The 57,671-nt window shown below is 49.5% G+C and carries 48 protein-coding genes; 15 read left to right on the top strand and 33 right to left on the bottom strand.

Features of this window, described 5'->3' with window-relative positions:
- Positions 1-12 precede the first annotated feature (12 nt).
- From IEX60_RS10765 to IEX60_RS10740, 6 genes are all read right to left on the bottom strand, one after another.
- Entirely contained in the window at positions 13-1,401 is a 1,389-nt protein-coding gene (locus IEX60_RS10765; RefSeq protein WP_229717523.1) for an alpha-L-fucosidase, read from the bottom strand.
- 116 nt (positions 1,402-1,517) lie between these two features.
- Positions 1,518-1,952 (bottom strand): hypothetical protein, encoded by a 435-nt coding sequence (locus IEX60_RS10760; RefSeq protein WP_188750420.1) that lies wholly within the window; start codon positions 1,950-1,952, stop codon positions 1,518-1,520.
- A 64-nt stretch (positions 1,953-2,016) separates the two neighbouring features.
- The gene (locus IEX60_RS10755) at positions 2,017-3,186 is read right to left on the bottom strand and encodes a clostripain-related cysteine peptidase (protein ID WP_188750418.1); all 1,170 of its coding nucleotides are present in this window, start codon (positions 3,184-3,186) and stop codon (positions 2,017-2,019) included.
- Between the two features lie 34 nt (positions 3,187-3,220).
- Positions 3,221-4,162: a FimB/Mfa2 family fimbrial subunit gene (locus IEX60_RS10750; protein ID WP_188750416.1), complete on the bottom strand. Its 942-nt coding sequence runs from the start codon at positions 4,160-4,162 to the stop codon at positions 3,221-3,223.
- 66 nt (positions 4,163-4,228) lie between these two features.
- Positions 4,229-5,905: an Mfa1 family fimbria major subunit gene (locus IEX60_RS10745; protein WP_188750414.1), complete on the bottom strand. Its 1,677-nt coding sequence runs from the start codon at positions 5,903-5,905 to the stop codon at positions 4,229-4,231.
- A 59-nt stretch (positions 5,906-5,964) separates the two neighbouring features.
- Positions 5,965-6,618, bottom strand: coding sequence for a DUF3575 domain-containing protein (locus tag IEX60_RS10740; RefSeq protein WP_188750412.1), 654 nt, complete (start codon positions 6,616-6,618; stop codon positions 5,965-5,967).
- Between the two features lie 506 nt (positions 6,619-7,124).
- On the opposite strand from IEX60_RS10740, the gene IEX60_RS10735 reads away from it, so the two are divergent.
- Positions 7,125-7,478 carry a hypothetical protein gene (locus IEX60_RS10735; RefSeq protein ID WP_188750410.1) on the top strand — a complete coding sequence of 118 codons (354 nt, stop codon included), beginning with the start codon at positions 7,125-7,127 and terminating at the stop codon, positions 7,476-7,478.
- Here the strand turns inward: IEX60_RS10735 and kdsA are convergent, their stop codons facing one another.
- Both kdsA and recQ read right to left on the bottom strand, forming a co-directional pair.
- Positions 7,479-8,288, bottom strand: coding sequence for a 3-deoxy-8-phosphooctulonate synthase (kdsA, locus tag IEX60_RS10730; RefSeq protein WP_188750408.1), 810 nt, complete (start codon positions 8,286-8,288; stop codon positions 7,479-7,481).
- A 56-nt stretch (positions 8,289-8,344) separates the two neighbouring features.
- A complete protein-coding gene (gene recQ, locus IEX60_RS10725; protein WP_188750406.1) occupies positions 8,345-10,537 on the bottom strand; it encodes a DNA helicase RecQ in 2,193 nt (730 codons plus the stop codon).
- Positions 10,538-10,634: 97 nt separating this feature from the next.
- Between recQ and IEX60_RS10720 the strand changes: the two genes are divergently transcribed.
- From IEX60_RS10720 to IEX60_RS10700, 5 genes are all read left to right on the top strand, one after another.
- Positions 10,635-11,600, top strand: a complete 966-nt coding sequence (locus IEX60_RS10720) for a KpsF/GutQ family sugar-phosphate isomerase (RefSeq protein WP_229717522.1) — start codon at positions 10,635-10,637, stop codon at positions 11,598-11,600.
- 168 nt (positions 11,601-11,768) lie between these two features.
- Positions 11,769-12,851 (top strand): mannose-1-phosphate guanylyltransferase, encoded by a 1,083-nt coding sequence (locus tag IEX60_RS10715; protein WP_188750402.1) that lies wholly within the window; start codon positions 11,769-11,771, stop codon positions 12,849-12,851.
- 102 nt (positions 12,852-12,953) lie between these two features.
- Entirely contained in the window at positions 12,954-13,715 is a 762-nt protein-coding gene (locus IEX60_RS10710) for an enoyl-CoA hydratase/isomerase family protein (protein ID WP_188750400.1), read from the top strand.
- Between the two features lie 10 nt (positions 13,716-13,725).
- Positions 13,726-15,630 (top strand): OmpA family protein, encoded by a 1,905-nt coding sequence (locus IEX60_RS10705; RefSeq protein WP_188750398.1) that lies wholly within the window; start codon positions 13,726-13,728, stop codon positions 15,628-15,630.
- Between the two features lie 40 nt (positions 15,631-15,670).
- Positions 15,671-16,549 (top strand): SMP-30/gluconolactonase/LRE family protein, encoded by an 879-nt coding sequence (locus tag IEX60_RS10700; protein ID WP_188750396.1) that lies wholly within the window; start codon positions 15,671-15,673, stop codon positions 16,547-16,549.
- Between the two features lie 4 nt (positions 16,550-16,553).
- On the opposite strand, the gene IEX60_RS10695 is transcribed toward IEX60_RS10700, so the two are convergent.
- The 5 genes from IEX60_RS10695 to IEX60_RS10675 are packed head-to-tail and all read right to left on the bottom strand — an operon-like array spanning position 16,554 to position 22,892.
- Entirely contained in the window at positions 16,554-17,117 is a 564-nt protein-coding gene (locus IEX60_RS10695; RefSeq protein ID WP_188750394.1) for a type 1 glutamine amidotransferase domain-containing protein, read from the bottom strand.
- Between the two features lie 47 nt (positions 17,118-17,164).
- Positions 17,165-17,818, bottom strand: coding sequence for a ligase-associated DNA damage response endonuclease PdeM (pdeM, locus tag IEX60_RS10690; protein WP_188750393.1), 654 nt, complete (start codon positions 17,816-17,818; stop codon positions 17,165-17,167).
- A 4-nt stretch (positions 17,819-17,822) separates the two neighbouring features.
- On the bottom strand, positions 17,823-20,246 hold the full coding sequence (locus IEX60_RS10685; RefSeq protein WP_229717521.1) for a ligase-associated DNA damage response DEXH box helicase: 2,424 nt from the start codon (positions 20,244-20,246) through the stop codon (positions 17,823-17,825).
- 55 nt (positions 20,247-20,301) lie between these two features.
- On the bottom strand, positions 20,302-21,903 hold the full coding sequence (locus tag IEX60_RS10680) for an ATP-dependent DNA ligase (RefSeq protein WP_188750391.1): 1,602 nt from the start codon (positions 21,901-21,903) through the stop codon (positions 20,302-20,304).
- Positions 21,900-22,892: a ligase-associated DNA damage response exonuclease gene (locus IEX60_RS10675; RefSeq protein ID WP_188750389.1), complete on the bottom strand. Its 993-nt coding sequence runs from the start codon at positions 22,890-22,892 to the stop codon at positions 21,900-21,902. Before IEX60_RS10675 ends, IEX60_RS10680 begins: the two co-directional genes overlap by 4 nt.
- A 20-nt stretch (positions 22,893-22,912) precedes the next feature.
- On the opposite strand from IEX60_RS10675, the gene IEX60_RS10670 reads away from it, so the two are divergent.
- Positions 22,913-23,398, top strand: a complete 486-nt coding sequence (locus IEX60_RS10670; protein WP_229717520.1) for an acyl-CoA thioesterase — start codon at positions 22,913-22,915, stop codon at positions 23,396-23,398.
- A 75-nt stretch (positions 23,399-23,473) separates the two neighbouring features.
- On the opposite strand, the gene IEX60_RS10665 is transcribed toward IEX60_RS10670, so the two are convergent.
- From IEX60_RS10665 to IEX60_RS10655, 3 genes are all read right to left on the bottom strand, one after another.
- Positions 23,474-23,911 carry an Hsp20/alpha crystallin family protein gene (locus IEX60_RS10665; RefSeq protein ID WP_188750386.1) on the bottom strand — a complete coding sequence of 146 codons (438 nt, stop codon included), beginning with the start codon at positions 23,909-23,911 and terminating at the stop codon, positions 23,474-23,476.
- 131 nt (positions 23,912-24,042) lie between these two features.
- The gene (folB, locus tag IEX60_RS10660) at positions 24,043-24,408 is read right to left on the bottom strand and encodes a dihydroneopterin aldolase (RefSeq protein ID WP_188750384.1); all 366 of its coding nucleotides are present in this window, start codon (positions 24,406-24,408) and stop codon (positions 24,043-24,045) included.
- 58 nt (positions 24,409-24,466) lie between these two features.
- Positions 24,467-25,171, bottom strand: a complete 705-nt coding sequence (locus IEX60_RS10655; protein ID WP_188750382.1) for a helix-turn-helix transcriptional regulator — start codon at positions 25,169-25,171, stop codon at positions 24,467-24,469.
- A 337-nt stretch (positions 25,172-25,508) separates the two neighbouring features.
- On the opposite strand from IEX60_RS10655, the gene IEX60_RS10650 reads away from it, so the two are divergent.
- Positions 25,509-26,177 (top strand): 3-keto-disaccharide hydrolase, encoded by a 669-nt coding sequence (locus IEX60_RS10650; RefSeq protein WP_229717519.1) that lies wholly within the window; start codon positions 25,509-25,511, stop codon positions 26,175-26,177.
- 72 nt (positions 26,178-26,249) lie between these two features.
- On the opposite strand, the gene asnB is transcribed toward IEX60_RS10650, so the two are convergent.
- On the bottom strand, positions 26,250-27,938 hold the full coding sequence (gene asnB / locus IEX60_RS10645; RefSeq protein WP_188750379.1) for an asparagine synthase B: 1,689 nt from the start codon (positions 27,936-27,938) through the stop codon (positions 26,250-26,252).
- A 328-nt stretch (positions 27,939-28,266) separates the two neighbouring features.
- Between asnB and purN the strand changes: the two genes are divergently transcribed.
- Genes purN through IEX60_RS10630 form a run of 3 tightly spaced genes read left to right on the top strand, consistent with a single transcriptional unit; the run spans position 28,267 to position 31,316 of the window.
- Positions 28,267-28,839, top strand: coding sequence for a phosphoribosylglycinamide formyltransferase (purN, locus tag IEX60_RS10640; RefSeq protein ID WP_188750377.1), 573 nt, complete (start codon positions 28,267-28,269; stop codon positions 28,837-28,839).
- Between the two features lie 56 nt (positions 28,840-28,895).
- Positions 28,896-30,422 (top strand): bifunctional phosphoribosylaminoimidazolecarboxamide formyltransferase/IMP cyclohydrolase, encoded by a 1,527-nt coding sequence (purH, locus tag IEX60_RS10635; protein ID WP_188750375.1) that lies wholly within the window; start codon positions 28,896-28,898, stop codon positions 30,420-30,422.
- A 15-nt stretch (positions 30,423-30,437) separates the two neighbouring features.
- On the top strand, positions 30,438-31,316 hold the full coding sequence (locus IEX60_RS10630; RefSeq protein WP_188750374.1) for a DUF72 domain-containing protein: 879 nt from the start codon (positions 30,438-30,440) through the stop codon (positions 31,314-31,316).
- Positions 31,317-31,320: 4 nt separating this feature from the next.
- Here IEX60_RS10630 and IEX60_RS10625 read toward each other — a convergent pair whose 3' ends face one another.
- The 4 genes from IEX60_RS10625 to IEX60_RS10610 all read right to left on the bottom strand — a co-directional run bounded on the left by IEX60_RS10625 (position 31,321) and on the right by IEX60_RS10610 (position 34,684).
- Positions 31,321-32,163 (bottom strand): universal stress protein, encoded by an 843-nt coding sequence (locus tag IEX60_RS10625; protein WP_188750372.1) that lies wholly within the window; start codon positions 32,161-32,163, stop codon positions 31,321-31,323.
- A 108-nt stretch (positions 32,164-32,271) separates the two neighbouring features.
- On the bottom strand, positions 32,272-33,015 hold the full coding sequence (locus tag IEX60_RS10620) for an RluA family pseudouridine synthase (protein WP_188750370.1): 744 nt from the start codon (positions 33,013-33,015) through the stop codon (positions 32,272-32,274).
- A 294-nt stretch (positions 33,016-33,309) separates the two neighbouring features.
- A complete protein-coding gene (locus IEX60_RS10615; protein WP_188750368.1) occupies positions 33,310-34,155 on the bottom strand; it encodes a 3-hydroxybutyryl-CoA dehydrogenase in 846 nt (281 codons plus the stop codon).
- 118 nt (positions 34,156-34,273) lie between these two features.
- Positions 34,274-34,684 carry a DUF4890 domain-containing protein gene (locus tag IEX60_RS10610; protein ID WP_188750366.1) on the bottom strand — a complete coding sequence of 137 codons (411 nt, stop codon included), beginning with the start codon at positions 34,682-34,684 and terminating at the stop codon, positions 34,274-34,276.
- 197 nt (positions 34,685-34,881) lie between these two features.
- Here IEX60_RS10610 and IEX60_RS10605 point away from each other — a divergent pair, with 197 nt between their 5' ends.
- Complete coding sequence (locus tag IEX60_RS10605; protein WP_188750364.1) at positions 34,882-37,890, top strand: TonB-dependent receptor; 3,009 nt, start codon at positions 34,882-34,884, stop codon at positions 37,888-37,890.
- Here the strand turns inward: IEX60_RS10605 and IEX60_RS10600 are convergent.
- The 7 genes from IEX60_RS10600 to IEX60_RS10570 are packed head-to-tail and all read right to left on the bottom strand — an operon-like array spanning position 37,854 to position 47,039.
- Complete coding sequence (locus tag IEX60_RS10600) at positions 37,854-39,413, bottom strand: AMP-binding protein (protein WP_188750362.1); 1,560 nt, start codon at positions 39,411-39,413, stop codon at positions 37,854-37,856. The two genes, IEX60_RS10605 and IEX60_RS10600, sit on opposite strands and share 37 nt — an antisense overlap.
- 10 nt (positions 39,414-39,423) lie before the next feature.
- Positions 39,424-40,425: a GNAT family N-acetyltransferase gene (locus IEX60_RS10595; RefSeq protein WP_188750360.1), complete on the bottom strand. Its 1,002-nt coding sequence runs from the start codon at positions 40,423-40,425 to the stop codon at positions 39,424-39,426.
- On the bottom strand, positions 40,416-41,108 hold the full coding sequence (locus tag IEX60_RS10590; protein WP_188750358.1) for a diacylglycerol/polyprenol kinase family protein: 693 nt from the start codon (positions 41,106-41,108) through the stop codon (positions 40,416-40,418). Before IEX60_RS10590 ends, IEX60_RS10595 begins: the two co-directional genes overlap by 10 nt.
- Positions 41,101-42,192 (bottom strand): DUF3419 family protein, encoded by a 1,092-nt coding sequence (locus IEX60_RS10585; RefSeq protein WP_188750356.1) that lies wholly within the window; start codon positions 42,190-42,192, stop codon positions 41,101-41,103. The genes IEX60_RS10590 and IEX60_RS10585 overlap by 8 nt, the downstream gene beginning before the upstream one ends.
- Positions 42,179-44,818 carry a PEP/pyruvate-binding domain-containing protein gene (locus IEX60_RS10580; RefSeq protein ID WP_229717518.1) on the bottom strand — a complete coding sequence of 880 codons (2,640 nt, stop codon included), beginning with the start codon at positions 44,816-44,818 and terminating at the stop codon, positions 42,179-42,181. Before IEX60_RS10580 ends, IEX60_RS10585 begins: the two co-directional genes overlap by 14 nt.
- The gene (locus IEX60_RS10575) at positions 44,800-45,744 is read right to left on the bottom strand and encodes a UbiA family prenyltransferase (RefSeq protein ID WP_188750354.1); all 945 of its coding nucleotides are present in this window, start codon (positions 45,742-45,744) and stop codon (positions 44,800-44,802) included. Before IEX60_RS10575 ends, IEX60_RS10580 begins: the two co-directional genes overlap by 19 nt.
- A gap of 11 nt (positions 45,745-45,755) precedes the next feature.
- Positions 45,756-47,039, bottom strand: a complete 1,284-nt coding sequence (locus IEX60_RS10570) for a hydroxymethylglutaryl-CoA reductase (RefSeq protein ID WP_229717517.1) — start codon at positions 47,037-47,039, stop codon at positions 45,756-45,758.
- Positions 47,040-47,165: 126 nt separating this feature from the next.
- Here IEX60_RS10570 and IEX60_RS10565 point away from each other — a divergent pair, with 126 nt between their 5' ends.
- The 3 genes from IEX60_RS10565 (at position 47,166) to IEX60_RS10555 (ending at position 50,338) form a co-directional block, all read left to right on the top strand.
- Positions 47,166-48,104 (top strand): ABC transporter ATP-binding protein, encoded by a 939-nt coding sequence (locus IEX60_RS10565; protein WP_188750352.1) that lies wholly within the window; start codon positions 47,166-47,168, stop codon positions 48,102-48,104.
- Entirely contained in the window at positions 48,101-49,432 is a 1,332-nt protein-coding gene (locus IEX60_RS10560; RefSeq protein ID WP_188750349.1) for an ABC transporter permease, read from the top strand. Before IEX60_RS10565 ends, IEX60_RS10560 begins: the two co-directional genes overlap by 4 nt.
- 132 nt (positions 49,433-49,564) lie before the next feature.
- Entirely contained in the window at positions 49,565-50,338 is a 774-nt protein-coding gene (locus tag IEX60_RS10555) for a carboxypeptidase-like regulatory domain-containing protein (RefSeq protein ID WP_188750348.1), read from the top strand.
- 5 nt (positions 50,339-50,343) lie between these two features.
- On the opposite strand, the gene IEX60_RS10550 is transcribed toward IEX60_RS10555, so the two are convergent.
- The 5 genes from IEX60_RS10550 to IEX60_RS10530 all read right to left on the bottom strand — a co-directional run bounded on the left by IEX60_RS10550 (position 50,344) and on the right by IEX60_RS10530 (position 57,656).
- Complete coding sequence (locus IEX60_RS10550; RefSeq protein WP_188750346.1) at positions 50,344-51,009, bottom strand: response regulator transcription factor; 666 nt, start codon at positions 51,007-51,009, stop codon at positions 50,344-50,346.
- A 25-nt stretch (positions 51,010-51,034) separates the two neighbouring features.
- The gene (locus IEX60_RS10545) at positions 51,035-53,008 is read right to left on the bottom strand and encodes an OmpA family protein (protein WP_188750344.1); all 1,974 of its coding nucleotides are present in this window, start codon (positions 53,006-53,008) and stop codon (positions 51,035-51,037) included.
- Between the two features lie 111 nt (positions 53,009-53,119).
- Complete coding sequence (locus IEX60_RS10540) at positions 53,120-53,371, bottom strand: hypothetical protein (RefSeq protein ID WP_188750342.1); 252 nt, start codon at positions 53,369-53,371, stop codon at positions 53,120-53,122.
- A 35-nt stretch (positions 53,372-53,406) separates the two neighbouring features.
- A complete protein-coding gene (locus IEX60_RS10535) occupies positions 53,407-54,399 on the bottom strand; it encodes a PorP/SprF family type IX secretion system membrane protein (RefSeq protein WP_262892317.1) in 993 nt (330 codons plus the stop codon).
- A gap of 20 nt (positions 54,400-54,419) precedes the next feature.
- Positions 54,420-57,656: a CLIPPER-2 domain-containing protein gene (locus IEX60_RS10530; RefSeq protein ID WP_444543943.1), complete on the bottom strand. Its 3,237-nt coding sequence runs from the start codon at positions 57,654-57,656 to the stop codon at positions 54,420-54,422.
- Positions 57,657-57,671 lie beyond the last annotated feature (15 nt).

The following is a 57,671-nucleotide window of genomic DNA, read 5'->3' as shown; positions in this document are numbered from 1 at the left end:
TATTGGCAGACCTCATTCCAAAAACAACTCAATCACCGGGATTTCAATCTGGGGTTTTACCACCGGAAGGTCCACGATCAGGTCGTTTTCACCAGCGGTAACGGTGGTATGCCCACCTGCTTCGGCAGACGAACGCGAGGTATATCGTATCTCTGATCCGTCATGCAAAAACTGGGCATATTTCACTTTTCCTCGATAATTCGGCAAATACAGCGTTTTGAAAGGCCACTGCAGCAGGTGAACGTATAGCCGGTTGGTGGTTGGGTTGTAGGTAAGCAGGCAGTTATCCGGTTTTTCGAATTTTTCGGGCGCGGCGGTGCAGCCATAGATAGCCCTACTGTTATATTTCATCCATTGACCGATGGCATCCAACCGTTCGGTAGCGCGGTCGTCAAAATTACCGCGGGCGGTCGGCCCAACATTTAGCAGTAAATTACCCCCCTTGCTAACCACTTCAATCAACATGGCGATCAACTGGTTGGGACTTTTCCAGGTGTTTTCATCGCGGTGATAACCCCATGAACCCGAAAAGGTCTGACAGGTTTCCCACGGTACACGCACACCATTGCGCTCAGGCCAAGCCTTTGGCATAAACTGTTCAGGCGTGACATAATCCCATCCCCACGGCTTATCAGGTAAGTCGAGCCGATCGTTGACCAAAATTCCGGGTTGCAACTTCCGGACCAATTCAAGCAGGCCTTCACTATCCCAATCTTCATGGCCCTTCCCGTTCTCTCCGGGGTATGAAAAATCGAAAAACAATAGGTCTATTTTACCATAATTGGTAAGTAATTCCGTTAACTGATTTTTGAGAAACTGCCTGAAGCGCCCCATATCTTTTTGGCTGTTTTGGGCGATGGCAGCTTGGTCATTGCGTAGCGGGTGCACCCGATCGATCGTAAAATCCGGATGATGCCAATCAATCAGTGAAAAGTAAAACCCCACTTTCAATCCTTCGGCGCGGACAGCCTCCACGAACGGTTTAATAAGATCTCTTTTCGCAGGTGTATTGGGCGCTTTAAAATCGCTGTATTGAGTATCCCATAAGCTGAAACCCTCATGGTGGCGGGCCGTCAGCACTACATATTTCATGCCTGCAGCTTTTGCCTGGGCGGCCCACGCTTTGGGGTCATACAGGTCGGGATTGAATACATTAAAATATTTTTCGCGGTACACATCAGGCGCGATCTGCTCATAGTTTTGTACCCACTCATGACGGGCCGGCACCGCGTATAATCCCCAATGGATAAACATACCGAAACGATCTTCCTGCCACCATGCCATCCGCTCTTTCTTTTGTTCCGGGGTTTCTGCTGCCCATTTCGGCGTCTGTACTTCCTGAGCGAAAAGCCCCGTCACGATAGTCAATGCAGTAACAGCGGTTGAGATCATTTTCTTCATAATCTGAGCCTATCTTAAGTTTATGATACAAAAATGCATTTTCTCCTGTAAATCCGATTCATTTCAATTGATCGAATATTCAGTCGGATTGACTTTATACCCGCATTAATTAGTTGCTATTCAGATTCGGGGAATGACAGACATAATTTTTCTGCAATGGCTTCGACAGTTAAACATTTTGTCAGCATCAGGTCAATAGCAGCAGACCGGGAAACCGTTTGCAGTTGATACAGATTTTTCCGATCGATAAACAAAGCAATTTTTGCTTTTGGATATTTCGTGCGGATGCGTTGAACATACCGTTGGTCACGCATCTCTATCATTAACCGTTCTTCTAATACGACAAGGTTGTAAATGTGTGAGGAATCATTCAGTTCGCTTTCCAACCCAAATTGACCAACGGCTTTGGCATTTGATTCAGGTAAGTAGTGTTTTACCATTTCAAGAAACATAAGTTGCTCGACCACAATGTCGTCAGCAATCAGCACCTTCAACCCTTTTTTTGTTCGGGATATGGACTCAACATATCGACTGATTGTATCTGGATTCATGATCGATACTATTTGTTATTTGATAGGACAATTCTGCGTTCGTCTCCATGCACTGCGTAACGTGTCAATTCAATTTATACCAAGTGAGGTCCTTATATCGCTCATTGAGGGAAGGAAAACGTTCCTGAGGGATGTATGTAGTGATACCGCTGTGGTAATTGATCTGAAAACCCAGCTGACCTGGAATGAAGGAAGGTGTTGCCGCTTTATAAACCACGAGTGTATTGAGCAAAGAGGCTAGCTGGTTTCTACCCACGTCGTCGGTTTTGCGGCCATGGTAATCGGCAAAATCAAAAAACAAACGATGGTTGCGGTATCGATCGAAATGCTGGATATCGAATAGGTCTTTTTCTGACACCTGGTTACCGGTATTTAGCTTAACCCAATTTGCCAGCATTGAGAGGCCCGCGGTTCTGGTTACGGTAATCGTGGCGGAACGGTAGTCACCCGTTTGAGCATTCCAAAAATCAAAATATGCCTTTGCGAATCCGGCAAGATCCGGTTGTGACTGATACAGCATCGGTAGTGCTTCCGGGTAGATCGGCAGAAAACCAGGTGACACAATTTCGGCTGCGGATGAAATGACATAGTCGGTCTTATCTTTGAGCTCGTAGAGCACCTCGATGCCTGCCATAAAGCAGGCTTCGAAGGCGATAAAATCGAAGAAGTGATCGGGAATTGCAGCGGCGAATTCCACTAAGTCCAATTCGTCTGAACCGTCCATGGCGACGGTATACGTACGTATGGGAGTGGTACCCATTTGTAAGATAGCAGATTCGGGACGAGTGAGGGTGCCTTTCGGCAGCCAACCCGAGGCATGAGAGAATAAGATCAGCCCATAAGAATCCGCCCGGAAGGACGTTTTCACGTCCACCAATACCCTTTGGAATGTTTCACCGGTTGCACTATTTTGTTCGGGATAGGTTTTGATAACCCGGATTTGATTTTCACCATTCTCAGCAGCATAGACCTCCAGCAATTCCGGCGATTCATTACGGCTGTCTTTATAGATCACCAGGTGATCTTTACCTCCCGGAAATCCGAGACACAGCGCTTCGATCTTATCTTTGGATTCTGTATACAAGCTATTATCGGCACCTAAATAATATAGGATGGTACGGGTTGGTAGATCGGGTTCAGGTTCGATGGAAGGATCTATTTCCACATCATCTCCGCTACAAGCATTGAGCAGCCCCAATAGCAGGCAGATTATACCTGCAAATAGCCGTTTCATGTTCCTGTATCTATGATAACATTGCATAGAGAAGTCAAATCAATATATACCCGTCACTATATACTTTCCAATTCTCGATGTAGATAGTCAAGCCGACATTGATTCGATACACGATCTCAATGTCAAAACCTGTTGAACATGCTAAGTCGATTCCCGGCACACGTTCCAGCAACTCCAAGAAAATTTCGTCAACCAACCGCCTACCCGTGGTCGGATCGATGATTTGTAGACGCGTATAGTCACCCTCTTCTTTTAAGGGCCAATTGATTAACGTCTTTCCCTCAAAAAGGCCATCTTGCTCCTGCAATGGGATGTAAATCAATGGGTTTCCGGTAAGATAGATTTGCTCCATTTCAAACGTATACTGTGCGGCATTTCCCGCAAGTGCAACCTGATAGTGAGTGTTGGCTATACCATCTACCGTGACATTCAGCGTTTTTGTTTGTTGGACCAAAGTTACCGAAAGCTCCTGACCTTGTGTTTCGGGCTGCACCGTAAGCGTATCGTTTCCGAGATAAAGCACCCGTTCGGCCGATAGCAACGAACCGTTCCGCTGTTCAAGGTAGCTCGATACGGCTGCATCCCGTATATTTGTTACCCCTGGTACAAATGGTGCGCCACGCAATTGATCATTGTCGAATCCAGCAACGGCTACGAATTGGTAGTAGGCAGGCACTAAGGACAACTCCACCTGATAACTGCTTCCGGTTGGAATGGTATCTACTTGTTGCATGAATCGACCATTGTGATCAAATAAAAACACCGTTAAGCGGTTTAGGTCTGTTGGAATTATGGGGTCTTCAGCACACTTTTGGGAGGAAATAAAGGAAAACGCGATAACGACAGGCTGTGGCAGACAGATTTCCAGATCTTCTTTGATACAGCTTGTTAAAATCAATACCAGCATACAGCTATACAGCCTGGAATTCCGGGTAGCCTTCATGAATAATCGTCTATCGCGTATTATTGATTTCATTTAGCAGAGGTCTTGACACCACAAGACCTCCGCGATAAATTTAGCTTTCAACTTGAAAACGTTGAATCAATTTAGTTCATACCCTTCACTGGGATCGTCAACATCCCAAGGTTCAATGGAAATTTCCACATTAAGCCCGGTTGCCACTGGAGTGATGCTAATCACATCATCGGGAAATATTGGTGTTCCTGTGAATGTTTTGGGAAACCAATCCCCGGGGTAAATAGGTGTACCTCTATATGTACCCGGCGCGGCTCCCATTACCGTTGCTTCGCTCAGACTACCATCTTCATAACCGCCAGGTATCGCATCTGGCTTTGTTGTACCGATGTAGTTCACCCCGGTAATGTTAGCTACATAGACGGTATTACGAAGAACATCATATGGATGAGTTGCCCCTGAATTTCCCGTAGGGTTTAGGTAAATCCTGTAATAACATTCGCTGTTATCATAAAAAAAGATATAATGGTCGGATTCACCTTGTATTGCATCGGAGTCATGATTAGGAGTTGCACTAGCAACAATTGCGTGCCCAGCAATATTAGTAGTAAACCACGTACCCGTTACAAAGGCTCGTGCATCGGCTAGATCATCAAAGTAACGGGCCCCGAGTGCATCCACACCATCTGTATTATCTCCCGTGAATACCGCATATAATTCTGGAAGCGTCGGACCAGAATAATAGGTTGAAGCGTCACCGCTGGTAGGGTCTGCACCCAACAGGTGCGGTATAAATTCTGCCTTAATACTTACATAGGTGACATCTTGATGCCGGTGTGAAGCCGATGTGTTTTCCGTAGCATACTGGACGTATGTAGCCGGGTTCTGAAAGTCACCATCTCCCGCAACGAGTGGACCATTTATGTCCTTATAATCACCTGTATTTACTGCTTGTAAAATACGGTTATTGTGAGGGCTGCTAGGAGCTCCAACAAAAGGTATGGTGTTGTCGGCATGATTTGGATCTTCACCGGGTGTGCCAAGAAGAGGTGACACGAACATCTGATTATTCAGTTGGCCAACGGCAAACTGAAAATTGGTAATGGTTCCGCCACTTACATCATTGAACGCAGTACTAGTGGCACCTCCTGCTGTTGTTACAACTACTTTAGCTACCAATCTATTCACTGATACATTGAAAGTATAGTCGTCCACCACATCTGCTTCCGCAAACGTTACATTTGTACCCCTAGTGGAAGAAAAAAACGCTAAATTAGACGCACCTCCAGCACCCGGAGAGCCGGATAGTAATTCTGCAAGCAGGTCATCATCTTCAAATATTTCATTGACATAATATCCCGTTCGTAGCCTATCTACAATCAAATCCGGTAAGTTTATACCAACATATACCAGCTTGTCGCCCTCCTTAACATCAAATTCAGCTGTTACAAAGGTGGTGCCATCGCTTGGGTTTTTAAACTCACCCTCATCGGGAGGGGTTGTTGAAGTAAAGTCAGGGGATGCCGTACGAATAAAATGATGATGATCGACGGCATAGCTTCCCCCATTTTCATAGATAAACACGTCGATGTGATCCGCATAGATTTCTTCCGGGGCAGCATACAGATCGCTAGCTCCAGGTGCATACGTCCGTATACTCTTTGGTATTGAAATGGCCAGTTTCGCTTTCACCAACTTCCCTTCCGGCCCCACATTTGTCGGATCTTCCCCCCCGTTCGGTCTCTTACACGCCCCTACCGCCAATCCAATCAGCGCCAGGCTTAGTAATTGTTTGATTTTCATAAGTAAAAATTTAATTGTTTTGAAATTTGATTGTTTGATTTAGTAAACCATATAATTAATTAGTAAAGTGCATAACTAACCGAGAGATAGATAATTGACAGCGATGATTTTCCCGGACCGAGGTACCGCCTCGTACCAGCTCCTTTGAAGGCCCCGCAGGTTTTACATTCGTAGCTGTCATACCAGAGGTACGAAAAAACAAGCGTGGTACCGATTTCTCCACGCCATCTTTCCCCCAGTCCAAACTGATTGGCATAGGTAACCCCTCCCCCCGTACCCTGCCCCTGATAGCGGGTATTTTTAGGGTCGGGGAACATGCCAAATGGGATGTTTATACCTCCCGTATTGTAATACAGGTAGTGAAGTTGCAAGCCAATAAAGGATTGCACATTAATAAATGAACCACGAAAAGTCTCTCCAAACCAAATACGGAATTCAGGTTGAAAAGCCAGGTGCTTAATTTTTTTATTATCGTTAAATGTCCATGGATTGTAACTGACAGGAAGACTAACGCTGAACCGCCCTTCCGAAAAAATTTCAACGCCCGCATTCAACGTGGTTGTGGCTAGCTCGGTTACATTGGTCTTGACCACCAGCATCGGGTCTACCCATCGGCTCCCACCAATTTGAGCCGGGAGACCAATCGGCATATAGGTAGCGGAAGGCATTACACCACGGTACTCCCGGAGCACAGGCGAACGGTAGTGAAACACTTCCTGTGCTTGAAGGCTACCAACAAAAAATATCGATATTAATATCAGGATTATATGCCCCCATCGATTGTATGATTTTTTGGCAAACAGTGCCTTTCTATCCCCAACTACAAACACACTTATTAAATTGAATAAACTGAACAAAAAAAATATAGGCGGCAAAAGACATTAACTCTATCTTGCTTTCAGTGTTACCTGGCGAATGAATAAAATGGAAACCATTGGTTTAAAGCTGAAAGGCAATAGGTAGAAATATGTAATATGCTATGCTAAAATTTCATTTTTATAATTAATTATTCACATCGGATTTTAACGGATCCGATCAATGTACTTTCAAGACAAATCAACCAGCTTTTTGGCACTATTTATGGTAAGTAAGGTTGAGTTTTTTAAAAGTTACATTTGTTTTGTCATAAGTAAATTTTGTTAGGTCGATGCAACCAACGTGGCTAATATATAGAATATATTCTATATATAATATTTTTTTTAATTTTTCATAGTTTGCTATGTCAAGCCCGCTGAAGCGTATTAAAACTTATCTTGATCACAAGGGCATCAAAATAAGCGCCTTTGAAAAGTCTGTAGGGCTTTCGAACGGTTCTTTCGGTGGTCAGCTAAAAAAGAACCGCACAATCGGCATCGATAAGTTAGAAAATATACTAATGACATATCCGGACCTGAACGCACATTGGGTGATAACCGGTAAAGGAAATATGCTCATTGGCGAGCATGAAGAGACACAAAAAGTTGCACAACAACACTACGAGCGTACCATTGATTCCTTAAATCGTGTAATTGCTGCACAGCAAAAAACAATCGCTGCGCTGGAAAAATTGTTGATGGACTGTCAAATTGTATAATTACAGCGCGGCGCGCAGCCTTATCAACTTCACCAACAGGTCTTCCAGCAGGTCCAAATGCAGCATATTTGCTCCGTCAGATTTGGCATTGGCCGGATCGGGATGCGTTTCAATAAACAGGCCATCTGCTCCGACAGCAATGGCCGCCTTGGCGATGGTTTCGATGAGTTCTGGCTTTCCACCGGTAACCCCCGAAGATTGATTGGGTTGCTGCAGGGAATGGGTGCAATCCATAGTTACCGGAACCCCAAATGTTTTCATTTCAGGGATTCCCCGGAAGTCTACAATGAGATCCTGGTAACCGAATGTATTTCCCCGGTCGGTTAGCAACACACGATGGTTGCCTGCATCTTTTACCTTGTCAACAGCAAATCGCATGGCACCTGCCGATAAAAATTGACCTTTTTTTATATTTACCGTTTTGCCCGTCTTTGCCGCCGCTACGAGCAATTCCGTCTGCCGGCATAGGAAAGCAGGTATCTGCAGAACATCTACATATGCTGCCGCCATAGCTGCCTCGTGGCTTTCGTGTATATCCGTGACAGTGGGTACCCCAAATGTCCGGTTTATCTTTTGCAGAATGTTCAGCGCTTTTTCATCGCCGATACCCGTAAAAGAATCTGCCCGCGAACGGTTGGCTTTACGATAGGATCCTTTGAAGATATAGGGTATTTCCAGTCGGTCGGTAATGGATACAATACGCTCGGCAATACGCATTGCAATATCTTCGCCTTCAATCGCACATGGACCGGCCATCAGGAAAAAATTACCAGAGGCAGTATGCTTAATACCGGGTACGGTGTGTTGCATTATTTTATAGCAGTTATCAGCTTTCGGCTTTGAACTATCAGATGTAGTGATTTCAATTAATTTCCAAGCTCGGACATAAATTTAATACGCATCAGTTGAATTTCTTCGTACGTATAGTCTTCCGGTCCCAGGTCGCGCAGCGCTTGGTCTATCGAGTCGATTTCGGCACTGCGGAAATAATCAAACACTTCATCCTGACGATCCTCGTCAATGATTTCATCTACAAAGTACCCCAAATTAAGTTTGGTTCCTGAATTGACAATGGATTCCACCTCCTTCAACAGGTCTTCATACGTAATACCTTTTGAATGAGCAATGTCTTCCAAGCCAATCTTCCGATCGATATTCTGAATGATGGAGACTTTCAGCGCAGATTTATTGGCCGTCCCTTTGATTACCAGATCCTGTGGTCTGTCGATCTCGTTTTCAGTCACATATTGCTTAATAAGCTCAACAAACTGAGCACCGAATTTCAGAGCTTTACCTGCACCCACCCCGTGTATCTGCTTCAACTCGTCAATGGTAATCGGATAGTGGGTACACATTTCGTCCAACGAAGGATCCTGAAACACAACGAAAGGCGGCAAGCCTTTTTGCTTAGCAATTTTCTTCCGTAGCTCTTTCAGCATTTTCAGCAGCTGCGTATCCACAGCGCCCCCGCCCTGCTGTGCAGGTTCCTCGCCGCCATCTTCAGTAGCTGCCTCCATTGGCTTATTCAATATAAAACGGATACCATACGGATTTTCGATGAACCGCCTACCGGACTCGGTAAGCATCAGCAATCCGTAGTGATCAATATCTTTTGCCAGGAAATTATTTAACACCGCCTGCCTGATCAACGACTTCCAATAGATCACTCCGTGTTCTTTACCGCTACCGAATAACGGATGGGTATCGTGTTTATACGATGATACAGGTTGGTTGTTTTGCCCCATGAATACATTGATGATATGGTGGTCATCAAATTTCTCGCCCTGTTCCTGAATAAATTTCAGTACATTCAGCAATGAATCTTCCGCATCAAAGTGGGTCTGCTGGCTACTGCAGTTGTCGCACATGCTATTACAGCCCGTCTCGTCGAAGTTCTCACCGAAATAATGGAGGATCTGCTTACGCCGGCATACCGAAGACTCCGAATAATCGATCACTTCCTTCAGGATCTGTGTACCGATCTCCCGTTCCGAAACCGGTTTGTCTTTCATGAACTTGGTCAGCTTCTCGATATCCTTTTCCGAATAGAATGCCAGGCAATACCCTTCACCGCCATCACGACCCGCACGGCCGGTTTCCTGGTAGTAACCTTCCATACTCTTGGGAATATCGTGGTGAATGACGTAACGCACATCGGGTTTGTCTATCCCCATACCGAAGGCAATCGTCGCCACAATCACCTCCACATCTTCCATCAGGAATTTGTCTTGTGTGTCAGCACGGGTTTTGGCATCCAACCCTGCATGGTATGGCAAAGCCCGGATCCCGTTGATATTGAGCACCTCGGCAATTTCTTCTACCTTCTTACGGCTTAGGCAATAGATAATTCCCGATTTCCCTGTGTTATTCTTGATGAACCGCACAATCTCCTTCACCACATTCCGTTTCGGCCGCACCTCATAATACAGATTAGGCCGGTTGAATGAAGACTTAAATAACGTCGCATCATTCATCTGCAGGTTTTTACGGATATCTGATTGCACTTTGGGCGTTGCAGTTGCAGTAAGTGCTATCACCGGTATATTGCTGCCGATGGAGTTGATAACAGATCGTATTTTACGGTATTCCGGGCGGAAATCATGCCCCCATTCAGAAATACAATGGGCTTCATCGACTGCGACAAAAGATACCGTAATCAGTTTTAAAAATTCTACGTTCTCCGCTTTAGCAAGTGATTCAGGCGCAACATAAAGCAATTTTGTTTTGCCTGCCATTACATCCTGCCTCACACGGGTGATGTCACTTTTGTTTAACGAAGAGTTTAAAAAATGGGCGATGCTGTCATCGCCACCAAATGAACGGAGTTGGTCGACCTGATTTTTCATCAATGCGATAAGCGGCGAAATGACAATCGCCGTACCTTCACTCATTAATGCGGGAAGTTGATAGCAAATGGACTTTCCGCCTCCCGTGGGCATAATTACGAATGTGTCCTTTTTTTGCAGAATATTGGTGATGATGGCTTCCTGATCACCTTTAAATGTGTCAAACCCAAAAAATTCCTGTAAATTATCAAATAATCTTTTCTCTATTTCCATTGCGCCTTTCGCAAAAATTTAGATAGACTCGTACCTAAGAATGCCCAAAATAACATATTTTTGCGCATATCAGTATCTAAAATTAGAAAATATATTTGTGAAAAGCAATTCCGAAATCAAAAATATCGCAACAAATGTATTGAAGCAAGAAGCGGACGCTTTGAACAAATTAACCGAACGGATTGATAGTGATTTCATTGCCGTAGTAAGCGATATTATCACGCTTCAAGGGCGGGTTGTGGTGACGGGAGTTGGAAAAAGTGCCATTATTGCCCAAAAAATTGTATCAACTTTGAATTCCACGGGCACACCGGCAATTTTTATGCATGCCGCCGACGCCATTCACGGGGATTTGGGCATTATTCAGCAGGACGACCTGGTAATTGCCGTATCCAAAAGTGGTAACACGCCTGAAATTAAGGTATTGGTACCACTGCTCCGGCAAACATCCAACCGACTGGTAGCCTTGGTTGGCAACACGCAATCTTACCTGGCCGACCATGCCGACTATATCCTCGATACAACGGTAGAAAAGGAAGCCTGCCCGCATAACCTCGCCCCAACCACCAGCACAACCGCCCAATTGGCGATGGGTGATGCCCTAGCGATCTGTTTACTGGAATGCCGTCAATTCAGCGACCGTGATTTCGCCCGCTATCATCCCGGTGGTGCACTGGGTAAACGCCTGTATCTGAAAGTTTCTGATCTAGCCGCGCAGAACAGCAAACCAGCCGTTCGGCCGGATGCATCCGTGCGGGAAGTCATCGTATCCATCACCAAGCACCGGTTAGGGGCTGTTGCGGTAGTGGATGGATTACAACTTGTCGGCATTATTACCGATGGCGATATCCGACGTATGCTGGAAAACCATACACAGATTGACGGGCTTACTGCTAAAGATATCATGGGCCGCACTCCCAAAACAATTGATAAGAATGAGCTAGCCATTCACGCCTTCGACATCATGCGAAAAAACAACATCACACAACTTTTGGTGTTACATAATACGTCTTATGACGGAATCATACATTTACATGATTTGTTGAAAGAAGGGATTATTTAATGGAACTCAGATGACACAATGTGCAGTACATTAAAGCAATTTTGGCTAAGTTTGCTCCCAAGAACGTAAGGACAAGATTAAAAACCAAAGCAGATAACCAAATATGCAGGGCCGAAAGCTGAAAGCCGATAGCTGATAGCCGATAGCCCAAAACGGAAAAAAACATACATGAAGAATTATTATGCCGTAATTATGGCTGGCGGAATCGGAAGCCGATTTTGGCCTGTGAGCCGTACACGACTGCCTAAACAGTTTATCGACATGATGGGAACGGGTAAGACACTTATTCAGGCAACGTACGATCGTTTCCGGAAAATTGTACCTAAAGAGAACATTTTCGTGGCCACGAATGAATCCTACGCCGAATTGGTGCGCGAGCAATTGCCCGAATTATTGGATCATCAGCTGATCCTGGAGCCTATTATGCGCAATACCGCTCCTTGCATTGCCTATGCGAGCCATAAGATTCAACAACTGAATCCGGATGCAACCATGGTTATCGCGCCGGCAGACCACCTGATTCTTGAAACCGACGTGTTTGCGGACGATGTGATCAAAGGGCTCAAGTGTGCAGAAAAAAATGATTGGTTGATTACACTCGGAATCAAACCTTCTCGGCCGGATACAGGTTATGGGTATATCCAATACGGAAAAAGTGCCCCGGTACCCGGATTGAAAAAAGTAAAGACATTTACTGAAAAACCCAACCTCGAACTCGCAAAAACATTTCTTCAAAGCGGAGATTTTCTTTGGAATGCGGGCATCTTCATCTGGTCGGCTAAATCAATTATTGAAGCGTTCAATAAATACCAGACGGAGATGAACGATGTATTCAAAGAAGGAGCTGAACTCTACAACTCAGACCGCGAAGCCAAATTCATTTCCGGGGCGTTTGTACGCTGTGTGAATATATCTATCGACTTCGCCATTATGGAAAAGGCAGACAACGTCTATGTGCTGCCCGCCGATTTTAGCTGGTCAGATCTTGGCACATGGGCATCGGTTTACGAATTAGCTGAAAAAGATTACCTGGGTAATGTGTCTACTTCTTCGGAACATGTCATCGTATACGATTCTTCCAACTGCATGATCCATGCCCCTAAAGAAAAGTTAGTCATTATCAAAGGGCTCCACAACTTCATCGTTGTCCAGTCTGACGATACGCTCATGATCTGCCCCAAAGACCAGGAGCAGGGCGTCAAACAGGTCGTTGCCGACGTGAAGGAGAAGTTTGGAAATAAGTATATTTGATGATGGAACAGATTTTTGCCACGGATTCCACGAATTGACACCAATCTATGAACATCCGCGGGAATCTGCCAAATCTGTGTCATCCGCGTTCAATTTACAACGATGGATTCGGGATTTGTAAAAACGGAAATTAATGGCGATGGCCTGGCAGTGGTAACCTTCGGGCATCCTGCCCATAATTCGTTGCCCTTGGGTTTACTCGATCAATTGAGTAAGCAGATCCATACCGCGGGCAGTCATCCAGACGTCCGGCTTATCCTGCTTCAAAGCGCGGGCGAACGGACGTTCTGTGCCGGAGCAAGTTTTGATGAATTGCTGTCCATAACGGAGATCGATGCGGGAACTGTTTTTTTTTCGGGCGTGGCCGATGTCATCAATGCGATACGTACCTCACCGAAACTCATTATCGGCAGGGCACAGGGAAAAGCTGTGGGCGGCGGTGTGGGGTTGATAGCGGCCTGCGATTACTGTTTTGCAACAGCGCAAACCGCCGTCAAACTCAGCGAAATCAGCATCAACATCGGTCCGTTTGTCATTGCTCCGGCCCTGGAACGTAAAATCGGCATCTCGGCATTCACACAGCTTTCCTTGAACCCCACCCGTTTTTTTGAGGCAGATTGGGCCTTACAACGAGGTCTGATTCACTCGGTACACACGTCGATAGCTGAAATGGACAGTGCGATCGGTGAGTTTTGCGAATCCCTGCTTCCTAAAAATCCGGAGGCGCTTGCTGCGCTCAAGCAAACCCTGTGGCGCGGAACCGAACATTGGGCTCAACTACTCTATGAACAGGCTGCCATCAGCGGCCGGTTGGCCCTCAATCCGGAAACCAAACAGTTGTTATCGGAATTTAAAAGGAAATGATCGTATCCCCATGCAAAAGCCTTCATATATCCTGTTACTTTGTGGATTGTTGTTTTACCTATCGGGACAGGGTCAGATATATTCCAATAACCGGAAGGCACAACAAGCCTTTGAAAAGGCAGGGAACCAATTAAAAAACAACCAGTATGACCTAGCCATCGCTTCCTTGGAGTCAGCTATTTCCCTGGATCCGGGGTTTGCGGCAGCACATCAGCAACTTGGCGACATTTACCGCCGGCAAGAACAGTATGAGCAAGCTGTACCGCATTATTCCCGCGTCCTTCAATTGGACTCGTCATTGACAGCACTCACATGGTTCGGTTTGGGTGAAAGTCTCCTAAATACCGGTCGTTATTCCGAAGCCTTGCATGCGTTGGAAAAATATGCAGCTACTCCGGGATTGGATTCAACCGGCCAACGGCTTACCAAAAAACACATTGCAGATTGCCACTTCAGCCTAACTGCACTGAAACACCCTCAACCCTTCCAGCCATATAATCCAGGGTCTTCTCTCAATAGTCCTTACGATGAATATTTCCCACGGCTTACGGCTGATTACCAAACCATTATTTTCACCCGGAAGGAGCATAACCGTGAAAATTTCTACGAAAGCACACGGGACAGCAGTGGAGCCTGGCGGTCTGCCTCACTTTTGCAGGGCGATATCAATTCCGAACTGTACAACGAGGGCGCCCATTGCATTTCTCCCGATGGAAAATACCTGTTTTTCACAGGGTGTAACCGGCCCGATGGACTGGGAAGCTGCGACATCTATGTATCCCGGCGGGAAGATAACCGTTGGGGTACTCCCCACAACCTGGGGGCTCCTGTCAACAGCGGCGGCTGGGAAGCACAACCGGCATTGGCCGCAGACGGGCGTACTCTCTATTTCGTGAGCAATCGACGTGGCGGACAGGGCGGTTATGATATTTGGAAATCGGTTCTGCAAAGCAATGGCCAATGGGGCCAACCGCAAAATCTTGGCCCGGCCATTAACACGCCTTACGACGAAAGCTCTCCCTATATCCATGCCGATAACCGTACACTTTACTTTGCATCAAATGGCTGGCCAGGATTCGGCAATAAGGATATTTTCAAAAGTCAAATGGACAGTGCAGGCAACTGGCAATCTCCTGTCAATCTCGGCTACCCGATCAACGATCACCACGAGCAGAGTGCCTTGTCCGTCAGCATGAATGGTAGACAGGCTTTTTTTTCAACACGCAGGTCCGATGCCTTGGGCGGATTGGATATCTATTCCTTTGACCTTCCCCAGGAGGTTATGCCGCATCCCGTAGCGTATCTCAAAGGTATCATTGTAGACGCGGAAAATGAGGCGCCCATCCAGGCGGATGTCGCCGTAACTGACATTCAGGCTAATCAAGTTGTATACCACGAACAAGCTGATTACGAAGATGGAACCTTCCTGGCCCCACTCCCCTTTGGTAAAACATACGCTTTACATATAAAACAGCCCGGATACCTGTTTTTTTCCGAGAATTATCCGCTTGATGATAGCACCAAGATTAACGATGCGTACGAAATTCGCATCGCACTATCACGCATCAAGGTGGGCAGCACGGGTACCCTTAACAACATTTTCTTCGATGTAAATCGCTATGAGTTACTTCCGAAATCCAAGAGTGACCTTGACAACCTCATAGAATTCCTGAATTTGAATAAGACGGTTCGGGTCGAAATCGGTGGGCATACCGATAATACAGGAAGCGAGACACACAACCAGACCCTTTCAGAAAACCGGGCCAAAGCGGTACGTGATTACCTGATTCATGCAGGCATCGCCACAGCCCGCCTTACGTATAAAGGGTATGGCCAGTCCCAGCCCATCGCCAGCAACGATACAGACGAGGGGCGGCAGCTTAATCGCCGTACAGATTTTAAGATTATCGAATAGCATAAAAGAATATCTTTGAACCTCCGATAAACGTATACGTATGAACTACAAAGTCTATCTACCGGTATTTCTATTTGTCTCCATCAACTTGGCTTGCACCGCGCAGATCGTGGCCCCGGGTGCCGAGTTGCAACTTATATCCGACCAGTTCAGTTTTACTGAGGGACCTGCGGCAGATCGGGATGGAAATGTCTTCTTCACCGACCAGCCCAACAATCGCATATGGAAATATGATACCAAAGGGAATCTGTCTGTCTTTATGGAACCCGCAGGCCGTGCCAATGGGTTACATTTTGATCGGGAAGGTTTCCTGATTGCTTGTGCAGACGAGCGGTACGAACTGTGGCGCATCGGTATGGATAAACAAGTTGAAAAGCTGGCCGCAAATTACCGGGATTCCCTCTTCAACGGACCGAACGATGTATGGGCAGCCCCTTCCGGAACGCTCTATTTTACCGATCCCTATTACCAACGCAATTATTGGTCGCGGACCTCACCCGAAATGGAAGCACAAGCGTTGTATCGTTACGATAATGGGCACGTCACCCGTTTAGACGACCAATTTGAAAAGCCCAATGGTATCATCGGCACACCCGATGGTAAATATCTCTATGTCGCTGACATCGGTGCCGGCAAAATCTATCGCTATGCGATACAAACGGACGGATCGCTTGCAGACAAGCAACTTTTTGCCTCACAGGGTTCCGATGGGATGACCATCGACGAACGAGGCAACATCTACTTGACGGGTAAAGGCGTAGATGTATTCAGTCCGGCTGGCGAGAAAATTGAGCATATCGACGTGCCGGCAAATTGGACCGCCAATGTCTGCTTTGGAGGGCCGGACCGCGACCTGCTATTTATTACCGCAAGCGATAAAGTCTTTACGTTAAAGATGGCCACAAAAGGGACAAAATAGCCCCTTAAGCATGCTGTCCGGCGTGTTTTCCCTCGGCAAATTCCTCAATGACCTTTTCGTTGAAATCGGGAAGGTCATCGGGCGTCCGGCTTGTTACCAATCCCTGGTCTACCACCACCGCACTGTCTTCCCACAACGCACCCGCATTGATCAGGTCTTTGCGAATGTTCTTTACCGAGGTCATCTTCCGCCCTTCCACCACTTCCGCATCGATCAGTACCTGTGGACCGTGGCATATCGCGGCAACCGGCTTCCCGGCCTCAAAGAAAGCTTTAACAAAGTCAAGGGCTTGCTCATTCACGCGCAGTTTGTCCGGATTGAAAACGCCTCCGGGTAGTAACAATGCATCGTAATCTGCTGGATTCGCTTGATCCAACGGAACATCTACATCGAAATCCAGACTCCACTCGTTTCCTTTTTTTGCCCGTACGATGTCTCTCTTGGGCGACACAATATGTGTAACACCGCCTGCTAACTGGATAGCATCCCTTGGGCTGGTCAATTCGATTTCTTCAAACCCATCTGCTGTCAGAATGGCTACTTTCCGATCTTTCAATTCTTCAGCCATAATTTTGTCCTCCTTTTTGAAAATTACGGAAAACAGCCGCATTTGTTTTACACTTTTTTCCAATCCAACACCTGGTTACCCACAATCGGGTAGATCCGTGCTCCCTCCAAATGCGGAACCCTAAATAGCCCTGTCAGTGAACCGAAAGCCGGCAGCAGCAGCGTCTGCTCGCGATAGTAAAAGCATGGAAGTCGGTATGATTGCCGCCCGTTTGCGGCAATAAGACACCCCGGATGCACATGACCCGCAATATTGAGCCGCCCGGGAAATCTGTGGGCTTCGGGATGATGTGTGCAATGGATGTGTGCCGCAACGGTATAGAATGGTACAACATTAACTTCCGCCTTTTCCAATAAGGTGTCCGGTAAGATATCGTGATTACCGCGCGTAAGAATAAACCGAATCGATGGATTGGCCACCCGAAACTGTTCAAACACCAGCCATTCGCTGTTTAAATCGCTATGAAACAGATCACCCAAAAAAACTACGGTTTGGATGCGGTATCTATCTAAAAGCGATTGCAGGCGTGCCCGATCTTTATCAACGGGCAATGCAGGCATAAAAATACCTGCTTTGCGGAAATGGGCAGCCTTGCCCAAGTGCCAATCCGCCACTACCAATGTGTCGTATTCAGGAAGCAACAACGCCCTTTCCGGCAATAATGTAAGCTGTGTCCCCAACAGTCGGATCGTCTTTCCCATGCAGTTATGCTTCCAGTTGGTTTCTCAGTTTCTCCAAACGCGCCTGCCAATCCTCGTTGCTGTACCGTTCACGGAATGACTCGGCAAATACGGGGAAAGCAAACGGTGTAAGCTGGCTGGGCCGCTGCACGACGATGCGGTGGGTGCTGATGCGCTTAAATGCATGCAGCATGCGCGATGCTTCCAGCTGAAAGTCATACACTTCATCGTAGGCCTGCCGAAGCAGCAGGTTTCCAGGATCGTATTCCTCAAATACGGAGAAAAACAGTCCAGAATTGGCCTGCAGGTGTTTGGTCTTCATGGGCTTGCCCGGATAACCCTGGAATACAAGGCCGGCGATACCGGCGATATCCCTGAACTTGCGCCGTGCCATCTCCCGGATATTAATACCATCACGGATGTCGTCAAATAGCCTGTCGGTAGAAAAAAGCCCCGCCTCCAACGCTTCGTCCAACGGCAACGGATCGTCACAGAGCAGTTCAAATCCATATTCGTTGCTCGCGATGCTGAATGTCGCTTTCCGGATCCTGCTCAGCCGGTAGGCCACCACGGCGGCCATCCCTTCGTGCACCAGTTTGCCTTCGAAAGGATAGACAAACAGGTGATAGCCATGGCGCGTCCGGATGTATTCCACCAGCAATTCGTATTCCCTCGGCAGGGCTGATACCCGACGCTGTTCGGCAAACAGAGGTTGCAGGAATTGCAGCTCCGCGGGGAGATTCCGTCCCTTCCGGTGAATTTCGGCGAAGGTATGGCGCAGTGCCGCCCCGAAATTATCCGATATCGGGAACCGCCCACCCATCCACGACGGTACCGCCCCCTTCTTGCCCGCCGCCGGGCGCACAATGGCCTGAATATCCTTTACCCGTATAAGCTCCAGTAGCCGGCCCGAAAACCAGAATGTATCCCCGGGTTGAAGCCGAGAGATAAACCATTCTTCTATGGTGCCGAGGTACTTACCACTCAGGAATTTGACGCGCATCATTGCATCGGATACGATGGCACCCATGCTTAAGCGATGGCGCATCGCTATGCGCCGGCTGGTAACCCGGTAAACCCCGTTTTCCACAACCACTTTATGGAACTCTTCGTAGGTGTCCAGCGTACGCCCACCCTGCGTCACCATCAGCAGGCATTCGTCGAATTCTTCCCGGCTGATGGATGAGAAGCAATGTGTGCGTTTTATCTCGTCGAATAACTCATCTGCCCGGAAGCCGTCCGATACAGCCAAGGTGACCATGTATTGCAGCAATACATCGAACGACCGCACATACGGCAGGCGCTGCTCCAGCAGCTGATGGCGCACCGCGTAGCGGATGGCCGCCCCCTCCATGATCTCCAGGGAATGGGTGGGCAGAAAATAAATTTTGCTGGTTTCGCCGGGCCGGTGACCGCTCCTCCCCGCACGTTGCACAAAGCGGGCCACACCCTTGGGTGATCCGATTTGTACTACACAGTCCACCGGGCGGAAATCCACGCCCAGATCCAGGCTGCTCGTACACACCACCGCTTTGAGTATCCCCCGGTGCAGCGCATCTTCGACCCAAAGGCGCAACTCGTCGCTCAGCGAGCCGTGGTGGATAGCCAACGCACCAGCCAGGTGCGGGGCTGCATCCAGCAGCCGATGATACCAGATTTCGGCCTGCGAACGGGTATTGGTAAACAACAGGGTTGATTGATGGGCTTCGATAATGGGCAGGACATTTCCGATCATACGGGTGCCCAAATGGCCGGCCCATGGAAACCGTTCCAATACATCCGGAAGTAAGGTTTCCATATGGATATCCTTTTTCAGGTTGGCCTTTACCAAGGTGCCATTTCCCTTATCGCCCAACAAAATTTCCATGGCGTCGTTGAGATTGCCGATGGTCGCGGAGATACCCCAAACCTGAAGATTGGGGCATATCGCACGCAGGCGGCTCAACGCCAGCTCCACCAATACACCCCGTTTACTGCCCATCAATTCGTGCCATTCGTCGATCACCACGAATTCCAGTCCGCCGAAATAGTCACCATACCCCTTGGAAGCCAACAGCAGGTGGACACTTTCCGGTGTGGTGATGAGGGCTTCGGGTGCCGAGGTTTTTTGCCGCTGCCGTTCGGCGGCTTCCGTATCGCCGGTCCGCAAACCAATGCGGTAATCGAGTTCGAGGTCATCGCTCACCATGCGGGTGGCCTGCAGGATTTCGGCCGAAAGTGCCCGGAGCGGTGTGATCCACAGGCAATGGAGATCCTTTTTCCGCCGTTCCAACCGGTAATATCGTTGAAGTATGCCAAACCATAACGCAAACGTCTTCCCATATCCCGTAGGCGCATTCAGTAACCCCGACTTGCCATTCGCGATGGCTGCCCACGTGTCCTGCTGGAAACGGTGGGGCTGCCAACCCTTATTGAAAAACCATGTTTCTGCAAATACGTTCAACGACAAGATAACCTCTTGAACAAAGATAAGGTTTTGCCGGTGAATTTAATGAACATCCAAGTTACCCATTCACCGCGTCGATTAATTGCAGCAGATCCGCCTTGGTATTGGCCTCGTCGGCCTTTTTGTCGCGGCGCCAGCGTAAGATGCGTGGAAAGCGTAGCGCCACGCCCGATTTGTGCCTGCTGCTCTGCTGTATGCCTTCAAAGGCAATCTCAAAAACGTGATGGGGGGTCACGCTGCGTACCGGACCGAAGCGATCCACAGTATTCCGTTTGATCCACGCGTCTAGCTCCGCGATTTCCTTGTCGGTGAGTCCCGAATAGGCTTTGGCAAAGGGTACCAACGTGCCCGCGTCATCCCATACGGCAAAAGTGTAATCCGTATACAGGTTTGCCCGCCGCCCGTGGCCACTTTGGGCATAAATGAGCACACCATCGGCCGTTAACGGGTCCGTTTTCCATTTCCACCAATTACCCCGCCGGCGACCGCTGCCGTAAGCACTGTCTTTCCGTTTCAGCATCACCCCTTCACAATGGAAATTACGCGCCTCCCGGCGGAACAACGCTACCTCGCCCCAGTTGTCGAAGGGCATCGTCTCCGACAGCAGCAATGCAGTATGCCTAAGAGGTGAAGATAACAAAGTTTCCAGCAGATTACGCCGGTAATGCATCGGCATCTCCCGGATGTCCTCCCCTTTCCACTCCAGCAAGTCGTAACATACCATCACCAGCGGCGCTTCCCTGAGCGATTTCTGGGATAGATTTTTCCGCCCGATGCGCGTCTGCATGACCTGGAAAGACAACGGGCGGCCATCCGACCATGGGATGATCTCACCATCGATGACCGTCCCGTCAGGCAAGGCGTCTGCCAATGGACCAAACTCCGGGAATTTATTTGTGAGCAGGTCTTCTCCCCTGCTCCATACATATAGTTGGCCATTCCGCACGATGAGCTGACCGCGTATGCCGTCCAGTTTTTTCTCGATGTACCAATCGTGTATATTGCCCAACGATTCCAGGGAACCATCCAGTTGATAAGCCAAGTAAAAGGGATAAGGCTGGAAATCGCGGCTGCCCTGCTCCGGCTCGGCGAACAACGACACCATGGTTTCCGCCGCGGGAATCCACTTGCCCATCAGCCGGTGTGCCACCGTGGTCTCGTCCATTCCCAGGTGGATGGAAAGCGCCTTGATGACAAGCTGACGGGACACCCCCATGCGGAAATTACCGGTGATCAGCTTGGTAAAAATAAACCGTTCATCCCTACTCAGGTGTTGCCAGTAACCCGTGATGATTTCCCTTTTCTGTTCGTCAGTCTGTTCCGGTAGTTCCGCCAACTGAACGATCACGTCCGGCAGTCGGTAGTCGTGTTCCGAAAGCAAGTTTGGTGGAAGCATCAGCGCAATGGCCTCAGCCAGGTCGCCCACGATGTGATACGATTCTTCAAACAGCCAATCCGGTATCCCGGCGGCTGAGGTTGCCCACGCTTTGAGGTCTGACGTCTTTACCGGGCGCCGTGGCCGGTTGCCGATCAGCAGTGCGATGGCGTACAGGCTGCTCCGGTCATCACTGTCTGCAAGGTAACGTACAATGGCGGCGACCTTTTCGTTCGTTTTTGTCGTCTGATCAATGGCGACAAACAATTCGGCGAACCGTTTCATAGGTCATCCTCCATTACCTCCGCGCCCTGCAAGTGCACCTCGTGCGCCTGCAGGTCTTTATGTTCACGCAGCCATCGCGCAAAGGGTGCTTCATAGCCATGGGTTACATAGACCGTTTCGGCAGCGGTGGCGGACACGGCTTGATTCAGCTGTTCCCAGTCGGCATGGTCTGACAGTACAAAGCCACGGTCCACACCCCGTCGCCTACGGGCACCCCGAAGCTGCATCCAGCCACTGCACGATGCAATCCGGTACGGCGAGAATCTTCTCAACCAGGGAGAACCCAGGGCAGAAGGCGGAGCCACAACGATGGCACCTTTCAAGCTGCTGCGATCGGTTTCAGTGGCAATGCGTTCGCCCGGAAATTGATAGCCCATTCCCTCCAGCGCTGCATTCACATTGGCAACGGCACCGTGTAGAAAAACCCGTCCCGTTTCAGTCTCCAGGTGTTGCAGGATGGTTTGTGATTTGCCCAACGCATAGGCTAATAGGACCGTGTTAAAACCTTCCGCGGCATTTTGCGCCCACCATCGATTAATTTCTGAAAAAACAAGGGTGGGATCCGGAAAACGGTACACGGGCAGTGCAAACGTAGACTCCGTGACGAAATGGTGACAGCGCAGTGCTTCAAATGGAACACTGACTCCATCATGAACCAGCTTATAGTCACCTGAAACTACCCATACCTCCCCTTTGTATTCCAACCTCACCTGGGCAGAACCAATGATATGCCCGGCAGGATGCAAGCTGATGCGCACGCCATTCCTATGTACCGCTTCCCCATATTCCAATCCCTGGATGGCGATGTCCGCTCCCAGTCTCAATCGCAGCACAGGGACGGTGTGAATATGGCAAAGATACTTCCCCATTCCCCACCGGGCGTGATCGCTGTGGCCATGGGTCACAATAGCATTCTGCACAGGTTCCCACGGATCGATGTATACATCGGCCCTGGGGCAATAAATTCCTTGCTTGGTGAATTTCAGCATTGTTCCCTCTTAAACAAAAAATGCGCATCTTGGTTTCCGCATTTTATTATTATGTTTGGATGATGGAAGAACATATTTTTTACGAGGGACAGATTATTTGGGCACAGATTGATGCCAACCGGCACCTACGCCATTCGGCATATGCCGACCTGTGTGCGCAGGCGAGGAGCAACATGCTGAAAGAAATGGGGCTCTCTTTGGATAAAATTGCTGAAATCAACATCGGACCGGTACTCTTCCGTGAAGAATTGGTCTATCTACGCGAAATACACCTCAACGATTTTGTCAAGGTGACGGTAGTGATGACCCGGTATAACACGGTAAATTCCCGTTTTTCGTTCCGGCATGAGATTTACCGGTCGGACGGCACCAAATGTGCGGTTGTAACCGTAGACGGAGCCTGGATGGATATCGAGAAACGCAAGTTAACGGTCTTACCCGCGGAATGGCAATCCATTGTTTCCCACCTACCCAAAAGTGACGACTTCGAGGAAATCAATGGCTAAACAAAAAAGCCCGCAAGGCTTTGTAGCCTTACGGGCTGAAAGTTACCCTTCCATTATCCTACGCACAAAACCTGTTTACTGTACCTCAATTAAACGGGAAGCGACCTTTGCTTCTTCCTTCTTGCCAACGGAAACTTTCAGTACGCCGTCTTTGTAGTTGGCATTGATGCTGCTGTGGTCAATGCTATCCGGCAAGGTAAACGAGCGTGTAAACGATGAATAACTGTATTCACGTTTACTGTATTTTTTACCTTCATCGGTATTTTCAACTTTTTTCTCTCCGGAGATGGTCAGCACATCACCGTCCACATTGATCTTGAAATCCCCTTTTTCCAATCCAGGTGCTGCCAGTTCGATGTGATAGGCATCACTGGTTTCCGCTACATTCACCGCGGGTACACGGGAGATAAACCGGTCCGACAAAAATGAGTCGTTAAAAATAGGGCTGAAAAAGTCATTTACCCAGTTGTCTACCCCTCTGTTTTTGTTTCCTTGAAATTTTACCAATGTCATTTTATAATCCTCCTATAATTTTTAAATCAACTTTGGTAAGTGGTTTCCAAAATATATACCAATGGAGAAAAAAATTGTTTTAATGACTTTTTGGCATTTAAATTCAAAAAATAAATGACATATTGTCTTAATTATCGTTTCCAGCACAAGGACACGGTAGCATTTGCACGGTCACCACCAAAAGGAGGATGTTTCTTACAGATGCTTATTTCGATTTCCGACACAAACGGAAAATCGGCCTGAATACGGGTTAGGATGGACTCGGCTACGGTTTCCAACAGCTTTCGCGGCTGCTGCATTTCTGTTCTGGCAAGATCATACAGCACCTCATAATTGACCGTATCATGCAATTCATCCCCGGCATCCCGAGGTTTGTCGAATTTCACACACATATCCACCGTAAATTCGTTGCCGAGCACCTGCTCTTCCGGATAGTAGCCGTGAAAAGCAAAGAAGCGTAAATCAGCAAGCGCCACTGTTTGCCTGATATTTCCCATGCACGCAAACCTACACCAAAACCGTTGCCTTTGCAAATCCGATCAATAGCTCCCACCGCTATACCAGATTAAACGCCTGCGCGAATCTGATGAGATCATAGTGTGTTTTGGCCCCTAATTTTTTCTTGATATTTCTCCGGTGGGTTTTGAGTGTCTTATCTGAAATGAAGAACTGGCCGCATATTTTTTCGGCGGTGTCTCCGGCTGCAATGTATTTCAACAGCTGTTTTTCCCGCTTCGTAAGCGACGCGAACCGTTGATAATTATCTTTCAGCATCAGATTTTCGGCCATCAGACGTCCTGCCTTTTCAGCAAGATGGTGATTGGGATCCAGTTGCAGCGCAAATGTCAGTGAAAGTAACGGATTCCCTTCTTCATCGTAAACAAAGGGGCGTGATGCACTTAAATACCATTCAAACCCGCCATCCTCAGCCGTCGTTACCTGTTGGAAAAATGAAAACCACTGGGCCGGTTGTTTCGGATCCCGCAGGGCAGCCATACATTTGGGCACATAAAACTCAACGTCTGCAGTGTTAAAAAAATTCGCATAGTAATTTCCCCCCATCTGCCTCACGTCCTTTAACGTTACCCCCAATTGCTGGGTTCCTTTTGGCGATAGGTATACAACGGAAAAGTCCCGTACATCATGGATAATAAAAACAGGCAACTCGTCAGCCAATGCATTCAATTCAGCTATCTTTCGCATAGCGATCTGATATACTCCATTGCTGCAATTGAAATCGGCAGGTAAAAAGTCGTTCATCGGTCTATGTGTAAGCAATTCGGTCCAATGATAGCAAAAGATACTCACTTTTGAGTATTTTTTAATTTGGAACTCAATTGTTTTGATGGGAAACGGGCATTAAACTCAACTAAAACCATTTTTTATACCTATACTTGTATGCCAACTGGCACGAATAGATGAGCCCATTCTGCGCGACCGATAATTACTTATTGAACGAATTGATCAGCATGCTTCCAGGTGGGTAATCGTTATGAGTTAGTCTAACAATTAAAATAGCAATATGAATATTAAATCGTTTATTTCAGCTGGGGTAGTCACGTTACTGGTGATTCCAGCTCTTGCACAACAAAACAAAATGAAGCCTGAAGAAACAGAAGTTTGGGAACCAGAACCACGGATGGTAACCACAGCCCCGGATAAAGCACCTTCAGATGCCATCGTGCTGTTTGACGGCACATCGCTGGATCAGTGGGTCAGTGAAAAGGATGGTTCCTCTCCTGCTGAATGGGAAGTGGCCGATGGTGCGTTTACGGTAGCCCCGGGTAAAGGTGGAATACAGACCAAGCAGAAATTTTCGGATTACCAATTGCACGTGGAGTGGAAAAGCCCTACCAAGATCGTCGGCGAAGGACAAGGCAGAGGCAACAGCGGTATCTTTATGCAGGGGTTGTATGAAGTACAGGTATTGGACAGCTACAACAACCGCACGTATTCTAACGGTCAGGCAGCCAGCCTCTATAAACAACGCATCCCGTTGGTAAATGCAACCAAAGCTCCCGGCGAATGGCAAACGTATGACATCATCTGGACGGCTCCCCGGTTCAATGCAGATGGTATCTTGATCAGCAAAGCTCGGGTAACTATTCTGCACAATGGCGTGTTAGTACAAAATAACGTCGAACTGGACGGGCCGACCGAATTCATCGGAATTCCGAAATACAAAGCCCATGGACCCGGACCGATCGCGTTGCAGGACCATGGAAATCCGGTCAGCTTCCGGAACGTCTGGATCAGACCTTTGTAACAATTAATAGTTGAAAGTTGATAATTGACAATTAATCGCCAACGATCACTGTCAATTATCAACTTTCAACTTTCAATTAACACCAACAACTGTCTTCTCGTAACTTTCGTTGTGCACACTGGCTACCGCACGTCCGGATGGATCGTTCAGATTCTGGAACGAAGCGTCCCAAGCCAGTGCTTCCGGTGTACTACAGGCTACTGATTTGACCGAGGGCACCGTTAATGCAGCAGCAACCGATGGAAAATGCTCCGTAAATATCGACCGGTATAAATACTCTTCTTTATTCTGTGGAGGATTTATCGGGAAACGCTCCGCAGCTGCAGCGAGCTCCTCGTCACTCACGCGCAGCGCTGCCTGCTCCTTCAGCGTATCGATCCAACTGTAGCCTACGCCATCCGAAAATTGCTCTTTCTGGCGCCATGCGATACTCTCCGGCAGGTAATCTTCAAAAGCCTTGCGGACCACCCATTTCTCCATCCGTCCCTCCCGGATCATTTTATCCTCGGGGTTTATCCGCATGGCAACGTCAATGAATTCTTTGTCCAAAAAAGGAACGCGTCCTTCCACTCCCCACGCAGCCAACGACTTGTTGGCCCGCAGGCAGTCATACAAATGCAACTTGCTCAGCTTACGTACAGTCTCTTCATGAAACTCGCGTGCATTGGGCGCTTTATGGAAATAAAGATACCCGCCGAATAACTCGTCTGAACCTTCACCCGAAAGCACCATTTTTATACCCATGGATTTGATCACGCGGGCAAGAAGGTACATCGGAGTGGATGCACGGATGGTGGTTACATCGTAAGTTTCCAGGTGATAAATAACGTCGCGTATGGCATCAAGCCCTTCCTGAATGGTGAAATTGATTTCGTGATGGATGGTACCGATATGGTCGGCAGCCTTTTTTGCAGCAATCAGATCAGGAGAACCTTTCAGCCCGACAGCAAACGAATGCAGCCGCGGATACCACGCTTTTTCCTGATCGTTGGATTCAATGCGACGGGATGCAAATTTCTTCGTAACCGCAGCGATCACCGACGAATCCAACCCGCCCGATAGCAATACACCATAAGGTACATCCGACATCAACTGCCGGTGTACGGCATCTTCCAATGCCTTGCGCAATGCATTTATATCGGTCACATTATCTTTCACATTTTCATATTGCTCCCAATCCCGGTTATACCACTTACGTGGTGTATTGCCTTCCTTACTATATAGGTAGTGTCCCGGAGGAAACGTTTCGATCCGGCTGCAATACCCTTCCAATGCTTTCAATTCAGAAGCAACAAAGAACGTTCCCTGGTCATCCCATCCGATATACAAGGGAATGATTCCGATGTGATCACGGGCAATCAGGTAAGTGTCCTGTTCGGCATCATATAATGCAAAGGCAAAGATACCATTCAGATCTTCAATGAAACCCGGCCCTTTCTGCTCATACAATGCCAGAATCACCTCGCTATCGCACTGTGTGGAGAACGCATAATTGGACAGTTCATTCCGCAATTGCTGATGATTATAGATTTCACCATTTACTGCCAGCACCACATTTCGATTTGGACTATACAACGGCTGCTGGCCAGATTTCGGATCAACAATTGCTAAACGTTCATGCGCCAATATAGCTCTTTCAGAGCTATATATGCCCGACCAATCCGGCCCACGATGCCGAATTTTTTTCGACATCTTCAACACCTGGGGGCGCAATTCTTCTGACTTGGATTTTAAGTCAAAAGCACCAATGATTCCACACATAAATTAAACAGTTAAATATTCGTTATAACTATAAGTTTGCAAAGTAACAAATAAAATATTGATATTCGCAACAATATATATATATTTTAATCATTTTTTCAATAAAATTGCTTTTTTTACGAAATTGTATTAACAAAAGCAAAAATAAACTGTCACAATTCCAATATAAGAACCCATTCAAACCGACCGTTCAGAGTGAGCCCTCTTGGTCCGATCTAATAGAAAACCTATTTTTGCCGGCGCTGACACATGGGATTGGATTTATTCAGGTAATTCATTAAATTTGGATGCAATCAACAAAATGCATCTGCAAGCTCATTAAAATAACGTGAAGAAACGAATCGCTATCTTTGCTTCTGGCTCGGGGTCAAACGCCCAAAAAATCATGGAATACTTCAAGTATCACGATCAGATTGAAGTTGCATTGGTATTAAGCAATAATCCGGATGCTTATGTGCTGCAGCGTGCTGATAATTTCGAAGTCCCAACCCATGTGTTTGATCGCCACGATTTTTACGAAACCGATGAAATTATCAAGCTCCTTGATAAACTCAAGATCGACCTGATCGTATTGGCTGGTTTCCTGTGGTTGGTACCTGCCAGTTTACTGCGGAAATTCCCCAATAAAATTGTCAACATCCACCCCGCACTGTTGCCCGCCTACGGTGGCAAAGGAATGTACGGAGATCGGGTGCACCAAGCGATATTGAATGCGGGGGAAGAAGAGTCCGGCATTACGATTCATTTTGCCAATGAACACTTTGATGAAGGCGAAATCATCTACCAGGCCCGGTTCAGGATCGAACCCGGCGACACGCTGGAAATCATCAAATTCAAAGGACAACAATTGGAGCACTTACATTATCCAAAAATAATTGAGAATCTGCTCAAGAAAATGTAAAGGTACCGCAAATTTATCTAAGTTTGCAGCTCATAAACTAAATAGCTGAATAGCGAATGAGCCAACCCGTCAAAATCAAAAATGCTTTGGTATCCGTCTACTATAAGGACGGTCTTGCCCCTTTAATTGACTTATTAAGTAAACAAGGTGTCACCTTCTATTCCACCGGCGGTACCGAATCTTTTATCCGCGAACTGGGACACGATGTGGTGCCCGTTGAAGACCTCACCGGATACCCTTCCATCCTGGGCGGCCGTGTGAAAACGCTGCATCCCAAGGTATTCGGCGGCATTCTGTCACGCCGGCCGCTTGAATCGGATAAGCAGCAATTGGAAGAATATGGGATACCGGAGATCGATCTGGTCATTGTGGACCTTTATCCATTCGAGGAAACGGTCGCTTCCGGTGCCACGGAACAGGAGATCATCGAGAAAATTGATATCGGTGGGATTTCGCTGATCCGTGCAGCGGCTAAAAATTTCAATGATGTGGTCATCGTCGCTTCCAAAGACGAATACGGTCGTTTGGCTGATATCCTAACGGAAAACGAAGGCTATACGTTTTTGGAGCATCGGCGTGATTTCGCTAAACGGGCCTTCAACGTTTCTTCGCATTACGATACGGCCATCTTTAACTATTTCAACCAAATTGAACCATTACCTGTATTTAAACAGAGCGAACAGCGTACACAGGTACTGCGATATGGTGAAAACCCCCATCAGCAGGGTGTTTTTTACGGCAATCTTGACCATCTTTTCGATAAACTTAACGGTAAGGAGCTTTCCTATAATAACCTGGTAGATGTAGATGCAGCGGTGGCGCTCATTGATGAATTTGACGAACCTACATTTGCCATCCTGAAGCACACCAATGCATGCGGTGTAGCTTCCCGGCCCGATCTCCTGTTGGCATGGACGGATGCGTTGGCCTGTGATCCCGTTTCGGCATTCGGCGGGGTGATCATCTGCAACGGCGAAATCGGTGAGGATACTGCCCAGGAGATCAATAAACTTTTTTTTGAAGTCCTGATTGCCCCGGCATACACCGAAGAGGCACTGCGCATCCTGACATCCAAGAAAAACCGTATCCTGCTTAAACGTAAGCAAATCAGCTTACCGACCAAGCAATTCAAAACGTTATTGAATGGTGTGATTGAGCAAGATAAAGATGCGGTGATCGAAGGTCCCGAAGCCATGCGGCCAGCTACCGATAGGCAAGCTACAGAACGGGAATTGAACGACCTGTTTTTCGCCAATAAGATCGTGAAACATACAAAATCCAATGCCATTGTATTGGCCAAAGACGGCCAGCTGTCTGCCAGCGGTGTGGGCCAGACATCCCGTGTGGACGCCTTGAAACAAGCCATTCAAAAGGCAAAGACATTCGGATTCGACCTCCACGGAGCGGTACTTGCGTCAGACGCCTTTTTTCCGTTTTCTGACTGTGTGGAAATCGCAGCGGAAGCAGGCATCACCGCCATTGCGCAACCCGGTGGTTCCATCCGCGATCAGGAATCTGTAGACATGGCCAACAAAAAGGGTGTAGCGATGGTTATTACGGGCGTACGGCATTTTAAGCATTAGGAAGGAAAACCAATCATGAAATTCGGAAGCGTAGAAAACCCGGAAGCCATTGACTTCACACTGCCTCCCACCCATCCCGATACCCTCGCCTTGCTGGGCAAGCACAAAAAGAAAAAAGGCGATCTGGAGGTATATGTAGGTTGTGCCAAGTGGAACAAACAGGACCTCAAAGGTTTTTATCCGCGGGGTACCAAAGATGAACTTACGTATTACGCCACCCAGTTTAACAGCATCGAGCTGAACGGCACGTTCTACAACTCGCCCGATAAAGCACAGGTAGAAACCTGGAAAGCAAAGACGCCGGCCGACTTCAAGTTTTTTCCCAAGGTGCCCCAATCCATTAGCCACTACGGAAGGCTGTTGAATGTAGACGACAAGATGACGGCGTTTTGTGACGCCATCGCCCTGTTTGAAGAGAAGCTGGGTGTAAGTTTTCTCCAATTGCACGACAATTTCAAACCCAAGGACTTTGACCGATTGGCGGCCTTTGTTAAGAAGTTCGCCAAATCGGTTCCTTTGGCTTTGGAAGTGCGAAATGCCGATTGGTTTGCAGATAAACAGGTGCGCGAACAGCTTTGGACGTTGCTGGAACACGAAGGGATTGCCAACGTGATTGTGGATACGGCGGGCCGACGCGATATGTTGCACATGCGGCTTACCACGCCATCGGCGTTTATCCGGTATGTAGGGGCCAATCATCCGACTGATAAGAACCGGCTGGATGACTGGGTGGCACGTATCAAAGAATGGAGCGAAGCGGGGCTGCAATCGCTGTACTTCTTCGTTCATCAAAACATCGAAGTGGAATCCCCGCTCTTATCTACGTATTTTATCGACCAGCTCAATAAAACACTCGGGCTTAGCGTACGGGGCCCGAATGGGAAATTATTTTAACCCATCACGCTTTATCCGGATAAATCAGGATGGGATAGCCGGCAATGAAACTCAACTTGCGGATGGTGCTGCGGTGAAACAGCTTTTCAAAAAAACTATACTGCTTGGCCAGCAACACCAGTAAATCCGATCCCTCCATCGCTTCGTGAAGCAAACCGGGTACATCGTTTCCGATCACACGTTTATATCGGATCGTATGCCGTGATGCAAATTCATCTTCAAGCACATCCTGAAAACAACTGAATAATTCGTCACTCAGCCTGCTATCGTTTTTACTGATATGGAGGATGGTCAGCCGCGGGCTATACGGTTCCGTCCATTTCAATAGTCCCTTGATGTGGGAAAAATCGTTGGGGCAATAATCCGTAGCGTAAATGATATTGCGCAGCGGCCTGAATGTCAATTCTTTGGGAATCATCAGCAAGGGACGGCTCGTTTTCCGGATCACTTGATAAGTGTTGGTGCTAAACAACGATCCATATGTTGCACCGCCGGTACCCATCACAACCAGGTCGGGATTTCCTTCTTCAATTTCCTCACTCAGTGCAACAGCTAAATGTTCGACATGCCGCTTGGCAACATAACCACACCGTATTCCGTAGGACTGCCGGATTGATTGCACATAGACATCCATCCGTTCCGGCATCTCCAGTGCCAATTCATTCTGGTAGGCAAAAACGCCTCCGTCCATCGGTGCGATACCCTGCCAAAGAACTTCCTGGTGGATGTACATAAGCAGCAGTTCCCTGTCTGTGTCCTTAGCCAAATGGGCGGCATACGTTGCCGCATTGACCGCTGCATCCGAAAAATCGAAAGGACATACGATTCGTTTAAATTGCGTTGCCATGATCTTGCTGTGTTTTGATGCGAACCATGACCAATATCCGCAATACACAACGGATAAAGAGTGACAAAGACCCTCCTTGTAAATGATCTTTGTCAGCTAACGTATAAATCAATCGTCAAACTTTTCCAGGTGACGGAGCAGGGTTGCAAAATCTTTTGGATAAGGTGCCTCAAAGTGATAAGCGGTATCCGCTATCTCAAAATCCAATTGGTGTGCATGCAGCGCAAACCGCTTCATGATGGGCTGTTCTTCCTGCCCCTTTCCCAGGGTGAAGCCGCGCTTTTTGATCTGTGAAAGATAAACCGGCTTACCCCGATAAAGCGTATCGCCCACGATAGCTGCATGCTGCGTAGCCAGGTGAATACGGATCTGGTGCATACGTCCCGTCACCGGACGGCATTCTACCAGTGTATAATGTTTGAAATAGCGCAGCGATTTAAAGTACGTTTCTGCACGCTTGCCATTGGCCCGATCGATTGTTACATTCTTATTGCCCAGATTCAGGATGGGCAAGTCGACCAGTAGGTCTTCGAAAACATGTGTACCTTCGATAATCGCATGGTATACTTTAGACACCCGCCGCCGTTCAAACTCAATGGAAACCAGCCGATAGGTTTCGGGATTCTTGGCGATCACTAACAAACCGGAAGTCTCCTTATCCAGCCGGTGGCATACCTGTGCATCGGCATGGTACCGCTTTGCTAAACGTAAAACACTCATCTCCCCCCCTTCGCGCTCATCCAGCGATGCCAGAAACGGCGGTTTATTGATCACAATGAGATTGTCATCTTCGTGAATGATCAGGTCGGCAAACTGGGGGATTTTGGCTGCATGGCCATCGAGCACTTTCATGGTTGCAAACTAAGGTAAAAATGTGGTTTTATGCAACTTTTCTTCCTCAGACCTTTGCTGCCATTCCCTAAACCCCAGCCAAACCTATACAAAAACTACTATTAACTGTAACATAATATGATAATCCATTTTATTTTACTTTTAGTTTATTCGGTTAACTTCCGAATAAACTCCGAACAAACTCCGAATGAAATCCGGCTTAAATCAGAGTCAAAAGTGAATTTGGTATACAGTTGGGGTGAGCGAGAAGTAAGTATGGGGAATATAATTTCTTTTAAGGAAAGTTTAGCCGGATCAATACGTATAAAACCCACTTCCTGTTTTCTTTCCCAGTTTGCCTGCCGCGACCATATTCACCAGCAATGGGCAGGGTGCATATTTGGGATTGCCGAATCCCGTATGCAACACCCGTAGAATCGATAGGCACACATCCAAACCGATGAAATCGGCAAGCTGCAACGGCCCCATGGGATGGGCCATTCCCAGTTTCATCACCGTATCTATGGCTTCGGCATCGGCTACTCCTTCGTATAATGCATAGATGGCTTCATTAATCAGCGGCATCAGGATGCGGTTGGAAACAAATCCGGGATAATCGTTTACTTCAACCGGTACTTTATCCAATCGCTTCGAAAGTGATAGAATGGTATTCGTTGTCTCAACAGACGTAGCGTATCCTTTGATCACCTCGACCAATTTCATCACCGGAACCGGATTCATAAAGTGCATACCGATTACCCGATCGGCCCGGTGCGTGACCGAAGCAATTTTGGTAATGGAAATGGAAGATGTATTGCTGGCCAATAGCGTGTGTTTCGGACATAACCGATCCAGTTCTTCGAATATTCCCAGTTTGATCGATTCGTTCTCTGTAGCGGCTTCTACAACCAAATCGGCTTTTCCCACACCCCTGGCAAGATCAGTATACGTAGCAATTCGGGCCAATATACCTGTTTTATCGGCTTCCGATAAGATTTCTTTTTTGATTTGGCGGTCCAGGTTGTTACCTATCGTCGCAATTGCCTTTTCCAACGCCGATGGTTGGGTATCGATCAGGGCCACATCAAACCCATATTGAGCAAATGCGTGGGCAATTCCGTTTCCCATGGTGCCCGACCCGACAACGCTGATATGCTGCATGCGGTATGGTATTGGTACGGAGCAAACATACTGAAAAAACGCCCATCCGCCAAGAGGCGGAGTGGGCGCTCATCATCAAACTTAACCAAAAAACTATAGAACAATTAACCTAACCCTTTTAATTATTTCGGCTGCGGCTGCCCCTGAACTTACCGTCTTTCTTAGCTTCCTGCCGGGCCTTGAATTTCTCGGCACGGTCGGCTTGTTGTTGCTTTAATATTTCGCGCTGCTCTTCCGTAAGAATCTGATTCAGGCGCTCGCGGTCGGCCTTCATTTCCTCACGCATCTTTGCCCCTCTGGCCGTCCGGTCTTCGCGCGCTGCTTTTATTTTCTCTGCTCTTTCCAGGTTTAGGGCATATACCTCTTTTTGCTGTTCTTTACTCAAGCCGAGACTTTCGGTCAATTCATCGGTACGTATCTTGGCTATTTCTTCGGCGCTCTTAGGCTGACGCGGCGCCCGGTGTTCCTGACCCAAAGCCGTGAATGCCATGGCTGAAATCAATAGGGTAATGAATGCTACATTTCTCATGATATGCTCCTTTCGTTATGTGGGATACTATAAATAGCATCCGTCCTTTGTAGTTATAAGAATGGGTTTACCGCAAAAAGTTTAAAAAGCTGTTCTGTTAAAAAGTGTTAAAATCCCTCAGAAAAATATGTGTTGTCTATTTTGCATCTCGCAAAATATTCCGTATTCTTGTATACTACCATTATAAATTTTACCACATGGAAAGACCAGTTACCTCGAGGCGTATCGGATGGTTTATAGGATTGTTCGCGCTTCACTTCAGCTTTTCCCAGGCTTTTGCCCAGACAACCCTTTCAGGACTTGTAACCGATGCAGCTGCTACTCCCCTGGTTGGCGTAAGCATCCAGGTAAAGGGAAAGGTAGTCGGAACCACGACCAATGCTGAGGGTCGGTTTACGTTGCGTATCAACGATACTCCACCCTTCACCTTGATCGTATCTTCCATAGGCCATAACTCACAGGAAGTTACGGTAACCCAAGCCACAGACAACTTGACCATCACCTTGGAAGAACAATCCATTATGACATCTGAGGTTGTCGTTTCAGCATCCCGTATCGAGGAAAATGTAATGAAATCGCCGGTATCCATTGAAAAGCTGAATGTACTGGGCATCCGCGAGAGTCCACAGCCCACCTTCTACGATGCCTTGCAAAACCTGAAAGGCGTTGAAATGAGTACCCAGTCGCTCACCTTCCGGTCTGTAAATACACGGGGATTCGGTTCCAATGGCAACGTCCGTTTGGTGCAACTGGTTGACGGCATGGACAACCAGGCCCCGGGGCTCAACTTTCCGGTAGGCAACGTTGTCGGCATGTCAGAACTGGACGTGGAAAGTGTGGAGCTCCTTCCCGGTGCCGCATCGGCATTGTACGGGCCCAATGCCATTAACGGCCTCTTATTGATGAACAGCAAATCGCCGTTTGTATACCAGGGGCTGAGCGCTTATGTCAAAACAGGGGTAATGAGTGCTGCCAACCGCACTCAACAAAATACAGGGTTTTATGATGTAGCGGTGCGGTTTGCCAAGGCTTTTAACGACCGGTTTGCCATCAAGGCGAATGTTTCCTACCTCACAGCCGACGACTGGCAGGCAACTGACTACCGCGATCAAAGTTTGACCAATGGAACCGATCTGAACGACAATGTGGGCAATGTACAGGGAAACCCCACCTATGACGGCGTAAATTGGTACGGTGAGGTTGGCGCCAATCTTTACGACATCCTGTATGCCAATGGGATGCCGGGAGATGGAACCGATGGCAGCTCGGCCGCTATGGGCGCTATTCTTACAACGCCGATTCCGCAGATCGGCAACCAGACGCTGCCACAGTTCATTGCGGGATCCGATCAAATGGCACAGATCGGTGAGACACTGTCGATCTTCGAAAACATGGTGCCCCAGTATTACCAGCCCGCGCCGGGCTATTCCGAACAACAGTTGACCAATTACCCGACCAAGAGCCTTAAACTGAATGCTTCCCTGCATTACCGGATCAACGATGAAGTGGAGGCCATCCTCCAGGCCAACTGGGGGAAAGGATCGACGGTCTATACCGCGGCCGACCGGTACAACATCCAAAATTTCACCATGGGGCAATACAAGGCTGAATTACGGGGCGATAACTTCTTTGTAAGGGGATATACCACCCGCGAGAATTCCGGCGATGCCCATGCATTGGGTGTATTAGGCAGCCTGATGGGCCAACGCTATCTACAAACGGCAATCGGCGCCGGAGCGCCTGCGTTTGTTCAAAATGCCTATACCCAATACGCGGGTGCATTTTTAATGGCCTACCAACAGGCTATGGAAGGTGGCGCCGGCCACGATGCCGCCATAGCGGCGGCCCGGGGAGCCGCCAATAGCTATGCCGGAGCGAATCGTGAAGAATGGATGCGCAGCGCCATGGCCCCCGCTTTGGAGACCGCAAACGACATGTACCTTCCGGGTGGTTCTGACTTTGACGCAACGATCGCCGATATTAAAACACGTGCCATCCCCTCCGGAGCCAATTTCCTTGATCGCTCCAATATGTACCACGCCGAAGCGATGTACAACTTCAAACGGCAGATAGACCCGGCTGTGATCGAATTGATTGCGGGTGCTAATTACCGGGTTTATGACCTCAATTCGGAAGGGACGCTATTCGCTCTGCAGGATAACGGTGAGGAGTTCAACATCCGCGAATACGGGGCCTACGTACAGGCCGGACGCAACTTCAACGATGTATTCAAACTTACGGCTTCCCTGCGCTATGACAAAAATGAAAACTTCAAGGGGCAGTTCAGTCCCCGTGTTTCCGGTGTGCTTACGGTTGCTGAAAATCATAATTTCCGGGCATCCTTCCAACGGGGATTCCGTATTCCTACCACACAAAACCAATACATCGACCTGCTGACTCCCCAGGCGCGGCTGGTAGGTGGATTACCCCTGTTCCGCGAACGGTACAACATGATTGATAATCCGGTATATGCCCTGTCGGATGTTCAAAGCGGTAACCTCACCCCCTATCCCTTCAAGGAGTGGGAGCCGGAAAAGGTAGAAACCTACGAAGTGGGCTACAAAAGTGCCATCGACAATCGGCTGTTCGTGGATCTGTTTTACTACTACAATCGGTTCCTTACGTTTGAGGGCGCCGCTGTACTGGTACAGCTAAAGGATCCGAACGGATCCCTGGCAGATTTGGCAGATCCCACCCGCCGCAACGTATACAGCATGCCGTTGAACGCCCCCCAAACCGTCAAAAACTCCGGGTGGGGCATTGGATTGGATTACCTGATCGGTCGCGGATTTACAGTTACGGGAAATGTGACCCAGAATTTATTGCTCAACGACGACGAAATCCGCGAACGGGATCCTTCGTTTGTCACGTCGTTCAATTCGCCCGAATATCGCTTCAATGTAGGGCTTTCCAATCGGGATATCCAACGGACCGGATGGGGCTTCGGACTCACGTTCCGCCATCAGACAGCATTTCTGTGGAATGGAACCATCGGCACCCCGGCCATCAACGTTGCCCGGCAGTCCATGATTCCGGCATTCTCCACCTTTGATGCCCAGGTAAGCAAGAAAATTCCCAGCATTAAATCGATTGTGAAACTGGGCGGCACCAACATCGGCAGCAAGTTATACACGACCGGTTGGGGCAACCCTTCGGTTGGGGGAATGTATTATGTATCGATTCTGTTCGACGAACTGCTGAACTGACTCAGCAAACGCTTCAGCGCATCGTAATCGATTTTAGAATGGTGCCGGGGATCTCTGGGTATCTGCCGCATCCAATGGATATGGAAATCATCGGGCAAGCCAATCTGGCGCAGTGCCTTGGCGATCTGTTTGCGATTCGCGTTGTGCGCTGTTTCCACTACAGCCATCAGGCCGTTAGCTACCTGGATCAAGGTTCCAAACCGGACTTCGGGAATGGAACGCATCCCATATTCACAGATGAAGGGGGAAATCAGTTTCCCATTCCATCGGATCAGTGTATCACAGCGACCGGTGAGGTAAAGCTGGCCATCCGGCCCGATGTAGCCACTGTCGCCCGTGCGGTGCCAGCATTTTCCATCCACGAAAATCTTGTTGCGCCGCAATGCCTCTTCGTTGTTGAAATAGGCCGTAAGTACATGGGCACCTGCCACTGCTATTTCACCGATTTCGCCGTCGGCCATCCGGAGCTGTTCAAAGGCAGCAATATCCTGACCATGAATTTCACCGTCGTGGATGTCAATGATCCGTACCTCGGCACCTGCATAGATACGGCCGACCAGCAGCCCCCTTGTCGGAGTTCCAGCGGTAACCAATGCCTTCGCAGAGACCGAACTGATAGGTTCTGCTTCGGTCGATCCGTACACCACCTCGACCGCCGTACCCGGAAAAGCACGCCGGTACCGTTGCGCTTCATCTGGAAACACGGGAGCGCCACCGGTTACGATCCTTTCCAGGCTAGGCAGCTCCTCTCTCCGTTTTACGGCAAAATCAGCAAGTAACGTGATAAAGTAGGGTGAAGCTGTTATCCGGCTCACGGACTGATGGTTAAGATTCCTCCATATTTTTGGAACGCTACTGCTGCCGGTTTTACCCGGTTTATAGGGTACAATCACCGAAGTGGCTCCCACCCCCAAATTGAGCAACAACACGATGGGCAGCACCGTCATATCCACTTCCCCGGGCTGGGGAGACAGCGTTTCGGTCAGTGCCCGGAATTGTTCATGCAGGAAGCCGTGGGTCCGTTTGGCAGCTTTGGGTGTACCGGTACTGCCCGTGGTGAACGTGATCAAGGCAACAGCCTCCCGCGGAACCGTGGTGGGCGGAACCGGCCGATCGGCATGTAGACGCGGCAATGACGTCCCACGCCGGATGGGCACCTTTCGCAATGCCGGAGAGAACCAGGCATACAGACGCGCTTTGAACACACCGATGAATCCGCGGCAATCCGCCAGGCTGCAGCACCGTTCCAGCCGGGAGCGGTTTACCCACTCGTCTACGAATACAGCCGTAGCACCGATGTGGAACAACGCCAGCACCGTGCGGTACAATGCAATTCCCATAGGCACAAATACCAGTACGCGATCACCACGGCGCAGTCCTGCATCCAGCAACGTTTGGGCGGTAGCGTCCACCTGCCAGCGTAATTCCCTGTATGAACATTGGCGGTACCCTTCCACGATGGCAGTATTTGTGGGATAGCGGTCCGCTGCCTGGTAAAACAGCTGTACAATATTGGCATCCATATCGGAGGGGCTATAAATATTTTCCCAACAGCACGTACTTTTTGTAAGGTCTTCCGGTAAAATTGCCGGATACCCGCGTTGCATCTCCCTGTTCGACGATGAACGCATGCACAACCGACCGATAGCCGCGTGCGCGTGCCAGCCGGATGACGCGGTTGGCCAGCACATGTCCCAGTCCCGCATACGGCTTTTCTTTCGCTCTTGCCAGGGTCTTGATCACCAAACTCCGCCCCCGCTGGCTGTATTTATCGTCATAGCTGAATATAAATCCAACCGGACGCCCTGCCGGGTTTTCTGCGACAAGCACGTAATCCCGATCGATCAGCGTTGCCGCTGCCAGGTACTTCGCTTTGAAATGCTCCCGCGATATGGGCATATAAAACCGATTGTCACGGAATACCGCATCGATAAACGGATACAGCCCGTCCAGCTCGGCTTCCAATCGATCCACGTTCAACGACCTTATTTGCACCCCTTCACGGGCAAATGCACGTTCTTTTCCCAGCAGTTCCGGCCAGTCGCACGCCAGCTCCGTATCGACGTTGGAAACATACCTGGCCACCTCTTCAAATCCAGCGCTGTAAAACTGGTTTACATAGTACAGGTGATGATAAGGCTCCAGCAGGAAATTCGGGAAATCTTGGGATAGACTGAATCGGTAATTATTCCATGTCGAACCATTCATGGGCCCAATCAAATAATCCGCTCCACCAGCTTTTGCGTCGGCAAACAACCGTTCGAACAACAGTCCGGCGACTTGCTCATCGTCTGTGCATTCATAGTTTCCGACCATCCACACCGATTTGCCGTCCCACTGCATTTCCTTTCCCTGATATAATGCAGCACGTGCCACGGGTTTAGTTGTCTTGCACACCGTGTATCGTGCCACCAGTGTATCCGGATTGATATCTTCGGATTCACGCAAACGCAGGCTATTGGGCGGATACAATTCGCCCGGCACCTTTCCGAACAGCCGGTCTTCCTGATCCGGTATTGTTTTCATCAGCTCCATAACGGAATCATTAATTGTTCTACGGCAACCATTCCCAATAGCACAGCCAACGGAATGGTAATGTTGTCCAATCCCTTCCTGCTGAATGCTTCAGCCAACGTGGCCAGTCCTCCCGCAGCCAATGCAACCGCGCCAAAGGCTGCGATGCCCGGGAAATCGCGAAGATACAGATACACGCCCGCAGTCACCAGAATGGCTGCCGCAAAAAAAGCGAGGGATCCTCCCACCGTTTTGATACCCTGCCCCACCCGGTACGGTTTGTACCGGGTCCTTCGCCCCACGTATGCCGCTACCGGATCGCATATCGCCAATACCAATATGGGCAGGTAGTAATAGGCATACTGCTTACCGAAGTATTCATAGGCCAGAAAACTGATGTACACCGATACGGGATACCCTAAGCTTCCATATGATTTCCTCCGGATGCCATTGATGGAGGGCAGCAATTTATACCGCATGCTGATCCACAACAAGACGGCGAATGAACCGCATAACAGCAATACCTGCCAATGACTGTTCAGCACAACGGGAAAAAGCAGGGCCAAAAGCCCCGTACCGATATGCACCACTTTCCGGGTGGTTTCCGCATTCGAGCCCCGTATATGGTAAAGTATCTCCGCTACAGCAAAAAGTACGCAGAATGCCCCCGAAAGGGCGAGCATAGGGATTGCCCAATCAGTCATTTTTTTCCTCCACGATAAAATCCCGGTAATAAAACCCACGGTCGGCCGCCTTCAACGTTTCAGAAAGTTGCTCCAATCGGGTCAACGGTATGTTTGCCAAATGCGATACATACCGGGGCACCAGAAGATTCCAATACGCCATGCGCCCGCAGGGAGCCAGTCCGGCAATCAGTGCAGCTGCGGTATACGTAAACGTATCCATGTTCATGTATTCAAAGATATTGGAAAGATTCATCCGCTGAAACGTACCGTACCGCCGGATCGCCTGTTCGGCATATCCTTCACAAAGCATCAGCCGATCGATCCGCTGCCTGATAATTGCATAGTTTTCAGGAAGTAGGTAATGCGGCAACAGCTCACCAAAATCGCCCGTCAGGTTGTAACGTAACATGAAATTCTTTTGTGCCAAGGGCGACCGAAGGTGTCCCTGAGCCTGCTCAAATATCGTTTTTCCGACATGTACATCCACTTCCCGCATAAATTCCGGATCACGGCCGAGCTGACCCATCACCAAACGGCTGAAAAACAGCTTAAACAGCAATCGCCAGCGCCACGTATTCCACCTACGGTAATAAAAAATTTCCTGTTCGATAGCGGGCTTGGGTGCAAGCAACCGTTCAACAGTCGATTTTCGATGGATCCAAGGGAGCACCTTTCGGCTAAAAAGCTGGAAATACCGTTCAAACTTACCCGCATGCACGATCCCCGCTTCGATGAGTTTCTCCCTTGCCTTCCAAAAAGCGAAATCGTGGGCAGAGAGATGCCCCTCCAATGATTTCAGTAGATGCATGCGGTTGTCCGCGGTTCGGAATCCCAGGAATCCGAGCAGATCCGGATAATCCAACTGCTGGATCGCTACCTTTTTCAAGGCAATCAATGCCAGTTGGGTCCTGCTGATATCAACGGCTACCACCTGTGCCGGATCGGCAGTCAACAACGAAAAGCTGTTATCGCCTGCCGAACCGATCGATAAGATACGGTCGCCCGGTTTGATGGCAAGCCCGTTCAGCAGCAACAACGGATCTTCCCAACAGTTGGCATACCGCAAAATACTGAAATCCGTTCTGCGATCAATTGTTGCCATGCCCTTCAATCCGTTTAACCTGACCCGTACTGCCGTCCATCTCCACCCAATCGCCTGTTTGCAACACATTCAGCAGCCCCGTGATGCCGACAATACAAGGTTTCCCCATCTCACGCGATACGATGGCCGAGTGGCTCAGCAGACTTCCCCGTTCCACCAAGATACCCGACGCGGCAGGAAAAAGCGTAGTCCACCCCGGATCTGTACTCCTTGTTACCAGGATGTCGCCATCAAGCGGTTCTGCTCCCTCCGGGTCCAGGATGACGCGTACCCGCGCCTTTACCCTGCCAGGGCAACAGCCAACGCCTTGCAGATCGCCGGACAGCAATGGTTGATCAACCGCCGGCGTGAAGGTATTTTCCCGGTGTACCACCCCATAGGTAGCAAATCGCTCCGGTGGCGGGGCGCTCTGTTTAAACGCCTTAAATTCGGCCGTACGCAACGCAATCAGGAACTTCATGTCTTCCGTCACCGACCGGCCTTCAATGTAGGCAAACAACTCGTCCATCGTCAGGTAAAATACGTCGGTTTCCCGGTCCACGATGCCCGCTTCCTGAAACCTTTTTCCGAGCTGCACCATCAGCTGCCGCACCACGCCAAATGCGCGCGTACGTTCGTAGCGCAGGTTCTCGCGGGCACTCACCAGCCTCCGTGTAGTTTTAAGCAGGCGGTTGAAAAACCAACGGTGCATCGGCTTTCCTTTCAGCTTACCGGTCATCACGTTTTCAGCGTCCTTCCGCAGGCGCTCCTCTACATCCCGGTTCAGCGAAGTTGCCGTCATCCCCCCTTTCACATACGATTGGATCAGGCGGATGAAGCGGGCCGGATCCTGCGTGTACGACACGGTCTCCAACTTCAACTCGCCCACACAGCGCTCGCCAAAGTCGTCCAAAAAACTGTCCATCTGCCCTTTCAGCTCTCTTAGCGCACTTTCGTTAGGCCGTTGCAGCTGGTTCCAGATTGCCCGTGGTTCCTCCCGCAGAAACAGGTCCCGTATCTCACGGGTTTGTGCGATTGATCCCGCGATGGCCAGGCATCGATGGATGGGTTGCGTGGAAATGATGTCTGCGCTGCCGCAAAGCAAGTCGTTGTGCAGGTTCGGGTAGGTGTCGCCCGTCCATTTTTTCACCTGTTTCTCTAACGTGCCAAACGCGATCATTGCAAAAAAGTCGTTGAGCAGGGGTGCCTTCCACTCGTTAAGCAGGCGCCGCTCAAAATCAAGGTATAACCGCATCAGCCGATGCGCATCTTTGTCCTGCAGATCGAGCCGTTTGTATTCCGATATGGTCCGGTCCAGCAACCGCACAAACCGCCTACGCACCAACGGCAGGGTGAGGAAGCGCCACACCATCTTGCATGCCATCCCAAAGATCGCTCCCCAGGCAGACCATTTGGATTGCCGTTCGCTTTCGGGAAGATCAAACCGCGCTTTCACGCCCATCATCTTCTCCATGTAGCGCGCGTTGATGCGATACCCCGGTAGCAGCGACAACATATGGTACCACGTTTTGAGGTTATAATAAATACGTCCCTTGATCAGCCCAAGCGTATTGGCAAACACATGTCCATGCCGGTCAAGGACCTTTTTCGACACACCCAGGTATGCACAGAACAGCCGGTATGCACCGGCGTACGACTTGCTTACAAAAGAAAAGGTGAGCGGAGTGGTCACCCCCGGATAAGACTCAATGATGTTACTGTTATCCCACAGCGTATATTCGCCCGAGGTATCGGGCATGGCCTCAAGGCCGGTAACCGGCCGTGCCTGCAACACGTACAACGTATCATCCACCCAGGCAAATTCCATATCCAGGGGTACCCCATACAGGCGTTCTCCTTTTTTTAGCAATTCACAAACCGCTCTCACCTGCTCGTCGGTCAACGCCGGAATCCGCTGCAACTCCCGGTCTACGGTCTCTAACCTGGTTCCCCGCCCGGTCTGCCAATCGATCGAAAAGCGATGCGTCTTTTCGGCAATCCGCTTTTCGATCTCGGCACCGCGGATGATAAACTGATCCGCATCCAGTGTTCCTGAAACAACCCCTTCACCCAGGCCATAAACCGCATTGACCACCTGTTCCTGCCGGTTTCCCGAAAGGGGATTGATGCCAAAGGCAACGCCCGAGACTTCCGCCGGAACCATTGCCTGAATAATGACCGCTATGGGCTGTGCACCCCCCGTACCCCGATGCTCGGAATAGCTTCGTACCCGGTCACTGAATGCGGAAGCCCATACTTTTTTGATATAGACGTCCACTTCCTCTTTGGGTACATACAGGTACGACTCAAACTGGCCCGCAAACGAATGGTTCTCTCCATCTTCCCCGATAGCAGAAGAGCGCACCGCTAAAAAAATACTTTCCTGAAAATAGCTTCCGATAGCTGCCAGTACGGTTTCGGGGATGTCAGCATGCTCAATATAACCGAGCAATTCCGTGGGCGGCAATTCCTCATACCCAAAGGGCAGCCGATTGATCAACTCGGTAGCCGGTATAACGCCCCATTTGGGCACCTCGAAACCCATCTCACCAAGCTTTTGCAGTTGCGCCGCCTTGCCACCGATGGGATAACCGGATTGGCTGGATAGGGATAGGGATGACAGAAATTTCATAGATACATCCTCCATAAGTGCTGTATCATGGGGATGCCCCCCAGGGAAAGATACATGGCAATGGTCCACAACGCCGAAGCATATTCGATCGCTTTTGCTGATTTTGGGGAAAAGCCACGCAAGAAATACCACGCGGGCAAGGAGCATACAACGAAGACCACGCCCAGCACGGCAAAAGCGACGGTACCATATCCTGCATAACCGGCCGCAAATACGGCCAGTACGCAGGTTATCAACAAGATAACCAGCCAAATCCAAGCCGCCCTTGCCGTACCCAGTTGGTGTGTGTAGGTGAGCACACCTTCCGCCTCATTATCCGGTGCCCGGATTTTACGCCCTACTTCCAGCACAATGCCGTTCATGTAAGACACGGCAAAGAAGAATAACAGTCCAGCCGGTGCTTCGGCACCTGCAAGTAACCAATCCAGTCCACTCGCATAAATATCAATCAGGGGGATGATGAACATGTGTGAGGTCACATACCAGAACTGGTGTTTCTTTAACCATTCGGGGATAAAAAACTCCTTCCCCATCAGACAAAGATAGGCTAAAACCACCCCATACAGGAGAAGCATTTCGGGAAAAAAGTACGCATTTAAAAGAACCTGAACGGCTACGGTGCCGATACCGACCCACTTCAGTTCGTGCAGAGACACCAGTCCGCGCGGTACCGGCAAGTGGCTGCGGAAGCGGGCGTCGTCCTCGGCATCCTTGTGCTCATCAAAAATCCGCACAAGCAGAAAAAGGGTTACCGTGGTAAAAATGCCGACCAGAAACACGGGCCAGGGTATGAAGCCTTCCACACCGCGGCAAATACGGGAGTAGGCGACTGCTGAAAAGCTGAAAGCCGCGACCAACGCACCATGCCCCGGCAGCGGGAATCGCTCTTTTTGGTATTGGTACAGCCGTTTCCACAGCGGCCATTGCCGCTCGTCAGACATCGGGTTTGGGATCATTGTGTCTTCCGTCCAAGATTCTTATGCGCCGCAGAAAAATGGCCTGCAGCCAGCGCCGCGGCAATGGAAAGCTCACCGGCCAGCAAGACGGCAGCACAGATTTCCGCAAATTTATTAGCCTTTCCGGGGCCATAGCAATCCATCATTTCGAGGCATTCGCGCTGGGTCGGCAGCCCGGTGCCCCCGCCTACCGTGCCCACAATCAAATTCGGCAACGTGATACTGGCATACAGGTCGCCGGTGGCACCACACTCCATGCGTGTAATGCCGGTGGCAGCCTCAGCCACACACGCTACATCCTGCCCTGTAGCGAGGAAGAGGGCGGCAAGTCCATTGGCATAATGCCCCTGTGCGCCGATTGCCCCGCTTTGGATGGCACCGATGGTCGAAGCGCACCAATAGTCGGCTATTGCTTGGGGAGTTGTCTTCAGCACGTCTGCCACCACCTGTTTTGGTAAGGCAATTTCCGCCGTGACCTTCTTTCCGCGCACGTGGGTAAACGATACCGCCGTGGCCTTCTTATCGCCAGAAAAATTGCCCTCCACATACCAAGAGAGCGGTTTGACAGGGCTATGCTCCATGATATACCGACAGATGGCATCCGTGCACAAGGTCACCATATTCTGTCCGGATGCATCACCGGTCTGGTAATCGAAGACTAGTGTGAGGTGATTGCCCTCGATGTTCGCCTTTACATCCAGCAGCTTTGCATACCGGCTGTTTTGAGCCACAATGTCCGAAAAGCCATCGATATTCGGGAAAAGCCAGGCGAGGAATCCGCCAAGAGCAGCCAGGTTTTCGAATTTGAAAACCGGACAGCGCTGCACGGCCTCATTGGTACAAACCGCAGAAGCCCCGCCCGCGAGGTAACACGCTTTCGCACCCCGGTGGAACGATGCCACCAATGCGCCTTCGGATGTTGCCAACGGCACGTAGAACTCGCCATGTGCATCAATACCTGTAACAAGTACCGGCCCGATCACTCCGGTGGGCACAGACGTCATACCGATATAATTTTCGATATTTCCCTCCAGCAAACTTAGGTCATTCAACGCATGCCTGCCATTGAGGAAGTTTATTTTCTTTCCCGTAACGCTCTCCACAGCCGTAATCCGCTCGTCCCTTCCTTTGGCATTGATACGTGTATCTGTATTCAGGCGATTGGAAAAACCCTTCTCCGTCAATACGTTATTTTTCTCGTGCAGGTGCTCCCCGTACTGGCTGATCATCTCCAGGTACCGCAAGTGTTGTTCTCTTCTGTTATCAACTATGGATTTCATCACGATCTATATCAAGCAGGTCTGCAAGATAACACTTCTTACCGAAAATCAATATCCCCGCGTCTGCTGTAACAATTTCTGCTATGGATCGTCAAAAAAGATAAAACAGACCCACAAAACACACGCATGCTGGAAATCAGAAACATCGTAAAACAATATGCCAACCATCGGGCGCTGGATGATGTCTCCACCCACGTGGAAAAAGGCAGCATCTTCGGGCTGCTCGGTCCAAATGGTGCGGGTAAAACGTCCCTCATCCGCATCATTAATCAAATTACCGCTCCGGACAGCGGAGAAGTTTATTTCGATGGTGAACGGCTCAACCCCACCCACATCGGCCGTATCGGCTATCTTCCCGAAGAGCGCGGGCTGTACAAAAAGATGGAGATCGGAGAGCAGATGCTTTACCTGGCTCAACTAAAGGGTCTTAGCCGCAAAGAAGCCACCGAGCGTATCAAGCATTGGTTTGAAAAGATGGAAATGCAAAGCTGGTGGCATAAAAAAGTCGAAGACCTGAGCAAAGGCATGCAGCAGAAAGTTCAGTTTGTCGCCACGGTTGTCCACCGGCCGGACCTCATCATACTGGATGAGCCATTTTCGGGATTTGACCCCGTAAATGTAAACATCATCAAAGAGGAAATACTTTCACTCAACCGTAGCGGCGCTACCCTGATTTTTTCGACGCACCGCATGGAATCCGTGGAGGAGCTTTGTGACCACATCGTCCTCATCAACAAATCCAAAAAAATACTGGACGGTAAACTAAGCGATATCAAGAATGCATACCGGACCAATACCTACCGTGTGGAACACCTGCCTTCCCCTGAACCCATATCGGCGGTAGATGGGTTGTTTACCCTCGAAAATACGGTAGAGCGGCCGGGAGAGAGCACTACGCTCACCGTTAAAATTGCAGAGGGAAAAACCATTAACGACGTATTGATGTATCTGATCCCACGGGTGCAGATCCACGAATTAAAGGAGGTTGTTCCCAGCATACACGATATTTTTGTACAACAGGTAACTGCAAGGGCAGCACATACGCTTATTGAAACACACGAATGAACAAGATATTACTTATCGTAAAACGTGAATACGTCAGCCGGGTAAAGAAACGGTCCTTTTTACTGGTTACCTTTCTGGTACCTTTGGTTATCATCGGTATTTATGCGTTGGCTTTCTACCTCACCGCCAAGAGTTTCGAGAACAACAGGGCGACCATCCACGTGGTAGACCAAAGTGGTTTGTTTGCCGGGAAGATTGAGAACACGAAAAACCTGACGTTTGTTTATGCAGATGCTCGGGAGCAACTTCCAGCTGAACGGGAGCGGATACTCAACGAAGAAGGAAAAAACTTCCTGCTCATGATCCCATCCGATGTCGCTACCACATCCCGCGTCGAACTGCTGGCCAAGGAAACGGCCAACCTCAGCATCCAGAATGACGTGAGCAGGCAACTTGAAAATGTGCTGCGCGATATCGCATTCGCCGATGCGGGTATCGACCGCACTACCGTGGAGAACATCCGTCCCCATATCAATCTTTCTGCCAAGGAAATCACCGAAGAGGGCGAAAGGGATAGCAGCGCAGGAGCAGCAATGGGCATCTCCATGTCCCTCTCTATCCTCATCTACATCTGCCTCTTCCTATACGGGTCACAAGTGATGCGGGGCATCATCGAGGAAAAGACCAGCCGCATCGTGGAGGTGATTATTTCTTCGGTCAAACCGTTCCAACTGATGATGGGTAAAATCATCGGCATCGGACTGGTGGGGCTTACCCAGTTTATTCTTTGGATTGTCCTGTCCACTGCATTGATGGGCATTGCCAGCGTAGGCATGGCAGACGGACAGCATATCAAGGCACAGATCGAGGCGCAACAGAGCCCATCGGGAAGTGAGGTGCAGCAGGTGACCCAACCCCAAATGGGCATGTTCGGAACTATCAAGCAAGAACTGGGCAAGGTCGATTTCCAGACGATCATCACAACTTTCTTACTTTATTTTCTGGGTGGCTATTTGCTATACAGTGCATTATTTGCCGCTGTGGGTTCTGCGGTGGACAGCGAAACGGAAACACAGCAATTCATGTTTCCGATTACGATACCGTTGCTTTTCACCTATATCCTTTCGTTTGGCGTGTTGGTCAACGATCCCAACGGCCCGTTGGCATTCTGGTTGAGCATGATCCCGTTTACATCCCCCATCGCGATGCTGGTCCGGATACCTTTTGGGGTACCCATGTGGCAAATCGGACTATCCTTGGTATTACTTGTCGGCGGGTTTATCCTTACCACGTGGGTAGCGGCACGCATTTACCGTATCGGTATCCTCATGTATGGCAAGAAAGCAAGTTACAAGGAACTGGCGAAATGGATTCGCTATAAGGGTTGATTTTTTAGTTTTTAATGGTTAGTATGATTGAATCCGATCCCTATAAACGGGATCGGATTTTTTATGATGCGATCGTTAACAAATGTTAAACCCCTTGGCCGTAAATCCCTTCCCTACTAATTTTACGGCACTATGTATCATCGATTTCCTCCCGTGTACCGCCACTTGCTTCTTCTGCTTTGCTGTACGCTGTCCTTTCACAACGGATGGACACAAAACCTGGAAGGCACGGTCTACGACCAAAACACCGGAGAAACTCTTCGGGGAGTGAGTATTACATTGGGTACCCTGCGTACCGTTTCCGATCTGGGAGGACGGTTCAGATTCCCTCGTCCCGTCCGGTTTCCCGTTTCCATCACCGCCTCTCACATCGGGTATGATTCATTGTTCATTAACCTGTATTCCCCACCCGATACGTTGCTGCGCATTTTTCTGTCGGGGAAAATCTTGGGTCTCGATGAAGTAGCAGTAGTGGGGCGGCGCAATCCTGTGCAGGATTCGCTTTGGATGCGCCGTGAATTCACCGATCAATTCAATTTCAGGCCGGTAAAACCGTGGGAGTCGGTAACCCTTAGCCCGATCGGCATCAGCATCAATCTGAATATACTCTTTGCTTCGTTTTCACGGGAGCAGAAGCAAGCCAAACGGCTGAAAGCCGCGTTAATCCGCGACGAACGGGAAGACTATGTAGACCGTCGGTTTACCCACGCCGTCATCCGGGGGCAGACCGAACTTTCAGACGACGATCTTGAGGTTTTTCACTGGTATTTCAGACCCACTTATGAGCAGTTGGTGGATTTCACCGAATATGACCTGTTACAGTACATCCGAGCGAACTATCGTGAGTTTAAAGCACGTCGGGATGCCTACCCCCAAGTTGTGCCCGTATTGAGCAACGCTCCATAGCCGTACTATCCAAACGGTAAATCATACGTTTCGGCCTGATACCGGATAGCTTCAATATCCAAAGACAATCGGATAAACTCAGTGGTACTGGAAACTTTTGTCTTTTTCAATATGCGGTCTCGGTAGGTGGCAACGGTGGTGTAAGCTATATTGAGTTTCTTACTTATGGTATGCAGGGAAATACCCCTTTTCAGGTAGTCGGCAATTTCTCGTTCCCGATAAGAAAAACATGAGAATGCCTGTTCCTGTAATTTTAATTTTTGTAGGAAAGCGGGGCTCATCAATCCGTCATCTATGTAAGACTGCCCATTAGCCACCTGTTGGATCACATCAGCCAGGTAAGCCGTGGAACGAATCGGACTCACCAAGGCATGTACACCGGCCGTTATATACTTCGCTATATGAAAAGGTTGGTTTGGCTCGGCTATAACAAATATTTTCCCGGCTCGACCGGTTTGTAGCACCTTGATAAGCCCATTGATTACTGAAAAATCACCATTGTGTATCCCGATAATGGCCAAGCTGAATGGCAGGGAGTGGTGTTCCTCCGCCTCAAATGCTTGATCGATACCGGCATAGTCAACAATTGTTTCGGCCCCCAAGTCCTTAACTAAGGTAGCGATGCCTATCCTGACAATTGGATAGGCATCTACGATCAAAACATTTTGCAATATGTTTGCAACGGCATCCGCCATATCAATACGCCAAAACGGTAACTTCCGTCCTGCGGTTGGCTTGGTGCTCGTCACGCGAGCAAGGAACACCGTCTGCGCAACGGTTTACCAACCTGGTTTCTCCATACCCTTTGGCCACCATCCGATCCCGTGCGATGCCCCGGCTTACGAGGTAATCGACTGCCGACTGCGCACGTCGTTGCGACAGGGCCTCGTTGTACGCATGGGTACCCCGACTATCGGTATGGCTCGACAATTCAATTTTAAGTGTTGGGTTATCACGCATGGTTCGCACCAGCTCGTCCAGTATGGCGGCCGCATCGGGGCGGATGTTATGTTTGTCAAAGTCGTAGTAAATGTTTTCCAGTTCAAACGTGTCGCCCACCCTAAATACAGGCTCCAACAGCAACGCCACTTCTAACGTATCCGATTTGGTGATGCCCGCTGTGTTCACTTTCGCGGAATCGGCGTGATAGCCCTCCTTCTGTCCGAGTACGGTATACGCCCGGTCGCGATCCAACACAAACTCGAACGTTCCCTCATCGCCGCTGCTCTTCCGGGCAATAATTTCCCTTTTCCCGTCAAATAGTGTCACCGTCGCTGCAATGCGTTCGCCGGTCTTTTTGTTTGAGGTAGTACCGCGTAAAACGATGACAATCTTCGGTTTCTCAAACGAAAACGAATAGATATCGTCATTGCCCTGGCCTCCTTTGCGATTGGAAGACAGGTAACCCGCAATGCCTTCTTCTCCATCAAATGTGACAATGTATGCAAAATCATCGCCCGACGAATTAACGGGATACCTCAAACTCTGCTTTGCCGTCCATTGGTGCTTGCTACCCGTTGCCTGGAACACATCCAAGCCACCCATCCCGGCAAACCCATCACTCGAATAATATAAGGCATTATCGGGGCCTATGTTGGGAAAAAGCTCATTGCCTGCGCTGTTGATGGCCGGACCCGCATTCACCGGGGTACCCCAGCTTCCATCGGCCTGCTTTTCGCTATACCAGATATCCGTACCGCCGTGCCCGCCCGGCATATCGCTCGCATAGTAAAGCGTGGCACCATCTTCACTCAATGTGGCATGGCCGAGCGAATATTCCTGTACATTGTTATACGCGAATGGCTCGGAAGACCAGGTGCCATCGTTATTTTTTGCGTAGATATACAGTTCAAGTCGGTGGGTGTGGTACTTACGCGGACCTTCTTTGGTCCGCTCGCCGTCTTTGCCGACGTATGTACGTGTGACAAACAAGGTATTGCCCGTCGCATCGGCCGTTAACGGCCCAATATGAAATTTACCGTTGTTGATGTGCTCTGTGGCAATAACCGGATTAGTAAGCACATTATCCGCATTGCGGTTAGCGGTATATACCCGCAGAAACGAGTGGCCGGTCCAACCATAGGTACCAACCCCTTGCATGAATTCATCCGGTTCACCGGCATAATATACCTGGTCACCCACCGGAAATGCCGAAAATTCCGACAGCGAAGTGTTGATTCCCTCGTTGCGAAGGTGATGCGAAGTCGGGTTGGCCATCCATACCAACGCGGAATCGCAGCCCGCTATGTCAATGGCTACCTGCCCCCGGTCACCCGTTTCCGCTGCATAGGCTTCCAGCTGTTTCTTTGCTTCCGCATATTTCCCGTTGGCTTTCAGTACCTCTCCGTAACGCAGCCGGTTTGCCGATCCGCTTCCCTCCATACCGATGACGCGGGCATACCAGTTTTCGGCCGACTCGTAGTCGAGCATTTTCAAGTAACAATCAGCTAAACGTTCCAAATCCTGGATACGCGGCTTTTTCGTATCTACGAGCTTCACATAGACGGCTGCCGCATTTGCATACTCATAACGCCGATAAAGTTCTTCGGCGCGATCACGCAAACTGGGCTGTTCCTGACTACTTGCAGACAATACGCCCGCAATAAATAAACTGAATATAAATGATATGACGAACATACCTTTACGTCCGAACACGTTATGCCTTTTCATTCGAAAATAGGTTATTTTTATAGGCTCCATGAAAGAAGCTGATTTCATCGGCGATTTTCTCATCATTATTGATTGACAAACATTATATTGTTGCTGATACGGTATTCAACATCATACGTTTTGCAGGCTCTCGTTGATGTATTTGCACAGCCTGAACACATACTGGTATGCTTTTTCTTTGTTCTTAAATTGATACTCCACTTCGCCCCAGGAGACCACGTATAATTCATCACTCATCTCGGAAATGATAATGGGAGCCCAATCTTTCCCATCAATCTGGATCTCTATCCGCCGATTATCCAAGATATATGAGAATTGCATAGACTCATCGTTCAAGAACACAACCAACCTATCCAGTAGCATAACATCATTAATTATTTAAATTACTTCCTATTAGCTTAAAAAAAACGTGGACTGAGCACACGATCGGCCCGCGGACCGAAAGTTATGCCCAGGGTAATCTCGTGCGAACCGTTCTGCACACTGCTCAGCCGGCTCACGATGTGGTCGTACGAATAGCCCACACGCAGCGCATTCGTCAGGTAAATCTGCGTGATCGCCGAAAACGAGTTCCGCCCGCTCAGGCTGTTCCCGCTCACTCGGTTGTACTCACGCTTGAAGACCGTCACACCCGTGCGCCAACCTGCACCCAGCCAAAAACGGCGGCCAAAGATGAGCATCGCATTCACATCAAGGCTTGTGGGCCCCTTGAAGTCCTCCTTAACCAGCAGGCTCGGGCGGAGGTCCAGCCCCTTACCTAGGCCGAACAACGCCCCCCCGATGAAGTACATGTGCCGCTTGCGCCGGATGTTGTCCGTGGTAGTGTTGTCCCAGCGGAAGATGTTGTTGCTTTGGTCGCCCGAGAGCAGGTCCATTACCGATACCCCCGCATACCACTTCGGATTATAATAATACACCCCGAAACGCACATCAGGAACCCAGTTGCTGATCTTGCCTGCCGGGACCGCTTGGTCTCCCCCATCAATAGGGTCCAGCACGGCTCCGTCTAGGCTGTACTGCGTCACCCCTGCGCCGATGCCAAAGCTCAGTCGCTGAGTGTCTTCTTCGTTCAGCCGCAGCCGGAAGGCGTAGTTGGCATAGGCCGAGGTGGCAGACTGCGGGCCGAGCCTGTCGGCGATGACCTGCAGCCCTAGCCCGTGCCGCTTGCCAACCGGGTCGACGATGCCATCGAGCGACAGTAGCCCCGTTTGCGGCGCACCCTCCAGTCCTACCCACTGACTACGCAGCCCGAGCTGACCGAACCATTCCTCCTTATATCCTGTGTACCCCGGGTTCACACTCATGGAATTAAATATGTACTGTGTGAACTGGATGTTCTGCTGGGCTACTCCTTCTTTGGCCATTGTCGCAAACAATGCCAACCCAATCATTGATTTTATCAGCTTTTTCATTACAGACGTTTTATCAACACCCAACCTTTGTGTACTTCCTTCGTATTACCCAAATGGGTGGTTATCAGGTAATAGTAAGTGCCTTCTGTGAGGCCATCACCACTCCAATCATTCCGGTAGTCGTCATTCCGGTACACCTCGTTGCCCCAACGGTTGATGATGGTGACCTCGATGCGATCGAAACCTTCGCTGCCGATTATTTCAAACTGGTCATTCCTACCATCGCCATTGGGTGTAAACACGTTAGGAATTTTCAACGGATTCACCACCACTACCGTTACGGTAGCAGTCGAACAGTTGTCCGGGTTCAGCTTCTCACAGATTTGATACTCCAGCGTATACGAGCCTCCGCGCGTGCCTTGCAGCACATCGACAGTACCATCCGGATTGAGCCGTAATGCCGGGTCACCGCTAATCAGCGTGAGCGTTACTTCCACGGGTTCAATGGGGGCACCATTGATAACATCATTCGTAAGTACGTTCGTCACATTGGATGTGCCTTCGTACCCGTTAACACCGGTAGTCTGGTCATTTATAGCCTGGATATCGGCCGGAGCCACCACCACTGTTACCGTTGCCACATCGCAATTATTCGGATTAATCACATCACATACCTGGTAATCGAACGTATATGTTCCGGCTGGCGTATTCGGCGACACGGTTACCGTTCCGTCTTCTTCCAACGTCAGTGGCGATGGATCATCCGACGGCACCCTTGTAAGCGTCACCTCTCCAGGAACGAGCGGGTTACCGTCTACCTTATCGTTGGTAAAGACATTCCCTGCGTTACCACCGTTCCTGCCATTTACCGGCCCGAAGTCGTCATCCGCCACCTCAATTACCTTGAAGTACACGTCTACCGTCACCGTAGCCGAATGCGATACGCGTTCTCCATCTGGCGACAAGGCCGTTACGGTTGCTGTATTGACAATCTCGCCAGCGGCCAAATCAGCCGTAGTCGTCACATAGCTGGTCCGGAAGGTATGCGCATTTGCTACGCCGGGCCTTATCCGTGCAACCTGGTGCACAAATCCCGTTAGGGGGTCTGTAATCTCCACATCATGGAGCGTTACATTTCCCGTATTGGTGATTTGCAATTGATAACCGATGCGTTCGCCTTGCCGTTCGATGAGTAGCTTATCGGCGGCCTTGTCAATGCGTATGGCGGGAGTCTGGGCCACAGGGGTAACCGTTTCATCGCCCGTTTCAGGTGTATTCGGATCGTCCGACAGGAACTCGGGAGTCCGATTCCCTTCGGGATCCGTTCCGGATACACTGGCCTGGTTAATCACCTCGCCTGCATCAATGTCGGCTTGCGTCACCACGTGTTGCGCCATCACCGAGGCCGATTCTCCCGGTTTCAGTCTTGCTACTGGCGAGCCGCTGATGATTTCTGCATTGTCGTCACTGACTACGATGTCGGTAAGCGTCACATTACCCGTGTTGGTTACCACAATATTAAAATACTTTATCTGGTCACCCACATCATACGGCCCCTCACTGGTTACACCTTTTGTGAGTGACAGTGCCGGTTGGCTTTCCATATGCACCACCGTCGGATCGTCCGGTTCGGAGGTAGATGGGTCGTCGGAAGGCACTTCCGGTATCGGGTTGCCCTCGGGGTCATTGCCCGTAACCTTCGCCTGGTTCACCACCGTACCGTTATCGATATCCGTCTGCGTTACCCGATGGCGCGCAATAACCGTGGCAACAGCGTTCGGCTTAAGGGTTGCTACAGGGCTGCCCGATACAATCTCCGCATTGTCATCGGTAACCGTCACGTCCGTCAGCGTCACGTTGCCCGTGTTCTTAACAACGATCTCGAAGTTGATGTAGTCGCCCAATTCATACGGACCCTCGCTTGTTGCCCGTTTCTTAAGGGACAACGACGGATTCTGCGTCAGCTCGACCACCGTCGGATCGTTCGGCTGGTCCGGCGTGTCCGGGTTGTCCGACGGAACTTCCGGTGTCGGGTTGCCCTCGGGGTCATTGCCCGTAACCTTCGCCTGGTTCACCACTGTACCGTTATCGATATCCGTCTGCGTTACCCGATGGCGCACAATAACCGTGGCAACAGCGTTCGGCTTAAGGGTTGCTACAGGGCTGCCCGATACAATCTCCGCATTGTCGTCCGTGACCGTGACGTCCGTCAGCGTAACGTTGCCCGTGTTCTTAACAACGATCTCGAAGTTGATGTAGTCGCCCAATTCATATGGCCCTTCGCCTGTCGCGCGTTTCGTGAGGGAAAGCGATGGTGTCTGCGTCAGCTCCACCACCGTCGGATCGTTCGGCTGGTCCGGCGTGTCCGGGTTGTCCGACGGAACTTCCGGTGTCGGGTTGCCCTCGGGGTCATTGCCCGTAACCTTCGCCTGGTTGACAACCGTGCCCGCGTCGATATCATCCTGCGTTACTCGATGGCGCGCAATAACCGTGGCAACAGCGTTCGGCTTCAGGCTCGCTATCGGGCTGCCCGATACAATCTCCGCATTGTCGTCCGTGACCGTGACATCCGTCAGCGTAACGTTGCCCGTGTTGCGTACAATAATCTCAAAGTTGATGTTGTCCCCGACCTCATNAATAATCTCAAAGTTGATGTTGTCCCCGACCTCATACGGCCCTTCACCGGTGGCACGCTTGGTCAGGCTTAAGCCCGGCGTCTGCGTCAGCTCGACCACCGTCGGATCGTTCGGCTGGGGAGTGTCCGGGTTGTCCGATGGCACTTCCGGTATCGGGTTGCCTTCAGGGTCATCGCCCGTCACCTTCGCCTGGTTCACTACCGTACCGTTATCGATATCCGTCTGCGTCACCAGGTGACGCGCGATGACCGTCGCGCTGGTGTTCGGCGCCAGGCTCGCGATCGGACTGCCCGATACGATTTCCGCGTTGCCGTCTGTCACCGTGACATCCGTCAGCGTGACGTTGCCCGTGTTGCGGACGGTGATCTCGAAGTTGATATAATCGCCCAATGCATAAGGGCCTTCGCCCGTTGAGCGTTTCGTCAGGCTCAGTCCCGGTTGCTGGGTCAGTTCCACAACCGTCGGGTCGTTCGGCTGGGGAGTGTCCGGGTTGTCCGATGGCACTTCCGGTATCGGGTTGCCCTCGGGGTCATTGCCCGTAACCTTCGCCTGGTTGACAACCGTGCCCGCGTCGATATCATCCTGCGTTACTCGATGGCGCGCAATAACCGTGGCAACAGCGTTCGGCTTAAGGGTTGCTACAGGGCTGCCCGATACAATCTCCGCATTGTCGTC

This window comes from Parapedobacter defluvii, from assembly GCF_014642075.1.
GTDB lineage: Bacteria > Bacteroidota > Bacteroidia > Sphingobacteriales > Sphingobacteriaceae > Parapedobacter > Parapedobacter defluvii.
The sequence above is the reverse complement of the archived record's forward strand: the minus strand, read 5'-3'. Positions and strand labels throughout refer to the sequence as shown.

What these genes read in the sequence shown, in the direction of transcription:
- IEX60_RS10535 (WP_262892317.1), bottom strand. Translation starts at nt 54,399, where the DNA reads ATGATTGGGTTGGCATTGTTTGCGACAATGGCCAAAGAAGGAGTAGCC.
- IEX60_RS10565 (WP_188750352.1), top strand. Translation starts at nt 47,166, where the DNA reads ATGCTGGAAATCAGAAACATCGTAAAACAATATGCCAACCATCGGGCG.
- IEX60_RS10620 (WP_188750370.1), bottom strand. Translation starts at nt 33,015, where the DNA reads ATGAAAGTGCTCGATGGCCATGCAGCCAAAATCCCCCAGTTTGCCGAC.
- IEX60_RS10555 (WP_188750348.1), top strand. Translation starts at nt 49,565, where the DNA reads ATGTATCATCGATTTCCTCCCGTGTACCGCCACTTGCTTCTTCTGCTT.
- IEX60_RS10540 (WP_188750342.1), bottom strand. Translation starts at nt 53,371, where the DNA reads ATGCTACTGGATAGGTTGGTTGTGTTCTTGAACGATGAGTCTATGCAA.
- IEX60_RS10580 (WP_229717518.1), bottom strand. Translation starts at nt 44,818, where the DNA reads ATGGAGGATGTATCTATGAAATTTCTGTCATCCCTATCCCTATCCAGC.
- IEX60_RS10610 (WP_188750366.1), bottom strand. Translation starts at nt 34,684, where the DNA reads ATGAGAAATGTAGCATTCATTACCCTATTGATTTCAGCCATGGCATTC.
- IEX60_RS10570 (WP_229717517.1), bottom strand. Translation starts at nt 47,039, where the DNA reads ATGAAATCCATAGTTGATAACAGAAGAGAACAACACTTGCGGTACCTG.
- IEX60_RS10545 (WP_188750344.1), bottom strand. Translation starts at nt 53,008, where the DNA reads ATGAAAAGGCATAACGTGTTCGGACGTAAAGGTATGTTCGTCATATCA.
- IEX60_RS10680 (WP_188750391.1), bottom strand. Translation starts at nt 21,903, where the DNA reads ATGAAACGGTTCGCCGAATTGTTTGTCGCCATTGATCAGACGACAAAA.
- IEX60_RS10630 (WP_188750374.1), top strand. Translation starts at nt 30,438, where the DNA reads ATGAAATTCGGAAGCGTAGAAAACCCGGAAGCCATTGACTTCACACTG.
- pdeM (WP_188750393.1), bottom strand. Translation starts at nt 17,818, where the DNA reads ATGGGAAAGACGATCCGACTGTTGGGGACACAGCTTACATTATTGCCG.
- IEX60_RS10595 (WP_188750360.1), bottom strand. Translation starts at nt 40,425, where the DNA reads ATGGAGCTGATGAAAACAATACCGGATCAGGAAGACCGGCTGTTCGGA.
- IEX60_RS10705 (WP_188750398.1), top strand. Translation starts at nt 13,726, where the DNA reads ATGCAAAAGCCTTCATATATCCTGTTACTTTGTGGATTGTTGTTTTAC.
- IEX60_RS10585 (WP_188750356.1), bottom strand. Translation starts at nt 42,192, where the DNA reads ATGGCAACAATTGATCGCAGAACGGATTTCAGTATTTTGCGGTATGCC.
- IEX60_RS10765 (WP_229717523.1), bottom strand. Translation starts at nt 1,401, where the DNA reads ATGAAGAAAATGATCTCAACCGCTGTTACTGCATTGACTATCGTGACG.
- IEX60_RS10750 (WP_188750416.1), bottom strand. Translation starts at nt 4,162, where the DNA reads ATGAAATCAATAATACGCGATAGACGATTATTCATGAAGGCTACCCGG.
- IEX60_RS10615 (WP_188750368.1), bottom strand. Translation starts at nt 34,155, where the DNA reads ATGCAGCATATCAGCGTTGTCGGGTCGGGCACCATGGGAAACGGAATT.
- kdsA (WP_188750408.1), bottom strand. Translation starts at nt 8,288, where the DNA reads ATGCAACACACCGTACCCGGTATTAAGCATACTGCCTCTGGTAATTTT.
- IEX60_RS10675 (WP_188750389.1), bottom strand. Translation starts at nt 22,892, where the DNA reads ATGCTGAAATTCACCAAGCAAGGAATTTATTGCCCCAGGGCCGATGTA.
- asnB (WP_188750379.1), bottom strand. Translation starts at nt 27,938, where the DNA reads ATGTGTGGAATCATTGGTGCTTTTGACTTAAAATCCAAGTCAGAAGAA.
- IEX60_RS10650 (WP_229717519.1), top strand. Translation starts at nt 25,509, where the DNA reads ATGAAGCCTGAAGAAACAGAAGTTTGGGAACCAGAACCACGGATGGTA.
- IEX60_RS10760 (WP_188750420.1), bottom strand. Translation starts at nt 1,952, where the DNA reads ATGAATCCAGATACAATCAGTCGATATGTTGAGTCCATATCCCGAACA.
- IEX60_RS10590 (WP_188750358.1), bottom strand. Translation starts at nt 41,108, where the DNA reads ATGACTGATTGGGCAATCCCTATGCTCGCCCTTTCGGGGGCATTCTGC.
- purH (WP_188750375.1), top strand. Translation starts at nt 28,896, where the DNA reads ATGAGCCAACCCGTCAAAATCAAAAATGCTTTGGTATCCGTCTACTAT.
- folB (WP_188750384.1), bottom strand. Translation starts at nt 24,408, where the DNA reads ATGGGAAATATCAGGCAAACAGTGGCGCTTGCTGATTTACGCTTCTTT.
- IEX60_RS10575 (WP_188750354.1), bottom strand. Translation starts at nt 45,744, where the DNA reads ATGTCTGACGAGCGGCAATGGCCGCTGTGGAAACGGCTGTACCAATAC.
- IEX60_RS10560 (WP_188750349.1), top strand. Translation starts at nt 48,101, where the DNA reads ATGAACAAGATATTACTTATCGTAAAACGTGAATACGTCAGCCGGGTA.
- IEX60_RS10605 (WP_188750364.1), top strand. Translation starts at nt 34,882, where the DNA reads ATGGAAAGACCAGTTACCTCGAGGCGTATCGGATGGTTTATAGGATTG.
- IEX60_RS10695 (WP_188750394.1), bottom strand. Translation starts at nt 17,117, where the DNA reads ATGGCTGAAGAATTGAAAGATCGGAAAGTAGCCATTCTGACAGCAGAT.
- IEX60_RS10745 (WP_188750414.1), bottom strand. Translation starts at nt 5,905, where the DNA reads ATGAAAATCAAACAATTACTAAGCCTGGCGCTGATTGGATTGGCGGTA.
- IEX60_RS10735 (WP_188750410.1), top strand. Translation starts at nt 7,125, where the DNA reads ATGTCAAGCCCGCTGAAGCGTATTAAAACTTATCTTGATCACAAGGGC.
- IEX60_RS10715 (WP_188750402.1), top strand. Translation starts at nt 11,769, where the DNA reads ATGAAGAATTATTATGCCGTAATTATGGCTGGCGGAATCGGAAGCCGA.
- IEX60_RS10710 (WP_188750400.1), top strand. Translation starts at nt 12,954, where the DNA reads ATGGATTCGGGATTTGTAAAAACGGAAATTAATGGCGATGGCCTGGCA.
- IEX60_RS10655 (WP_188750382.1), bottom strand. Translation starts at nt 25,171, where the DNA reads ATGAACGACTTTTTACCTGCCGATTTCAATTGCAGCAATGGAGTATAT.
- recQ (WP_188750406.1), bottom strand. Translation starts at nt 10,537, where the DNA reads ATGGAAATAGAGAAAAGATTATTTGATAATTTACAGGAATTTTTTGGG.
- IEX60_RS10625 (WP_188750372.1), bottom strand. Translation starts at nt 32,163, where the DNA reads ATGGCAACGCAATTTAAACGAATCGTATGTCCTTTCGATTTTTCGGAT.
- IEX60_RS10600 (WP_188750362.1), bottom strand. Translation starts at nt 39,413, where the DNA reads ATGGATGCCAATATTGTACAGCTGTTTTACCAGGCAGCGGACCGCTAT.
- IEX60_RS10700 (WP_188750396.1), top strand. Translation starts at nt 15,671, where the DNA reads ATGAACTACAAAGTCTATCTACCGGTATTTCTATTTGTCTCCATCAAC.
- IEX60_RS10755 (WP_188750418.1), bottom strand. Translation starts at nt 3,186, where the DNA reads ATGAAACGGCTATTTGCAGGTATAATCTGCCTGCTATTGGGGCTGCTC.
- IEX60_RS10670 (WP_229717520.1), top strand. Translation starts at nt 22,913, where the DNA reads ATGCGCATCTTGGTTTCCGCATTTTATTATTATGTTTGGATGATGGAA.
- IEX60_RS10665 (WP_188750386.1), bottom strand. Translation starts at nt 23,911, where the DNA reads ATGACATTGGTAAAATTTCAAGGAAACAAAAACAGAGGGGTAGACAAC.